The organism is Pseudomonas sp. NPDC087612, assembly GCF_044743505.1.
Classification (GTDB): domain Bacteria; phylum Pseudomonadota; class Gammaproteobacteria; order Pseudomonadales; family Pseudomonadaceae; genus Aquipseudomonas.
Window position 1 is genome coordinate 56,260 of record NZ_JBIUWO010000016.1, and the last position, 44,920, is coordinate 101,179.

Genomic DNA, 44,920 nt, shown 5'->3' on the forward strand with positions numbered 1-44,920 from the left:
AGGGTGTTCGCACATGCGGCGGATGTCGCGGTACATCGCAAAGCCCAGGGCATAAGGGTTGATGCCGCTGTAATAGGGGCTGTCGAAGCCTGGCTGGAACACCACGCTGGTGTGCGACTGCAGGAACTCCATCATGAAGCCTTCGGTCACCAGGCCTTCGTCATACAGATCGTTCATCAGGGTGTAGTGCCAGAAGGTTGCCCAGCCTTCGTTCATCACCTGGGTCTGGCGCTGCGGGTAGAAGTACTGGGCGATCTTGCGCACGATACGCACGATTTCACGCTGCCAGGGTTCGAGCAGCGGCGCGTGTTTCTCGATGAAGTAGAGGATGTTCTCCTGGGGTTCGGCCGGGAAGCGCGCGTTGTCGCGGTCGCTGTTCTTGTCGGCGCCCTTGGGAATGGTGCGCCACAGGTCGTTGATCTGTTTTTGCAGGTGCTCTTCGCGTTCCTTCTGCCGGCGCCGCTCTTCTTCAGCGGAGATCGGGTAGGGCCGCTTGTAGCGGTCGACACCGTAGTTCATCAGCGCGTGGCAGGAGTCGAGCAGGTCTTCGACGGCATCGATGCCATGGCGTTCTTCGCACTGGGTGATGTACTGCTTGGCAAACACCAGGTAGTCGATGATCGAGCTGGCGTCGGTCCAGGTGCGGAACAGGTAGTTGCCCTTGAAGAAGCTGTTGTGCCCGTAGCAGGCGTGGGCAACCACCAGGGCCTGCATGCAGATGGTGTTTTCTTCCATCAGGTAGGCGATGCAGGGGTCGGAGTTGATCACGATCTCGTAGGCCAGGCCCATTTGACCGCGGCTATAGGACTTTTCAGTGCTGAGAAAGTGTTTGCCGTAGGACCAGTGGTGATAGCCCAGCGGCATGCCGACGGAGGCGTAGGCGTCCATCATTTGCTCGGCGGTGATCACCTCGATCTGGTTGGGGTAGGTGTCCAGGGCGTAGCGCTCGGCCAGGCGGCTGATTTCCCGGTCATAGGCCTGGATCAGTTCGAATGTCCATTCGGACCCGGTAGAAATAGGGTGGCGCTTCTGCTCTCTAGCGGTCATGTCACTAACCTGCGCTGGAAGAGTTCACGGAAGACCGGATAGATATCGCCGGCCGACACCAGCTGCTGCTGGGCGAACGTATCGGCAAAGGCTTCGCCGATACGCTCATACTCGTACCACAATGCCTGATGTTCGCGAGGGGTGATCTCAACGTAAGTGTAGTACTGGACGAACGGCATGATCTGCTTGGTAAGAATCTCGCGGCAGATCGGTGAGTCGTCGTTCCAGTTGTCGCCGTCTGAAGCCTGGGCGGCGTAGATGTTCCATTCATTGGCCGGATAGCGCTCGGCCATGATTTCCTGCATCAGCTTCAGGGCGCTGGAGACGATGGTGCCGCCGGTTTCCCGGGAGTAGAAAAACTCCTCTTCATCCACTTCGCGGGCGCTGGTGTGATGGCGGATGAACACGACTTCGATCTTGTCGTAGTTGCGCTTGAGGAACAGGTACAAAAGGATGAAGAAGCGCTTGGCGATGTCCTTGGTGGCCTGGGTCATGGAGCCGGAAACGTCCATCAGGCAGAACATCACCGCCTTGGAGCTGGGGTTGGGTTGCTTGACCAGCAGGTTGTACTTGAGGTCGAAGGTGTCGAGGAACGGCACGCGGTGGATGCGCGCGCTCAATCGCTCGATTTCTGCTTCAATTTCCTGAATATCGCCGAAGTTGTCCGGTTCTTCGCGCTTCAGGCGCGCCAGTTCTTCCTGCGCCTCACGCAGTTTTGCCCGGCTGCTGCCGGACAGGGCGATACGCCGGGCATGGGCAGAACGCAGGGTGCGGATGATGTTGATGCGTGACGGGTTGCCTTCGTTGCTGATACCGGCGCGCACGGTCTTGAAGGTGTCGGTGCCGGTCAGGTGACGTTTGACCAGGTTGGGCAGTTCGAGGTCTTCGAACATGAACTCGAGGAATTCTTCCTGGGTGATCTGGAAGACGAATTCGTCCATGCCTTCGCCAGAGTTGCCGGCCTTGCCGCGGCCGCCGCCCCCGCCGCCCCCTTGCGGACGGGCGATATGCTCGCCCGCGGTGAATTCCTTGTTGCCGGGGTGCACCACGGTCTGCTTGCCGCCGCGGCCATGGTGCAGCACCGGTTCGTCGATGTCGCGCCCGGGAATGCTGATCTGCTCGCCGTGCTCCATATCGGTGATGGAGCGGCGGCTCACGGCCTCCTCGACGGCCTTCTTGATATGGTCACGGTAACGCCGCAAAAAGCGCTGGCGGTTGACCGTGCTCTTGTTCTTGCCGTTCAGGCGTCGGTCGATCACATAGCTCATAGGCCCCTCCGGGAGTAGGCGGTAGCTGCAAGCTGCAAGCTGTAAGCTTCAAGCTTCAAGTTGGATCACCGCTGCCCCCGCAAGCCGACACGTATTTGACCTACGTGCGCGACTTGCAGCTGACAGCTTGCAGCTTGGCGCTTATTGCGATTTTCTGACTCGCAGGTACCATTCCGAGAGCAGCCGAACTTGCTTGTCTGTGTAACCGCGTTCCACCATTCGGGTGACGAAGTCGTTGTGCTTTTGTTGATCCTCTTTGCTGGCCTTGGCATTGAAGCTGATGACCGGCAGCAGGTCCTCGGTGTTGGAGAACATTTTCTTCTCGATCACCACCCGCAGTTTTTCGTAGCTGAGCCAGGTCGGGTTCTTGCCGTTGTTGTTGGCCCGGGCGCGCAACACGAAGTTGACGATTTCGTTGCGGAAATCCTTCGGATTGCTGATGCCGGCCGGCTTCTCGATCTTCTCCAGCTCTTCGTTGAGGGCGATGCGGTTGAGGATTTCGCCGGTTTCCGGGTCGCGATACTCCTGGTCCTGGATCCAGAAGTCGGCATACAGCACGTAACGGTCGAAGATGTTTTGCCCGTACTCGCTGTAGGACTCCAGGTAAGCGGTCTGGATTTCCTTGCCGATGAACTCGATGTAGCGCGGCGCCAGGTACTCTTTGAGGTAGCGCAGGTAGCGTTCGCGCACTTCGGCCGGGAACTGTTCCTGTTCGATTTGCTGCTCCAGCACATACAGCAGGTGCACCGGGTTGGCGGCAATTTCGTGAGGGTCGAAGTTGAACACCTTGGAGAGGATCTTGAAGGCGAAGCGGGTCGACAGGCCGTTCATGCCTTCGTCCACTCCAGCGGCGTCGCGGTACTCCTGGATCGACTTGGCCTTGGGATCGGTGTCCTTGAGGTTTTCGCCGTCGTACACCCGCATTTTCGAGTAGATGTTCGAGTTTTCCGGCTCTTTGAGCCGTGACAGCACGGTGAACTGGGCGAGCATCTTCAGGGTGTCTGGCGCGCAATGGGCCTTGGCCAGCGAGCTGTTGAACAGCAGCTTGTCGTAGATCTTGATCTCGTCGCTGACCCTCAGGCAGTACGGCACCTTGACGATGTAGATACGGTCGATGAAGGCTTCGTTGTTCTTGTTGTTGCGGAAACTGTGCCATTCCGATTCGTTGGAGTGAGCCAGCAGGATCCCGGAGTAGGGGATCGCCCCAAGGCCTTCGGTACTGTTGTAGTTACCTTCCTGGGTTGCCGTGAGCAGCGGGTGCAGAACCTTGATTGGCGCCTTGAACATCTCGACGAATTCCATCAGGCCCTGGTTGGCCCGGCACAGTGCGCCCGAGTAGCTGTAGGCGTCGGCGTCGTTCTGCGGATATTCCTCGAGTTTGCGGATGTCGACCTTGCCGACCAGGGCGGAAATGTCCTGGTTGTTTTCATCACCCGGTTCGGTTTTGGCCACGGCAATCTGGTTGAGGATCGACGGGTAGAGTTTGACCACTTTGAACTGGCTGATGTCGCCCCCGAACTCGGCCAGTCGCTTGGTCGCCCAGGGCGACATGATGGTGTTCAGATAGCGTCGTGGAATACCGAAGTCTTCTTCGAGTATGGCGCCGTCTTCAGCGGCGTTGAACAGCCCCAGGGGCGATTCGAATACCGGCGAGCCCTTGATGGCATAGAAGGGCACCTTCTCCATCAATTGTTTGAGCTTTTCGGCCAGGGACGATTTACCACCGCCCACCGGGCCCAGCAGGTAAAGGATCTGTTTCTTCTCCTCCAGGCCCTGGGCGGCATGGCGGAAATACGACACGATCTGGTCGATGCATTCTTCCATGCCATGGAAGTCTTCAAAGGCCGGATAACGGCGGATCACCTTGTTGGAGAAGATGCGCGACAGCCTTGAGTTGTTCGAGGTGTCGACCAGTTCCGGCTCGCCGATAGCCATCAACAGGCGTTCGGCCGCCGACGCATAAGCGCTGCGATCGCTTTTGCAGAGCTCAAGGTACTCTTGCAGCGAAAGTTCTTCCTGACGGGTGGACTCGAAACGTTGTTGGAAGTGGCTAAAAATACTCATGACGTCACCTCGCTCGATACGTGGAGCCGACGCCGGATCAGTCAGCTGATGCTGGCATGCAATCGACACCGCCGATTGCTGTATACCCCCCAGAACACCTAGAACTCGCTACCGATGACCCGCACGCCGGTGTACCGGCTCTCCCCTTTTTGGATGGCCTGCGCTTAAGGATAGTTCGTTATCGGGGAGGTCAAGGGCGGTTGTACATGAAGTTCGCCATGACCGTTCGTCTGGCCAGGCGCGAGCCCGCACAGGACGCGGGCTGCGAGAGATGAAAAAAATTATTCGGCAGTGCCTTGGGCGGTTTCTGCAGGGTAGGTGCCACGCCACAGCTCGAAGCCGCCATCGAGGCTGTAGACGTCGGAAAAGCCCTGGCTGATCAGGTAGGCGGCAGCGCTCTGGCTGGAGTTACCGTGATAGCAGACCACTACGGTGGGGGCATCGAGATCGGCAGTGCGGATGAAGTCCGCTACCGAGTGATTGTCCAGGTGGCTTGCGCCGGTAATGTGGCCGGCGGCAAAGGCTTGCGGGTCGCGAATATCGACCACGACCGCACCTTGCTCGCGCAGTGCCTGGGCCTGCTCGGGAGGGATGCGTTTGAATTCGCTCATGGGTACGGTTTCCTTCAGGACTGGTCGTTCATTCTAGCCGGTTGTGCGGACGCAGGCTGCGTGCGCGGGGTGCCTTGCTCGGTGCATTCACAGCGCTGCAATGCGCCGGTATCGACGTTGTACAGGGTCATCGCGCCACCCCAGACGCAGCCGGTGTCCAGGGCGATCACCCCGGGCTCCTTGCAGCGCCCTTCAAGGGCGGCCCAATGGCCGAAGATGATCTTCACATGCCGTGAGCGGCGGCCCTTGTGGGCGAACCAGGGCTTGTAGCCGGGCGGGGCGGTGTCGGCGCCTTCCTTGCCCTTGAGGTCGAGCTTGCCTTCGCTGGTGCAAAAGCGCATGCGGGTGAAGTAGTTGGTGATCACCCGCAGGCGAGTGACGCCGCTCAGGTCCTTGCTCCACTTGTTCGGCTCGTTACCGTACATGCCATCGAGGTAGGGCTTGAAGCGATTGTCGTCGCGCAGCGCTTCCTCAACTTCGCCTGCCAGCTCCAGGGCCTTGCCCAGGGTCCACTGCGGCGGGATGCCGGCGTGTACCAGCACTACGCCGCGCTGCTCGTCGTAATGCAGCAGCTTTTGCCGGCGCAGCCAGTCGAGCAGTTCGCCAGCATCTGGCGCATCGAGAATTTCGCGCAGGGTGTCGCTTTTTTTCAGGCGCTCGATGTTGTGCCAGGCGGCCAGCAGGTGCAGGTCATGGTTGCCCAGTACGCACACCAGCGATTCGCGGATGGAATAAAGGAAGCGCAAGGTTTCCAGTGATTCCGGGCCGCGGTTGACCAGATCGCCGACCAGCCACAGGCGGTCGACCTTTGGATCGAAGCTCACCCGTTCGAGCAGGCACTTGAGCGGCTGCAGGCAGCCTTGCAGGTCTCCGACTGCGTATACCGCCATCAGTGCAGGGCTCCGGGGACGGCGAGGCGAAAGGGGGCAATGACGGCGTCGAAACGCTTACCGTCCTCGGCAAACATCTGATAGCTGCCCTGCATGGTGCCGACTTTGGTGCTGATGACCGCGCCGCTGCTGTAGGTGTGGCTTTGCCCGGGTTCGATGGTCGGTTGCTGGCCGATCACACCGGCGCCCTTGACCTCTTCGACATGGCCATCACCGTTGGTGATCAGCCAGTGTCGTGACATCAGCTTGGCGGTCACAGAGCCATTGTTCTTCACCGTAATGGTATAGGCGAAGGCGAAACGGTTGTTTTCGGGTTCGGATTGTTCTTTGAGAAAGCGGGTCACGACGCTGACGTCGATCTGGTAACGGGGATCAGACATGCAAGGGGCCTTGGCAACAGACGCGGATACGGCGATGGCGTCAGTCTAGGCTATCGGCGGGGTAGCCGGCCAGTCATGCGGGCATGACTGGCCTATGGCGCAGGTTACGCGGCGCCCTGTTGCTCGGCCAGCTTGTCGGCCAGGCGCACGAAGGCGGCGAGGTCGAGTTGCTCGGGGCGCAGGCTGCCATCGACGCCGGCAGCTTCAATGGCGTCGCTACTGAGCAGGGCCTTGAGGGTGTTGCGCAGGGTTTTGCGGCGCTGGTTGAAGGCTTCGCGAACGATGCGTTCGAGCAGGCGATGGTCCTTGGCCGGGAACGGCAGGGTTTCGTGTGGCACCAGGCGCACGATCGCTGAATCGACCTTGGGCGGCGGGTTGAACGCGCCGGGACCGACGTTGAACAGGTGTTCGACCCGGCAGTGGTACTGCACCATGATCGACAGACGGCCCCAGTCACCACCGCCAGGGCCTGCGGCCAGGCGCTCGACCACTTCCTTCTGCAGCATGAAATGCATGTCGCGGATCAGCTCGGCGTTGGCCAGCAGGTGGAAGATCAGTGGCGTCGAGATGTTATACGGCAGGTTGCCGACCACGCGCAGGCTGTGGGGGGCAGCGCCGAGGGTGGTGAAGTCGAACTTCAGTGCATCGCCCTGGTGCAGGCGAAAGTTGTCGCGGTTAGCGAACTGCTGGTTGAGGATCGGTACCAGGTCTTTGTCCAGCTCGACCACGTCCAGCTGCGCGCCGCTGGCCAGCAGGCCGGAGGTCAGGGCGCCCTGGCCCGGGCCGATTTCCAGCATGCGCTCGCCGGCCTTGGCGTGGATCGAGCGCAGGATGCGGTCGATGACCCCGGCGTCGTGCAGGAAGTTCTGGCCAAAGCGCTTGCGCGCCTTGTGTTGGTATTGCTCGGTCATTTTCGGGTCTCGGCCATCTGGTAGGCGGTTTCCAGGGCGACCTGCAGGCTGCCGGTGTCGATCTTGCCGCTGCCGGCCAGGTCCAGGGCGGTGCCGTGGTCGACCGAGGTGCGGATGATCGGCAGGCCCAGGGTCACGTTGACCGCAGCGCCGAAGCCTTTGTACTTGAGCACGGGCAGGCCCTGGTCGTGGTACATCGCCAGCACTGCATCGCAGTGCTCCAGATATTTGGGGGTAAACAGGGTGTCGGCGGGCAACGGGCCGCGAAGGTCTATGCCTTCGCTGCGCAGGCGCGCCAATGTCGGTTCGATGGTGTCTATTTCTTCGTGGCCCAGGTGGCCACCCTCGCCGGCATGCGGGTTGAGGCCGCAGACCAGGATGCGCGGGTTGGCTATGCCGAACTTGTGTTGCAGGTCAGCATGCAGGATCCGCGTGACGCGCTCCAGGCGCTCGCTGGTGATGGCGTCGGCAACCTCGCGCAGCGGCAGGTGCGTGGTCACCAGGGCCACGCGCAGGCCGCGGGTCGCCAGCATCATCACCACTTGCGCGGTGTTGGTCAGGTCGGCGAGAAACTCGGTGTGCCCGGAAAAGGCGATACCGCTTTCGTTGATCACGCCCTTGTGCACCGGTGCGGTGATCATCCCGGCGAAATGCCCGTCCAGGCAGCCTTGCCCGGCGCGGGTGAGGGTTTGCAGGACGAATGCGGCGTTGGCTTTGTCCAGCTGGCCGGCAACCACCGGGTTTTGCAGCGGCGTGTCCCAGACATACAGGCTGCCTGCCGGAGCGGGCTGGTCTGGGAGGGCGTCGAGGCTCACCGGCAGCAGCGTGACGGCCACGCCCAGCTGCGTGGCCCGCTCGGCGAGCAGGTCACGGCTGGTAATGGCAATCAGGGGGTGCGGCTGGGCTTGCGTGGCGAGCAGCAGGCACAGGTCAGGACCTATGCCGGCCGGCTCGCCGGGTGTGAGGGCGAAGCGCTGCGGTTTCACTGCGCGGCCTGATCGGCGCCAGGAAGCTTGATTTCGACGTAGGCTTCGTCACGGATCTGACGCAGCCAGGTCTGCAGTTCTTCATCGTACTTGCGGTTGCGCAGTACGTTCATCGCTTGTTGCTCGCGGGCCTGTTCGGTGCTGTCGGTGGCGCGGCGGCCCAGCACTTCGAGCACGTGCCAGCCATACTGGGTCTTGAATGGCTTGGTCACCTGGCCCTGTTGGGCGTTGGCCATTTCTTCGCGGAACTCTGGCACCAGGGCGCTTGGATCGATCCAGTTGAGGTCGCCGCCATTGAGTGCCGAGCCAGGGTCTTCGGAGAAGCTCTTGGCCAGCGTGGCGAAATCTTCGCCGTTCTGGATGCGGTCATACAGCCGTTGCGCCAGTTCCTTGGTCGCCGCTTCGCTGCGAATCTCGCTTGGCTTGATCAGGATGTGGCGGACATGCACTTCGTCGCGCATGGTGGCACCACCGCCACCGCGTTTTTCCTGCATCTTGATGATGAGGAAACCGGTAGGAATACGCAGTGGCTGAGTCACGTCACCAACGCTCAGGCTGCTGAGCAGCTTGGCGAGCTCCGGCGGCAGCTGACCGGCTTTGCGCCAGCCCATTTCGCCGCCTTCCAGGGCGTTTTCGCTGGCGGAGCTGGCGATTGCCATCTGGCCGAAGTCGGCACCGCTTTTCAGGCGCGAGTAGACCTCACCAGCCTTTTGCGCGGCCGCCTGGATCTGCGCCGAGTTGGCGCTTTCCGGGGTCGGGATCAGGATATTGGCCAGGCGCCATTCTTCCGACAGTTGCATCTGGCCTTGCTCCGAGGCGAGGAAGTTTTTCACTTCCTGCTCCGAGACCTGGATGCGCTCGGCAACCCGGCGCTGACGCACGCGGCTGATGATCATCTCGCGTCGAACCTGCTCGCGGGCATCTTCGTACGACAGGCCGTCGTGGGCCAAAGCGGCGCGGAACTGCTCCAGGTTCATGCCATTGCGCTGGGCAATGGTGCCGATGGCCTGGTTCAGTTCTTCGTCGGTGATGCGGATGCCCGAGCGATCGCCGATCTGCAGTTGCAGGTTCTCGACGATCAGGCGCTCGAGCACCTGTTGGTCCAGGACACCGGCGGGCGGCACCTGGCCGCCACGCTTGGCGATGGTCTGCTGGACTTCGCGTACGCGGCTGTCCAGCTGGCTTTTCATCACCACGTCGTTATCGACGATGGCCACAACGCTGTCCAGGGGTTGCACGGCGGCGTGCGCCGTGCCGGTCAGCAATACCGCGCCCAGCAACAGCGGGCGCAGACAATCAGTAAGCTTGGTCTTCACGAGTACGATAACCTTGAATGCCCTGGTCGAGGAAAGACTCGACCTTGTTGCCCACTACGCCGCCGAGGCCTTTCAGCACAATCTGCAGGAAGACGCCGTGGTCGCCTTTTTCGTTTTGCGGAATTGCCTGGCTGTAATCGTCGTAATCGATCCAGTAACGGTTGATCAGACGCAGCTTCCAGCAGCAGTTGTCATATTCGAAACCACCGAAGGCTTCCAGCGTGCGGTTGCGGTTGTAGTCATGCTGCCAGCGCGCGATCGCGGTCCACTGCGGAACGATCGGCCACATGACCGAGAAGTCATGCTGCTGGATCTTGTAGTAGTCCTTGATGTAGTTCGCATCACCCGGCTGGCCATAGTCGCCACCACCTACCTGCCAGCGACCAGTGGCGCTGTTGTAGATGACCATGTCGTTGCGGTAGCGGTAACCGAGGTTGACCACCTTGTTGACGTTGTCTTCAGGCTGGTAATGGAACATCGCGCTGCCCGAACGGGTGCTGCGGCTGTCCGGATCCCAGTTGAAGTCGGAATTGAAGCGCCAGTCGCGGTTGAAGCGGTATTCGTATTCCAGTGCGTACGGGGAAACGTCCGACTGTGCGTCCTGACGGTCCTTGTAGGCAATGCCAGGCAACTGAACCTTGCGGTCCTTGAAGTACAGGGCCTGGCCAACGCTCAGGCGCTGACGTTCAAAGCCGTTCTCTTCGATCCAGCGGTTGGTCACGCCCAGCGACAGCTTGTTCTCGTCGCCGATACGGTCGTTACCGCTGAAACGGTTGTCGCGAAACAGCGAGGCGTAGTTGAAGGTGTACTCGCTGGTGTCGAAGACCGGGATGTCCATCTGGTTCTTGTACGGGACGTACAGGTAGTACAGACGTGGTTCCAGGGTCTGGGTGTAGTTCTTGCCGAACCACTGGGTGCTGCGGTCGAAGTACAGGCCGCTGTCGACGCTGACGATCGGAACATCGCGATCCTGCGAAGAGTTGAACCGGCCGAATTCGCGCGGCTGGCCTGGCGCCTGGGCCTTGCCCTGACTGTCGAGGTCAAGGTCGTAGTGGGTGTAGGCGTACTTGAGCGATGGCCGTACATAGCCATAGCTTGCTTCCATCGGCAGGCTGATGGTCGGCGCCAGGTGCAGGCGAGTACCGTTGGCGCGGGCCAGGCCGGTGATGTTCTGGTCGATGCGGCCGCCGTCAGGCCGAACGCTGGTATCGAGCTTGCCGTCCTTATCGAAGACGGTGCCGTTCTTCAGATCACGCTCGAAGCGTACAGCCTCGGATTCGTAGGTGAAGTTCATGCCGCCCGGGTGGAAAGGCAGCATGCCGTTGAAAGTGACCTGCGGCAGGCGGTCATACGGGGTGATCTGCGAAATGGTCGCCAGCTCGAAAGCCTGCACGTTCAGCCGCGCGGTGTAGGTATCGCCGCGATAGGTCAACGCACCTTGCTGATTGACGAAGTCCCGGCTTTCGACACCGATCTGATCCGATTCCAGGTCCTGGAAGTAGAACGGGTCGCTGAAGTCGGTGTAGTCGACTTCAGTCATCAGGCGCTCGTCGAGGCCGCCCTTGTGCTGCCAGTTGACCATCCAGCGCTGATCTTTGTAGTCCGTCTGCAGCTTGCGGTCATCATCCTTGTCATTCAGGTAGGCACCACCGAACTGTCCTTCGCTGGACTTGGTCAGGTAGCGGAACTCGCCTTCCATCAACATGCCGCGCTTGGCCATGTAGCGTGGATACAAGGTGGCGTCGTAGTTTGGCGCCAGGTTGAAATAGTACGGCGTGACCAGCATGAAGCCGGTATCGCTGCTGGTGCTGAACGACGGCGGCAGGAAACCGGACTGGCGGCGGTCATCGATCGGGAAGTAGATGTACGGTGTGTAGAACACCGGGAAATCCTTGACCCGCAGGGTGACGTTGGTCGCGGTACCGAAGCCGGTGGCCGGGTTCAGGGTAATGTTGTTGCCTTTGAGCTGCCAGGCGTTGCTGTTCGGCTCACAGGTGGTGTAAGTACCGTCCTTGAGGCGGATGATGGCGTTTTCAGCACGCTTGGCGTACAGGGCGCTGCCGCGGATGCGCGATTTGTGCATCACGTATTCGGCGTTATCGACCTTGGCTTCACCGGTGTCGAGCTGGATGTCGGCGTGATCGCCGACCACCAGCGAACCGTTGTCGCGAATCTTCACATTGCCGCTCAGCTCACCACGGTTCTCGGCCTGGTACAGGTTGGCCTCGTCGGCCTCGACCTGCATGCTGCCCTGGCGCATGACCACGTCACCGGCGAGGGTGGCGATCTGCTGCTCCTGCTGGTAGCGCGAAACCTTGGCACCGATGAAGGTCGGCGACTCGTCTTTGGGCGTGGTGTCGGTCATGCCCGGACGGGTCGGCTCGATGTAGGCACCGGCGCAGTAAGGCCCGGTTTCGGCGAGCTGGGCTGGGGTGAGCTGGTCACGAGGGACCCAATCCAGGTGGCTGGCATCGGGGCTACGGGATTTCAGCACGCGGCCTTTGGCTTCGGTGACCAGCACCGGACCTTGAGCCTGCTCCTGGGCGACCTCGCCGGAGCCGGCTGGCGTTTCACCGGACGAGCTGGCGGCCGCTCCGGCGTGCACCGGGCGCGGCGGCAGTGCGGCGGCAGGGGTTTTGGGCTTGCAGTCCCAGCCTCCGGCAGCAGACACTTGGCAGTCGAACTGCTCTGCGGCAACCACGTATGGGGTGGCCAGAGGTTGCATCGCCAGCAAACCGCCGGTGACCAGCAACGGGAATTTTTTACGAAACGCGGGGGATTTCAATGCCATCTTATTAGTCCGGGCTTCCTGCGTGCCATCTGCCCGCGTGTGGGGCCGCACGCCTCTCGATGGTCTGAAAAAGATGCTGGATAATAAAGCATGACCCGCTTGACGGCTAGGGCCGTCGGAGACCCTTGTAATGCCCGATCACGATGTACGCTTGCAACACCTGAATGTCTGGCTCGCCGAGCAGCTGGCAAATCTGTTCCATAAACAGGGCTGGGGCACGGTTCCCGCGGGTAGCCTGACCGCCGCCAGCAGCGATGCGAGCTTTCGCCGCTACTTCCGCTGGCAGGCCGAAGGCCACAGCTTTATTGTCATGGATGCGCCACCGCCGCAGGAAAACTGCCGGCCATTCGTTGATATTGCCCACTTGCTGGCCACGGCCGAGGTCAATGTTCCGGTCATTCATGCCCAGGACCTTGAACGTGGTTTCCTGTTGCTCAGCGACCTGGGCACCCAGACCTACCTCGATGTGATCAACGCCGAGAACGCCGATGGCCTGTTCAACGACGCCATTGATGCGCTGCTAGCCTTCCAGCAGTTGCCGATGAACGCGCCGCTGCCAAGCTACGACGTGGCCCTGTTGCGCCGCGAGCTTGAGCTGTTCCCCGAGTGGTACGTCGGCCGCGAACTGGGCCTGGGCTTTACCGATGCGCAACTGGCCGCCTGGCAGCGTATCAGCAGCCTGTTGATCGACAGCGCCCTGGCCCAGCCAAAGGTGCTGGTGCACCGCGACTATATGCCACGCAACCTGATGGACAGCAAGCCAAACCCCGGCGTGCTGGACTTCCAGGACGCGGTGTACGGGCCGGTCACCTATGACATCACCTGCCTGTTCAAGGATGCCTTCCTGAGCTGGCCGCAGGCACGCGTGCAGGGCTGGCTCGAGGATTACTGGCAGCGCGCCCAGGCCAAGGGCATCCCGGTGCAGGCCGAGTTCGAGGACTTCCACCGCGCCAGCGACCTGATGGGCGTGCAGCGTCACCTCAAGGTCATCGGCATCTTTGCGCGCATCTGCCACCGCGACGGCAAGCCGCGTTACCTGGCCGATGTACCGCGCTTCTTTGCCTATATAGATGAAGTGATCGCGCGCAGGCCGGAGCTGGCCGAACTCGATGAGCTGATCGATAGCCTGCAGGCCGCAGCCGGAGCGCGTCCATGAAAGCGATGATTCTTGCTGCAGGCAAAGGCGAGCGCATGCGCCCGCTGACCCTGCACACCCCCAAGCCGCTGGTGCCGGTGGCCGGTATGCCGCTGATCGAGTACCACCTGCGTGCGTTGGCAGCGGCCGGCCTCAAGGATGTGGTAATCAATCACGCCTGGCTCGGGCAGCAGATCGAAGATCACCTGGGCGATGGTTCGCGCTGGGGCCTGAACATCAGTTACTCACCCGAAGGTGAGCCGCTGGAAACCGGCGGCGGTATCTTCAAAGCCCTGCCGTTGCTGGGCGATGAGCCTTTTGTGTTGGTCAATGGCGATATCTGGACCGAGTACGACTTCGCCCGCCTGCCGAAGCACCTCGACGGCCTGGCCCACCTGGTGCTGGTGAATAACCCTGGCCATCATGGCAAGGGTGACTTCTGTCTGGATAGAGGCCAGGTCAGCGATGCCAACGCCGATGCCGACACCCTGACCTACAGCGGTATCGCCGTCCTCGCCCCACAGCTGTTCGCCGACTGCCAGGCCGGCGCCTTCAAGCTGGCGCCGCTGCTGCGCCAGGCGATGACGGCCGGGCAGGTCAGTGGTGAGCATTTCAGCGGGCACTGGGTGGATGTCGGCACCCTGGAGCGGCTGGCCGAAGTCGAGCAACTGCTCGCTGAGCGCCGCTGACATGTTGTGGCCGAGCACAGTGATAGGTGCCGGAGCAGGCTTTGCCATCGCCAGTATTCCCGGGGCGTTGCTGGGGGCGTTGCTGGGCCAGGCGATGGACCGCCGTTTGCAGTTGCACAGTTGGGCGCATCTGCGTGAACGCCTGGGTGGGCGGCCGGTGCTGCGTGACGACGAGGTACTGTTCGTCCTGCTTGGGCGCCTGGCCAAGAGCGACGGACGGGTGGTCGATGGCCATATCCAGCAGGCACGGGTGGAGATGCAGCGCCTGGAAATGAGCGAACCGGCCAGGCGCCGCGCCATCGCCGCGTTCAATCGTGGCAAGGCTGGCAAGGAGCGCCTGGGTGTTCATCTGCGCCGCCTCAAGCAACAGCCGCATGCCGCCGAAGGCATGTTGCGCGCATGCTGGCGCATGGTCTGGGCTGATGGCCAGGCTGGCCGGCATGAACGCGAGCTGCTGCTGGCGTGGGGCCAGGCCCTTGGCTGGTCGGCGGCCAAGGTCCAGGCCCTGGCGCTGGACTATGAACCGCAAAAGGCTGTGCTGGCCGATGGCACGCTGGGTTATCCACAAGCCTTGCGCATGCTTGGGGTCAGCGCCGACAGCGAAGCCGGGCAGATCAAACAAGCCTACCGGCGCCTGCTCAGCCGTCATCATCCGGACAAGCTGGTGGGCAATGGCGCCAGCCCCGCACAGGTTCGCGAGGCTACCGAACGAACCCGCGAACTGCATCAGGCTTACGCCGTCATCCGTAAACGCCGTGGCTTCTAGTCGAGTTTTTCCGGGCTGAGCCAGCCGCGGATGCGGCGGAACAATTGCTCCTGTTCCGCCGCGCTGTTGCCTGGCATGGCGGTCAGGCTGACCTGCCGGTAGTTGGCGTCCTTCAAGCGTTTACTGGCTTGCAGGCGCTCCTCGGCGGCGCGCCTGGCCTGGGGCAGGGTGGCGTAGAAGAAGTCTGCGGTGGCTACCTTGAGGTTCGGCGCCAGGCTGTCCAGGCTCTGTTCGGCCTGGGCCGGTGTTTGTGCGGCGACCATTACCAGCTTCTGCACCTGGGCCGGTTGCCGTTCGCTCAAGTAACGCGCTGCCCAGTAGGCGCCGCTGCCGTTACCGAGCAGGACAATGCTGCGGGCATTCTGTTGCTGGGCATAAGCAACGGCCGCATCGAGGCGGGCGAAGATGCGTTCGGCATCGGCCTTGTCATCGTCGACCGGCGCCTTCGCTTGTTCGATACTTTCGCTGTTCTCGCTTTCGGCTGCCGTGGCCTGCTCGATACTGGCGTTGGCATTGGCCGGGGTGTCCTTGGCCGGTGCGCTTTCGCCTGGCTCGGCCTTTTTTTCCACTGCCGGGGGCACTTCGACGCGCGCCTGCGGGGCGCTGGCAAGCAAATCCGGCTGGGCCAGGCTCAGGCTGTGCCAACCGGCATCGGGAAACTTGCGCCGCAGCGGGCCGACGGTTTTCGGCCAGTCGGCATTTTCGCCAGCACCGGCAAGAATGATCAGGGCGCCTTCGGGTTCGGCAGTGTTGGCCGGTTTCCACAGGGCCAGGAAGCTGTCGCTGCCAGCCTGCAGGGTTTGCTGTTCGGCTGCAGGAACCTGGCGTTCCAGGGCCTGGGCGTCTTCCTGGCTGCGTTCGGCCAGCGGTTGGCGTTCGACTGCGGCAGGTTTGCTGTCGGCAGCCGCTTCTGGCGTTTCGCCAGCGGCTGCTTGTGCGGTACAAGGTAGTATCAGTGACAGGCATAACGCCGGCAGCGTCGTGCGATAAAGTGCGAACATGGATCGATCCAGGCCAGATTAATACCGGCAGCCTAATAGTATTTGCTCAGGACGGCCATGCTCGGTGGCCGTCCTACCCTTGATGAGAGTGCAGATGAAGCTTTTGCGCTGCCTGTTGCTTATCGGCTGTTTTTGCCTGCCCTTGATCACAGGGGCAGCTTCGCCTGCCGCGCCTGCGCAGGTTGTGCTGGAGCCGGCCCAGCAGCAATGGCTTGAGCAACACCGCAGCCTGCGCGTCGGGCTGGTGCTGCAGGCACCTTTTGCCCAGTTCGACCGGCGCCTGCAGCAGCTCTATGGGGTCAACGTCGAGCTGATGAACTGGCTTGGCCGTTCGCTGGGGCTGGACCTTACCTGGCGCAACTTTACCGATCAGGCTGCCCTTGAGCATGCGCTGCAGGCCGGCGAAGTCGATCTGGCCCCAGGTCTGACCCAGACACCTGCCAGCCTGCGCCTATGGTTGTTCAGCGATCCCTACATGCGCGTGCCGCAATTGATTGTCGGCCCGCGTACTGGCGCGGTGGCGGTTGATCTGGAGAAGCTCGCCAGTACCGATCGGGTCGCCGTGCGCATGCCCAGCACTGTCGCCGACTACCTGCGTGCCACCTACACCAACCTCAACCTGCAAGGCGTGCCTCAGGAGCGCCAGGCGTTGCAGCTGGTGCTCAGCGAACAGGCGCGGTTTGCCGTGGTAGATGAAGCGCAGTTGAGCCGTCTGTCTCGGGAAAGTGAATTCAGCGAGCTGGTGGTGGTCGGTGATATCGGCCTGCCGCAGTTGCTGCGGGTCGGCTCGCGCCGGGACTGGCCGGAGCTGGCCGAGATTCTTGAGCGCGGCCTACAGGCCGTTCCGGCCAAGGACCTGGAGCAACTCCACCAGCGCTGGCTGGAGCCTAAATACCCGCGCCTGAGCGAATCCCCGGGCTTTTGGCAGAACCTGGGTCTGTTGCTGGCGGCGCTGCTGCTCAGTTGCGTGGCCATCGTCATTTGGCAGCGTCGGCAACTACAGCAGCTCGAGCACAGTCTATTGGCCACCCGCGACACCCTGGCCCAGCGCCAGGCCCGCGAAGAAGCCTTGCGCCTGAGCCAGTTTTCCATCGACCAGAGCACCGTGGGCATTCTCTGGGTCAACTGGGACAGCCATGTGCGCTATGCCAACCGGGCCGCCGAAAGCATGCTCGGATACCCCTCGGGGGCGCTGATCGATCGGCCGCTGATTGATTTCGAGCCGAACCTGCACATGGACCGCTGGCTCGATCTGTGGAAGCGTGCCCGTGCCAGCGATGAAGCCCCGCAGCATTTTGAAACCCGGTGCCTGCGTGCCGATCGCAGCCTGCTGCCGGTGGATGTGTCGCTGAGCTTTCTGCGCTTTCGTGATGCCGAATACCTGGTGGTGTTTCTTGCCGATGTCACCGAACGCAGGCGCGCCCTGGCGGCGCTGCGCGAGAGCGAGGCACGGCTCAAGGGTATTGCCGGCAACGTACCCGGCCTGGTGTTTCGCCTTGAACGCAACCCGGCCGAAGGCGAGCTGGAGTTCCCCTACATCAGTGAAGGCAGTGAAGCCCTGGTGGGCTATGCGCCTGCGGCGTTGCAGCATCCGGACATGGGCCTGCGCAACCTGGTGCACCCTGACGACCGCGCCGATTACCACCGGGTCCAGGACCTGGCCCTGGCCACTGACAGCGACTGGTCCTGGCAAGGGCGGATCCTGACCCGCCAGGGCGAGCAGCGCTGGGCCGACATCAAGGCCAGTACCCGCACCCTGGCGGATGGCCGGGTGGTCTGGGACGGAGTGGTCTGGGACATCAGCCAGAGCAAGCGCGTCGAACTCCAGCTGGCCCGTTCACAGGAGCAACTGCGCGAACTGTCGGCGCACCTGGAAAGCGTTCGCGAGGAAGAAAAAGCCCGTATTGCCCGGGAAGTGCACGATGAGCTGGGACAGATGCTCACGGTGCTCAAGCTTGAAACATCCATGTGCGAACTGGCCTACGCCGAACTGGACCCCGGCCTCAACGAGCGCCTGGGCAGCATGAAGCGCCTGATCGCCCAGCTGTTCCAGCTGGTGCGCGATGTGGCCACCGCCTTGCGCCCGCCGATCCTCGATGCCGGCATTGCTTCGGCCATCGAGTGGCAGGCCCGGCGTTTCGAGGCGCGCACGCAGATCCCCTGCCTGGTGCAGGTACCGGAGAATCTGCCACCCTTGAGTGATGCCAAGGCCATTGGCCTGTTCCGCATCCTGCAAGAGGCGCTGACCAATGTCATGCGCCATGCCCAGGCGCATACTGTGCAGATCAGCCTGAGTCTCGATGGCCAGACCCTGCGCCTGACGGTGATCGATGATGGCGTAGGGTTTGTCCTTGAGCAAAGTCGGCCAACGTCCTTTGGCCTGGTCGGTATGCGTGAGCGGGTGCTGATGCTCGGTGGCAGCATGGCCCTGGAAAGCGAGCCGGGCGAGGGCACCAGCCTGAGCGTGGCCATCCCCCTGGATTAGGAGCATTGCGTGATTCGAGTACTGGTTGCCGAAGACCACACCATTGTCCGTGAAGGCATCAAGCAGTTGATCGGCCTGGCCAAGGACATGCAGGTAGCGGGGGAGGCCGGCAATGGCGAACAGCTGCTGGAAACCTTGCGCCATACCGAGTGTGAGGTGGTGCTGCTGGATATTTCCATGCCCGGGGTCAATGGCCTGGAGGCGATCCCGCGGATTCGCGCCTTGAACAACCCACCGGCGATCCTGGTGCTGTCGATGCACGACGAAGCGCAGATGGCAGCGCGGGCGCTGAAAGTCGGCGCTGCCGGCTACGCCACCAAGGACAGTGATCCGGCATTGCTGCTCACCGCGATTCGTCGGGTCGCCGGTGGCGGGCGTTACATCGACCCGGACCTGGCTGACCGCATGGTCTTCGAGGTCGGCCTCACCGATGCCCGGCCGCTGCATTCATTGCTGTCTGAGCGCGAATTCTCGGTGTTCGAGCGCCTGGCCCAGGGCGCTAACGTCAACGATATTGCCCAGCAACTGGCGCTGAGCAACAAGACCATCAGCACTCACAAGGCGCGGCTGATGCAGAAGCTCAACGTCACCTCGCTGGCGGAGCTGGTGAAGTACGCGATGGAGCACAAGCTGTTGTGAGTGTTCCAGAAGCGACATTGCGCTGAGCTCATCGCGGGTCAAGCCCGCTCCTACAAAGTAGGGATCTGTAGGAGCGGGCTTGACCCGCGATAGCATTGAACCTGCCATGCACATATCCAAAAACGTCACTCTTGTAGGGCAATCCCTACCCCAAGCCTTCCATCCTGCTGATATCAATCTCTCTCCACCGCCGATTTGCGCCGCTTGCCGCCTTCACTAGGCTTTGGATACAGCAGTCATCCAACAAAAAGGTGCGGGTATGAGTGAGGTGAATTCGAGCGCTGCAACCGGCGAAGTGCTGGTCAGCTTCCGTGGTGTGCAGAAGAGCTACGACGGCGAATCGCTGATCGTCAAAGACCTCAACCTGGATATCCGCAAGGGTGAGTTTCTCACCTTGCTCGGCCCGTCCGGTTCCGGCAAAACCACCAGCCTGATGATGCTCGCCGGCTTCGAAACGCCGACTGCAGGCGAGATCCAGCTGGCTGGCCGTTCCATTAACAACGTGCCGCCGCACAAGCGCGACATCGGCATGGTGTTCCAGAACTACGCGCTGTTTCCGCACATGACCGTTGCCGAGAACCTGGCCTTCCCTTTGAGCGTGCGCAACCTGAGCAAGACCGACATCAGCGAACGGGTCAAGCGCGTGCTCAACATGGTCCAGCTCGACGCTTTCGCCCAGCGTTACCCCGGCCAGCTTTCCGGTGGCCAGCAGCAACGGGTGGCTTTGGCCCGGGCGCTGGTGTTCGAGCCGCAGCTGGTACTGATGGATGAACCGCTGGGCGCTCTGGACAAGCAACTGCGCGAACACATGCAGATGGAGATCAAGCACCTGCACCAGCGCCTGGGCGTCACTGTGGTCTACGTGACCCACGACCAGGGCGAAGCGCTGACCATGTCCGACCGCGTCGCGGTATTCCACCAGGGCGAGATCCAGCAGATCGCCGACCCGCGCACCCTGTATGAAGAGCCAAAGAACACCTTTGTCGCCAACTTCATCGGTGAAAACAACCGCATCAATGGCCGCCTGCTCAGCCACGACGGCGAACGTTGCCAGGTATTGCTGCCGCGCGGCGAGAAGGTCGAGGCGCTGGCGGTCAATGTCGGCCAGGCCGGCGAGCCGGTAACCCTGTCGATCCGCCCCGAGCGCGTGCGCCTCAACGGCCACAGCGAAAGCTGCGTCAACCGTTTCTCCGGGCGCGTGGCCGAATTCATCTACCTGGGCGACCACGTGCGGGTACGCCTGGAAGTCTGCGGCAAGGCCGATTTCTTCGTGAAGCAGCCGATTGCCGAACTCGACCCGGCCCTGGCCGTGGGCGATGTGGTACCGCTTGGCTGGCAGGTGGAGCACGCCCGCGCGCTCGATCCTCTGCTGGAAGCCAATTGAAGGTTTGCTTCACCAACCCTGTTCTGTGGAGAGAATAATAATGCTCAAGCACTTGAAGTTGACCGCCCTGACCCTGGGCCTGTTTGCGGCAAGCCAGGCCATGGCGGCCGACCTGACCGTGATTTCCTTCGGCGGCGCCAACAAGGCGGCCCAGGTCAAGGCGTTCTACGAGCCATGGGAGAAGGCGGGCAAGGGCAAGATCGTCGCTGGCGAGTACAACGGTGAAATGGCCAAGGTCAAAGCCATGGTCGACACCAAGAGCGTGTCGTGGAACCTGGTGGAAGTCGAGTCGCCGGAGCTGGCCCGTGGGTGTGATGAAGGCATGTTCGAAGAGCTCGATCCTGCACTGTTCGGCAACGAAAGCGACTATGTGAAGGGCGCTATCCAGCCGTGCGGTGTCGGCTTCTTCGTCTGGTCCACAGTCATGGCCTACAACGCCGACAAACTGAAGACCGCGCCGACCAGCTGGGCCGACTTCTGGGACACCAAGCAGTTCCCGGGCAAGCGCGGCCTGCGCAAAGGCGCCAAGTACACCCTGGAGTTTGCCCTGATGGCCGACGGCGTTGCGCCCAAGGACGTCTACAAGGTGCTTGGCACCAAAGAAGGCCAGGACCGCGCCTTCAAGAAACTCGACGAGCTCAAGCCGAGCATCCAGTGGTGGGAAGCCGGTGCCCAGCCGCCGCAGTACCTGGCCTCGGGTGACGTGGTCATGAGCTCGGCCTACAACGGCCGGATTGCCGCGGTGCAAAAAGAGAGCAACCTGAAAGTCGTATGGAACGGCGGTATCTACGACTTCGACGCCTGGGCCATCCCCAAAGGCGCCAAGGATGTTGAAGAGGCAAAGAAATTCATCGCCTATTCGGTCCAGCCTGAACAGCAGAAGACCTACTCCGAGAACATCGCCTACGGCCCGGCCAACTCCAAGGCCGTCGCGCTGCTGTCCGACGAGATCAAGAAAGACATGCCGACCACCCCGGAAAACATCGCCAACCAGGTGCAGATCGACGTGGCGTTCTGGGCCGACAACAGCGAGCAGCTGGAGCAACGCTTCAACGCCTGGGCTGCCAAGTAAGGGCTGCTGATGGGGCGCCGGCTTGCCGCCGGCGCTCCTTGTTCTCAAGATTTCGGAGTTCGCTATGGCCATCGCAGTGCCCCTGAATGAAGGCGCCGGTTCCAACCTCAAGCAGCGTCTCAAGCGTGCCGAGCGGGTCAACCGCTGGAAGGCGCAAGCGTTGATCGCACCGCTGGCGCTGTTTCTGCTGCTGGTGTTCCTCGTGCCGATTGCCGCGCTGTTGTACAAGAGCGTGGGCAACCCGGAAGTGGTCGGCGGCTTGCCGCTGACTGTGACGGCTGTGGCCGAGTGGGACGGCAAGGGCCTGCCAGGGGAGGCGGTATATAAGGCGCTAAGCGAAGACCTCGCGCAAGCACGCAAGAACCAGACCCTGGGCGATACCTCCAAGCGTCTGAACATGGAGCTGGCCGGCTATCGCAGCCTGCTGGCCAAGACCGCGCGGGCGTTGCCGTTCAAGACCGAGCCGGCTTCCTATAAAGAAGCCCTGCAGGAACTGGACGAGCGCTGGGGCGATCCGGCCTACTGGCAGGCGATCCGCCGTAACACCAGTAGCGTCACCCCGTTCTACCTGCTGGCGGCCCTGGACCATCGTATCGATGACCTCGGCGAGCTGGCCAAGGCCACCCCGGACCAGGCCATTTATCTGGACATCTTCACCCGTACCCTGTGGATGGGCTTCGTCATCACCGCCATCTGCCTGGTGCTGGCCTATCCGCTGGCCTACCTGCTGGCCAACCTGCCGACCCGGCAGAGCAACCTGCTGATGATTCTGGTGCTGCTGCCGTTCTGGACCTCGATCCTGGTGCGGGTTGCGGCCTGGATCGTGCTGCTGCAATCGGGCGGGCTGATCAACAGCGCGCTGATGGCCATGGGCATCATCGACAAACCGCTGGAACTGGTGTTCAACCGCACCGGGGTGTACATCTCCATGGTGCACATCCTGCTGCCGTTCATGATCCTGCCGATCTACAGCGTGATGAAGGGCATTTCGCCCACCTACATGCGTGCGGCGATATCCCTGGGCTGTCATCCGTTCGCCAGCTTCTGGCGCGTGTACTTCCCGCAAACCTACGCCGGCGTAGGCGCGGGCTGCCTGTTGGTGTTCATCCTCGCCATCGGCTACTACATCACCCCGGCGCTGCTCGGCAGCCCCAACGACCAGATGGTCAGCTACTTCGTGGCCTTCTACACCAACACCAGCATCAACTGGGGCATGGCGACCGCGCTGGGCGGCCTGCTGTTGCTGGCCACCGTGCTGCTTTACCTGATCTATAGCTGGCTGGTCGGCGCCAGCCGCCTGCGCCTGAGCTGAGGAGCGTTGTCATGCTGAGCCCCTACATGTCGCCCGTCGAGCGGGTCTGGTTCTACAGCTTGCGCATCCTTTGCGGGCTGATCCTGTTGTTCCTGGTGTTGCCGGTGCTGGTGATCATTCCGCTGTCGTTCAACTCCGGCAGCTTCCTGGTCTACCCGCTGCAGGGCTTTTCGCTGCAGTGGTACCACGACTTCTTCGCCTCCGCCGAGTGGATGCGCGCGCTGAAGAACAGCATCATCGTCGCCCCGGCGGCCACGGTGCTGGCGATGATCTTCGGCACCCTGGCTTCGATCGGCCTGACCCGCGGTGATTTCCCCGGCAAGTCGCTGATCATGGCCCTGGTGATTTCGCCCATGGTGGTGCCGGTGGTGATCATCGGTGTGGCCAGCTACCTGTTCTTTGCCCCGCTGGGTATGGGCAACAGCTTTATCTCGCTGATCCTGGTGCATGCGGTGTTGGGCGTGCCGTTCGTCATCATCACCGTTTCGGCGACCCTGCAGGGCTTCAACCATAACCTGGTGCGTGCCGCCGCCAGCCTGGGCGCCTCGCCGCTGACCACCTTCCGGCGGGTTACCCTGCCGCTGATTGCGCCGGGGGTGATCTCCGGGGCGCTGTTCGCTTTTGCCACGTCTTTTGACGAAGTGGTGGTCACCCTGTTCCTTGCCGGCCCCGAGCAGGCGACCCTGCCACGGCAGATGTTCAGCGGCATTCGCGAGAACCTCAGCCCGACCATCGCCGCCGCTGCAACCTTGCTGATTGCCTTCTCGGTGGTGCTGTTGCTGACCCTGGAGTGGTTGCGTGGGCGCAGCGAGAAGCTGCGTACCCAGCAGCCGGGTTGAGATCGTTCGCGGGGCGAGTCGAGTCGACTTGCCCCGCGATGAGCACCCGTCGACCGCCTTGATACCGGTCAGCCCCTGAGCGTTTGCCTGAGGTACAATGCGCGCCACTGTGATTCTGCCTACAGGTGCGCCATGCAGCCCTACGCTATTGCCCCCTCGATTCTTTCTGCCGACTTCGCCCGCCTCGGCGAGGAAGTCGACAACGTCCTGGCCGCGGGTGCCGACATCGTTCACTTCGATGTGATGGACAACCATTACGTGCCCAACCTGACCATCGGCCCGATGGTCTGCACCGCCTTGCGCAAATACGGCATCACCGCACCGATCGACGTGCACCTGATGGTCAGCCCGGTCGACCGCATCATCGGTGACTTCATCGAAGCCGGCGCCAGCTACATTACCTTCCATCCGGAAGCCACCCTGCACATCGATCGTTCGCTACAGTTGATTCGCGACGGCGGTTGCAAGGCCGGCCTGGTGTTCAACCCGGCGACCCCGCTAGACACCCTCAAGTACGTGATGGACAAGGTCGACATGATCCTGTTGATGAGCGTCAACCCAGGCTTCGGTGGCCAGAAATTCATCCCCGGCACCCTCGACAAGCTGCGCGAAGCCCGCGCGCTGATCGATGCCAGCGGCCGTGATATCCGTCTGGAAATCGACGGCGGCGTCAACGTCGGCAACATCCGTGAAATCGCTGCTGCTGGCGCCGACACCTTCGTCGCCGGTTCGGCGATCTTCAACACCCCGGACTACCGTGAGGTGATTGCCAAGATGCACGCCGAACTGGCCCTGGCCCGCCCATGAGTGGCTTCGAGCAGCTGTTCCCCGGCGCCCTGCCCAAACTGGTGATGTTTGATCTGGACGGTACCCTGATCGATTCGGTACCGGACCTGGCAGCGGCGGTGGATAACATGCTGCTCGCAATGGGCCGCCCGGCCGCTGGCCTTGAGGCGGTACGCCACTGGGTCGGCAATGGTGCGCCGGTGCTGGTGCGCCGCGCGCTGGCCGGTGGCATCGAGCATGGCGCAGTGGATGACGACGAAGCCGAACGGGGCCTGGAGCTGTTCATGCAGGCCTACGCCGAAAGCCATGAGCTGACGGTGGTCTACCCCGGCGTGCGCGACACCCTCAAGTGGTTGCACAAGCAGGGCGTGGAAATGGCCCTGATCACCAACAAGCCCGAGCGCTTCGTTGCACCTTTGCTTGACCAGATGAAAATCGGCCGTTATTTCCGCTGGATCATCGGCGGCGACACCCTGCCGCAGAAAAAGCCCGATCCGGCTGCCTTGCTGTTCGTGATGAAAATGGCCAGCGTCGAGCCCGAGCAGGCGCTGTTCGTTGGCGACTCGCGCAGCGACGTGCTGGCGGCCAAGGCTGCCGGGGTCAAATGCGTTGGCCTGACCTATGGCTACAACCATGGCCGGCCGATCAGCGAAGAGGCGCCGTGCCTGGTCATCGACGACCTGCGCGCGCTGTTGCCTGGTTGCTTAGATCCGGCCACTGGGATAACGTTGGCGGACGTTCAATCCCCCTCAGATCGAGATTCCATCGTGGCGGTTATCGGCAAACTCTGGATGAAAGTCATCAAGGCCCTGGCCCGCTGGCGTTGGCGCGCCTGACTGCTATCCGCCGGCCCGCGCCGGCCTGCTTGCCTGCCTGACCCATCTGCTGCTTGCCACGAGGCTATCATGACCCGCGAAGAATTCCTGCGCCTGGCCGCTGCCGGCTACAACCGCATTCCCCTGGCCTGCGAGACCCTGGCCGACTTCGACACGCCGCTGTCGATCTACCTGAAACTGGCTGACCACGCCAACTCCTACCTGCTCGAATCGGTGCAGGGCGGCGAGAAGTGGGGGCGTTACTCGATCATCGGCCTGCCGTGCCGCACCGTGTTGCGTGTGCACGATCACCAGGTGCGGATCACCCATGACGGTGAACTGGTCGAGCAGCACGAAGTGGAAGATCCGCTGGCCTTCGTCGAAGCTTTCAAGGAGCGCTACCAGGTGCCGACCATCGCCGGCCTGCCGCGCTTCAACGGCGGCCTGGTCGGCTACTTCGGTTATGACTGCGTGCGTTATGTCGAGCGGCGCCTGGGCAAGTGCCCGAACCCTGATCCGCTGGGCGTGCCGGACATCTTGCTGATGGTCTCCGATGCCGTGGTAGTGTTCGACAACCTGGCCGGCAAGATGCACGCCATTGTCCTCGCCGATCCGGCTGAACAAGACGCTTACGAAAACGGCCTGGCCCGGCTCGAAGGCCTGCTTGAGCAACTGCGCCAGCCTATCGCCCCGCGTCGCGGCCTCGATCTGGGTGGGCCGCTGCCGGCAGAACCTGAGTTCCGCTCAAGCTTTACCCAGAGCGACTACGAACGTGCGGTCGATACCATCAAGGAATACATCCTCGCTGGCGACTGCATGCAGGTGGTGCCATCGCAGCGTATGTCCATCGACTTCAAGGCCGCGCCGATCGACCTGTACCGGGCGTTGCGCTGCTTCAACCCGACGCCATACATGTACTTCTTCAACTTCGGCGACTTCCACGTAGTGGGCAGCTCGCCGGAAGTGCTGGTGCGGGTCGAAGACAACCTGGTCACCGTGCGCCCGATCGCCGGTACCCGCCCACGCGGCGCCACCGAAGAGGCTGATCACGCGCTGGAAGAAGACTTGCTGTCTGACGACAAGGAAATCGCCGAGCACCTGATGCTCATCGATCTGGGCCGCAACGACGCCGGCCGGGTGTCGGAAACCGGCTCGGTCAAAGTCACCGAGAAGATGGTGATCGAGCGTTATTCCAACGTCATGCACATTGTGTCCAACGTCACCGGCGAGCTGAAGCAGGGCTTGAGCGCCATGGATGCCCTGCGTGCCATCCTGCCGGCGGGCACCTTGTCCGGCGCGCCGAAAATCCGCGCCATGGAAATCATTGATGAGCTGGAGCCGGTCAAACGCGGCGTCTACGGTGGTGCGGTGGGGTATTTTGCCTGGAACGGCAACATGGATACCGCAATTGCCATCCGTACCGCGGTGATCAAGGACGGCGAGCTGCACGTGCAGGCCGGTGGCGGCATTGTTGCCGACTCGGTGCCAGCGCTTGAGTGGGAAGAAACCATCAACAAGCGCCGGGCGATGTTCCGTGCGGTGGCGCTGGCCGAGCAGACGCCACGTAGCTGAGCCTGATCCACGGCGCCTGTTGGTAGCAGGCGCCGTTTTCCCCCTCCCTAGAACTCCAGGCTTAATGCCAGGTTGATCCCCTGCTGGGTCAGTTCGTCGCTCTTGCGCCAGTTGTAGCTGCCGCGCAGGGCCAGGCCCGGTGCCAGGCTCTGGCTCAAACCCAGGGTCGCCCGGTTCAGATTGCTCTGCGGGGTGTAGCCGGTCAGGGTGAAGTCGTTGCCCGGCAGGCTGTTGAGGTGGAGGGTCAGGTCCTGCTGGTCGTCCTCGAACTCGTGCTCGTGAGCGACTTCGGCGAACAGCAAGGTGCTGGGCCCGGCCTGGTACTTGCCCTGCAAGCCCAGGCCCAGGCGTCGTGATTCGCGGTCCTGATCGTCAAAGCTCAGGGCAGTGGCGCGGCTGCCTTTCTCCGAATAGCCATCGACTTTCACCCGTGCATAGTCGGCGCTGACAAAAGGCGACAGGCTCCACTGGCTGCCGGGCGCTGCCAGGTCATAACCCAGGCGAGCGGCGAAGGCCCACAGCTCACCGTCGGTATCACCTTTCTCGCTGCGATCATTTACCCCCAGGGCGAAGGTGCGCTTCAAGTCGCTGTAGTCCAGGTGCCCGCCGGTCAGGGCGGCATCGGCCCACCACTGGTTCTGCTGGAACTGCACGAAAGCGGTTGCCAGGTAGCTGTCGAGCTTGTAGTCGGAGTCTTGCTCGCCGGCTTCGAGCTTCTGCTGGTAAACGCCTGTGGCCACGCCAATACGCCAGGCCTCGTCCAGACGATAGCTGCCGCCCAGGGTCAGGTTATAGCCATGGCCGTCGGCGCTGGCCGAGCTGCGCTGGCTGTCGATATCCAGGTTCTGCCCCCCGGCGGCTACGATGGCCTGCCATTGGCCAACCGGCTGCCAGCTGCCTTGCCACTGGTTGCGCAGTTCATCTTGATGCGCGCGCAGGCTGGCGTGGGCCATTTCTGGTAACAGCGTCAGCTCCCAAGGGGCGGAAAGAATCGAAAACGCGTAGTCGGCAATCAGCTCCTGCCCAGCACTGGTGGGGTGGACCGAATCGTTGAACAGCAGCTTGCTCGGGTCGGGCGTGGCACCGTTGATGCCGTAGGTTGCGTTCTGCACACAGCCATTGCCGCTGAAACAGGTACCGACCAGGTTCTGCCCGCTGGCCAGGCCGAACTGCGTCGGAGCAGCCAGGGCTTCCTGGAGCAGCAACGGCACATTGAGCGGAATAACTTGTGCATCAATCTGGCTCAGCTGGCCGACCAGTTGCTGGTTGAAGATACTGCTCAACTGCGAAGCCGGGCCCTGCATCGGCGTGCCGTTGATGGCCGGAGTCAGGCCCAGGTCGGGCAGCAGCCAGACCATGATGTACTGCGCGCCACCCTGTTGCAGGGCCTGGGCGCTGGCGGCCAGGCGATTGGCGGCAGCTGCGGCGGTTGCCGGGCTGGTGATCTGGCCCTGGAGGAAGTCGTTGCCGCCACCGGTCAGGTAGTAAAGCGCGTTGGGGTCGGCGCGCAGGCCACCGGCCAGATAGCCCGGGCGTTCGCGCAGCACGGTGCCGGCGCCGGGGTTGCCCGGTGGAATGATCACGTCGGAAGTACCAGTGATCGAGTCGAGAATCTGGTCGGTACGGTAACCACCCACTGCCCAGTTGTTGCCGTCCGGGCGACCCAGCGCGGCATTGACTGGCGAGGTCGAAGCGCCCAGGTCGGCCGCAGCAACACCCAGCTGGGCACCGAGCAGCATGGGCGAAACCGCGCCGAAGGCTTCGCCGTTGGCGTATGTTGGCCCGACCCGATTGGTAAAGCGCTGGGTGGAACCCGCCGGGCCATTGCTGTCGGGGAACTGCCCGGCATCGGCAAGGCTGTCGCCGAAGACGATCAGAGTTAAGTAAGGGGAGGGGGCGGCATGGACGCTGGAGCAGGCCAGGGCCAGCAGCGAGAATGCACAAGGCAACAGGGAGCGCGCGTTCAACATCGCAAAGATCCTTTTTCGTTGTTGTTATCGGATGACGCCTTACGACGTTAGCAAAACATTCCGCGCGTCTTCCATCGCTAAAGCGTTTCGGCATGCCACCGTCATATTGCGTGGACCGCGCCGGTAGGCTACTGTGCGGGAACGTATGAACGAGACCTACCCCGTGTTGATCGTCAGCAAACTCTTGATGCGCGTTATCAAGGCCCACGCCCGTTGGCGTTGGCGCGCCTGACTTTATCTCTTGCCGGTTAGCCGGCCCTGTACCGCTTTGCCTTTCTGAATGCTTTACCTGCTGTAACCGGCGCTTGCTGGTGTGCACCGGGAAGCTCGCACCTGTAGCACCGAGCACAGGCACATCGAAAGGCATGTATTCAAAGTCAGTAGATGCAAGAGGTTGAACCCAGATGTTACTGATGATCGACAACTACGACTCCTTTACCTACAACGTCGTACAATACCTCGGCGAGCTGGGTGCAGAGGTCAAGGTCATTCGCAATGACGAACTGACCATCGCCCAGATCGAAGCCCTTAACCCCGAGCGCATTGTCGTTTCCCCTGGCCCCTGCACCCCGACCGAAGCCGGTGTGTCGCTGGAGGCCATCAAGCATTTTGCCGGCAAGTTGCCGATCCTCGGCGTATGCCTGGGCCACCAGTCCATCGGCCAGGCCTTCGGCGGTGAAGTCGTGCGCGCCCGCCAGGTGATGCATGGCAAGACCAGCCCGGTGCTGCACAAGGACCAGGGCGTGTTTGCCGGCCTCAACAACCCGCTGACCGTGACCCGCTACCACTCGCTGGTGGTCAAGCGCGAAACCCTGCCCGAGTGCCTGGAGCTGACCGCCTGGACCGCCCTTGAAGACGGCTCGGTGGACGAGATCATGGGCCTGCGCCATAAAGAGCTGAACATCGAAGGGGTGCAGTTCCACCCCGAATCGATCCTCACCGAGCAGGGCCACGAGCTGTTCGCCAATTTCCTCAAGCAGACCGGCGGCCGCCGTTAAGGATCGAACATGGATATCAAGAGCGCGCTGAGCCGCATCGTCGGCCACCTGGACCTGAGCACCGAAGAAATGCGCGATGTCATGCGCGAAATCATGACCGGCCAATGCACCGAGGCGCAGATCGGCGCCTTCATGATGGGCATGCGCATGAAGAGCGAGAGCATCGATGAAATTGTCGGTGCCGTGTCGGTGATGCGCGAGCTGGCCGACAAAGTCGAGCTCAACACCCTCGACCAGGTGGTCGACGTGGTCGGCACTGGCGGTGATGGCGCCAACATCTTCAACGTATCCACCGCATCGGCCTTCGTCGTCGCCGCCGCCGGTTGCACCGTGGCCAAGCACGGTAACCGTGCGGTCTCGGGCAAGAGTGGCAGCGCCGACCTGCTGGAAGCCGCTGGCATCTACCTGAACCTGACGCCGGTGCAGGTTGCACGCTGCATCGACAGCGTCGGCATTGGCTTCATGTTTGCCCAGACCCACCACAAGGCGATGAAATACGCCGCCGGCCCGCGTCGTGACCTGGGCTTGCGTACCCTGTTCAACATGCTCGGCCCGCTTACGAATCCGGCCGGGGTCAAGCACCAGGTCGTCGGCGTGTTCACCCAGGCACTGTGCCGCCCACTGGCTGAAGTGCTGCAACGCCTGGGCAGCAAGCATGTGCTGGTGGTGCATTCGAAAGATGGCCTGGACGAATTCAGCCTGTCGGCGCCAACCTTCGTTGCTGAACTCAAGAACGACCAGATCAGCGAGTACTGGGTCGAGCCCGAAGACCTCGGCATGAAAAGCCAGAGCCTGCATGGCCTGGCCGTGGAGAGCCCGGCCAAGTCGCTGGAGCTGATCCGCGATGCCCTGGGCCGGCGCAAGACCGAGAACGGCCAGAAGGCTGCGGAAATGATTGTGCTCAACGCCGGCGCCGCACTGTACGCCGCCGACCACGCCATGAGCCTCAAGCAGGGCGTGGAGCTGGCTCACGACGCATTGCACACTGGCCTTGCCCGGGAAAAACTCGAAGAGCTCGGTGCCTTTACCGCGGTATTCAAGCAGGAGAATGAAGGATGAGTGTGCCGACGGTTCTGGAAAACATTCTGGCGCGCAAGGTCGAAGAAGTCGCCGAGCGCAGCGCTCGTGTCAGCCTTTCCGAGCTTGAACGCCTGGCGGCCGCTGCCGATGCGCCACGCGGTTTTGCCAAGGCCCTTATCGAACAGGCCAAGCGCAAGCAGCCTGCAGTCATTGCCGAAATCAAGAAAGCCTCGCCAAGCAAGGGCGTGATCCGCGAAAACTTCATTCCGGCCGACATTGCCGTCAGCTACGAGAAGGGCGGCGCGACCTGCCTGTCGGTGCTGACCGACGTCGATTACTTCCAGGGCGGCGACATCTACCTGCAACAGGCGCGCGCCGCGTGCAAGCTGCCGGTGATTCGCAAGGACTTCATGATCGATCCTTATCAGATCGTCGAAGCCCGGGCCCTGGGCGCCGACTGTGTGCTGCTGATCGTTGCCGCGCTGGATGACGTGAAGATGGCCGAATTGGCCGCGACGGCAAAAGGCGTGGGCCTTGATGTGCTGGTCGAAGTGCACGACGGCGACGAGCTGGAGCGGGCGCTGAAGGCTCTCGACACGCCGCTGGTGGGCGTCAACAACCGCAACCTGCACACCTTTGAAGTCAGCCTGGAAACCACCCTCGACCTGCTGCCGCGCATCCCCCGTGATCGCCTGGCCATTACCGAGAGCGGCATCCTCAACCGCGCCGACGTCGAGCTGATGGAAATCAACGAGGTCTACTCCTTCCTGGTCGGCGAAGCGTTCATGCGCGCCGAACACCCGGGGCTGGAGCTGCAGCGCCTGTTCTTCCCGGAGCGTGTGGTGCAGAACCCGGTGCAAGGCCTGGACTGATTCAACTCTGAAGCCGGCGATGCCGGCTTTTTTGTCTCTACAAGGTTAATGCGATGACTGATCAAGTGCTTGATGTCACTGTCGAGGCCGGGCTGCACGCCGAACAGGAGCTGCTGGCGGCGGTATGCAAGGGCGAAAAGGATCATGGCCTGTTGTTCTGGCGACCGACCGATCATGCCCTGGTCATGCCCCGGCGCATGAGCCGCCTCGAAGGCTTCGAGGCGGCCTGCGCCGAGCTTGCGATTGCCGGTTGGCCGGTGCTTCTGCGCGAAACCGGTGGTGAGCCAGTGCCGCAGTCGCCGGCGGTGATCAACATCGCACTGGTTTACGTCGCACCAAAAAGCGAAGGTGATCACGGCCGTATCGAAAACGCCTACGAGCGCCTGTGCCTGCCGCTGTGTGATGTGCTGCGCGAATGGGGCGGGATGGCATCGGTGGGGGAAATCGAAGGGGCGTTCTGCGATGGCCGCTACAACGTCAACCTCAACGGTCGCAAACTGGTCGGCACTGCCCAGCGCTGGCGCCAGGGCCTGGGTGGCAAGCGCCCGGTGGTGTTGGTTCATGGTGCGTTGCTGCTGGATAACCAGCGCGAGTCGATGGTGGCGGCGGTCAACCGCTTCAACGAATGCTGCGAGCTGGAGCAGCGCTGCCTGGCCGACAGCCACATCGCTTTGCACGAGGTGGTACCCGAGGCGCCACTGCTCGAGCGCCTTGGCCAGGCCTATGCCGAAGTGATCAAAGGCATCGCCCGCGATTAACGGGTACCGAAGACCACCATGGTCTTGCCCTTGACGTGTACCAGGCTGCGCTCTTCGAGATCCTTGAGGACGCGGCCAACCATCTCCCGCGAACAACCGACGATGCGGCCGATTTCCTGGCGGGTGATCTTGATCTGCATGCCGTCGGGGTGGGTCATGGCGTCTGGCTGCTTGCACAATTCCAGCAGGCAGCGGGCTACCCGGCCGGTGACGTCGAAGAAGGCCAGGTCGCCGACCTTGCGCGTGGTGTTGCGCAGGCGCTGGGCCATCTGGCTGCCCAGGGCATAGAGAATGTCCGGGTCGTGACGCGCCAGTTCACGGAATTTTTCGTAGCTGATTTCTGCAACTTCACATTCGCTTTTGGCCCGCACCCAGGCGCTGCGCTGGTGTTCCTGGCCGGCGGGTTCAAACAGCCCCAGCTCGCCGAAAAAGTCGCCACTGTTGAGGTAGGCGATGATCATTTCGTGGCCGTTGTCATCCTCGATAAGGATGGTCACCGAGCCCTTGACGATAAAGGACAGGGTTTCGGCCTTGTCACCGGCGCAGATGATGTTGCTCTTGGCCGCATAGCGGCGGCGCTGGCAATGGACCAGCAGCTTGTCGATGTTCTTGATCTTGGCTGGAAGGGCTGATGCAACCATGGCTGGATCCCGGTCAGGAGGCGACGCTTCAATTTCTTTTATAGATAGTCTGGCGATAAGCGCCAGTGATTTGGCGTCAGCTTATCAGACACTTGTCCTTCTATCGGCAGATTTACTCATGCGCTTGAGCTTTTCCGCCGGGCTCGCAGGGTCTAAGCTGGCAGCCTTTTTTCAATCAAGGGAGTCCAGGTAATGAAGGCGCGTATCCAGTGGGCAGGTGAAGCCATGTTTCTGGGCGAATCGGGCAGTGGCCATGTGGTCGTGATGGATGGCCCGCCCGAGGCCGGTGGCCGCAACCTGGGTGTACGGCCCATGGAAATGCTGCTGTTGGGCCTGGGTGGCTGCAGCAACTTCGATGTAGTCAGCATCCTGAAGAAATCCCGCCAGGCAGTAGAGAGCTGCGAAGCTTTCCTTGAAGCCGAGCGCGCCAGCGAAGACCCGAAGGTATTCACCAAAATCCACCTGAATTTCGTGGTCAAGGGCCGTGGCCTGAAAGAAGCCCAGGTCAAGCGTGCGGTCGAGCTGTCGGCAGAGAAGTATTGCTCGGCCTCGATCATGCTCGGCCGGGCCGGTGTCGAGATCACCCACAGCTACGAGATTGTCGAGCTCGGTTGATTACCAGCAAGCCCGCTCCTGTGGGGGCGGGCTAACGGCGCAGGCGCTCCAGCCCGATCAGCCAGGCCAGCCCCGGAACCAGCGCCACCACCAACCAGTGCAGGTTGAAGACGAGCAGACCGACGATTTCTGCGCTACTCCAGGTATTGCCAAAGGCGTCGGCAAATATCAGGCACTGCAGCCAGGCCGTCAGCGCGGCCGATAGCACAAAGGCCAAGGCAAGCAGGCGCTGCCTGTGAATGAAGCAGCCGGCCAGCAGCAACAGCAGTTGCCCGGGCAGTGAGAACACCCACAGGTCGACGGCACTGTTGCCATCAGGTTGGGAGATGTCAGGCAGTTTCAGGCTAAAGGGTTCCCCGCTCATGCCGGCAGTCAGCAGGCACACGAACAGATAAGCCACCAGCACCAGCCCCAGGCTTTGCAGCAAGCGAAGGCAAAATAACCGAATCATCAGTGGCGCAACCCCGGCAGCAGCTTCAGCAAGCCTTGCGGCAATCGCGCCTGCAAACGGCTGCTCAAAGCCTCGCGGTGCTTCTGATAGAAAAGCCCCAAGCCAATCACGCCCAACCCGATCAGGGTCAGCACCACCGGGAACAGCAGCGACTCGGCAAACACCTCGTAAGACAGGTAACCCAGGTACATCGCCACGCCCATGCCACCAAAGACCATGAACAGCGGACGGCGCAGCAACAGTGCTATGCCCATCAGGCCAAGGTTGATCAGACCATAAAGCGCTTTGTCCCATTCACTGTCGGTATCCAGCAGCGGCAAGCCGAGCCAGAAGGCCAGCAATCCGGCCAGATAGCCCCAGAAGGCATAGTCCTGGCGGGTGCGACCGTCGATCACCAGGAACACCAGCAATGTCGCCAGGCCAAACCACAGTGACACCGTACGCCGCTGATTCCAGTCGAAGGCCTCGCCATAGAACCATTCGCTCAGGTCCATGGACATGAACCACAAGGCCACGGCAATCGGCATGACGATGAACGGAAACGGGATCAGGCGCAGCATCAACAAGCCGGCCAGTATCGTCGCCGCCTCCATCAGCAGCCAACCGTCCTGCACGTAGGTGTAGTAGTTGTGGTAGTTGCCCTGGGCGTTGTCCAGTAGCCAGAAACCGCTGAGTCGCTGCGCCGCAAACACTGCCAGCGGTACGATGCTCACCGCCACCGCAGCAAGTACGCCAGCAGGGATGACCTGGCCGCGGCGTTGCATTAGCAAGGCGCCCAGGGTCAGTACGCCGATATAAATCAGTGAGACCAGCAGCAGGGCGCTGTCACCGACGCGCATCCAGGCTTCACTGAGCAGCCAGCCCATGGCGGCCATGATCAGCAGGGCGCCGAAGTAAAACGCCACGTGGGCCAGCTGGAAACTGGCCTGGGTTTGCGGCTGGAGCTTGAGAAATTCAAGCAGGGCCTGATCCTGGCCCGGGTTCAGAACGCCGGCGCTGACTGCGCGGGCCAGGTCCTTGGCGTCGAAGCGTTCCGTCATCGGTGGTCCTAGATACGATAAGTGCTTTTGGTCATGACCTTGGCCATCAGGCTCATGCCGAACTTGACCGGTGCCGGGAAGCGGAAGCCGCCAGCATCCAGGGCCGATTCGGCATGTTGCTCTTCGTCGATGCGCATCTGCTCAAGAATCGCCCGGGATTTCTCATCCTCGGCCGGGATTTGCTCCAGGTGTTCGTCCAGGTGCTTGCACACCTGATGCTCGGTGGCGGCGACAAAACCCAGGCTGACCTTGTCGCTGACCAGGCCCGCGAGGGCACCGATGCCGAAGGACATACCGTAGAACAGCGGGTTGAGCACGCTGGGGTGGCTGCCGAGCTGGCGAATGCGCTGTTCGCACCAGGCCAGGTGGTCGATTTCTTCTTCGGCGGCGTGCTCCATGGCCTTGCGAACCTGGGGCAGCTTGGCGGTCAGGGCCTGGCCCTGGTACAGCGCCTGGGCACAGACTTCACCGGTATGGTTGATACGCATGAGCCCGGCCACATGGCGGGTCTGGGTTTCGTCGAGGGTGACATCCGGCTGGATGATCGCCGGCGACGGCCGGGAAGGCTGGCCGCTGAAGGGCAGCAAGGTGCGCATGGCGGTGTCGGCCTGCAGCAACAAGCGGTCGAGCGGGGAATAGTGACGTTCGGTAGCCATCGGGCACCTCCGCAAGAATGTGCCCGACAGTTTACCCCAATCGCGATGCCGGGGCTTGCCCTGGATCAGCCCGGTGGCCAGTGCATCTGACGCTGGCCAAGCACGTGCATATGAATGTGGTAGACGGTTTGCCCACCCAGCTCATTGCAGTTCATGACCACGCGAAAGCCGTCTTCGCAGCCCAGTTCCTTGGCCAGCCGCTGGGCGGTGAACAGGATGTGCCCGGCCAGGCCCTTGTCTTCTTCGGCCAGATCGTTGAGGGTGCGGATCGGTTTTTTCGGGATGACCAGAAAATGTACCGGTGCCTGCGGGGCGATATCGTGGAAGGCCAGAACCTGGTCGTCCTCGTAGATGATCTTGGCCGGGATTTCCCGGTTGATGATCTTGGTAAACAGAGTATCCACTACGGCTGCTCCATGAGGGTAATCGGACTTGAGTGTACGCAGGCCAGACGCTTGCGCCCAGCCCTGTACAACTAGCGCGGGCAATAGGCCTGGTTGATGGCGCCGGCCAGCTTGCGTGCCAGCCAGCGCGATAGCCAGCGCGGGCTGAAGGCCAGCCAGCGGTTGCGCCGGCCGGGGATGATCAATGCGCGGTTCTTGTCCAGGGCGCGTACGGTATACAGCGCGACTTCTTCCGGGCTCAGGCTGCGTTGGCCGTTTTCCAGCCGCGGGATACGCCGCAACGGCGAACGCACCGGGCCTGGGCACAGCACCGAAACCTTGATGCCGGTGCGTTTGAGCTCTTCGCGCAGGCCTTCGGAAAAGTGCAGCACATAGGCTTTGCTTGCCGCGTAGCTGCTCATCCACGGGCCGGGCGCGAAGGCGGCAAGCGAAGCGACGTTGAGTATCTGCCCGCCGCCCTGAACCGCCATGGCATTGCCAAGGGCGTGGCAGAGGCGGGTCAGGGCGAGGATGTTCACCTCGATCAGGTCCTGCTCATCGCTCCATTCCTGGGCCAGAAAGTGCCCGTAGGAGCGAATGCCGGCGCAGTTGACCAGCAAGTCGATGTGCCGCTCGCTTTCTTCCAGCTCCAGCAGGAACCCCGACAACCGCAACGGCTCGCCCAGGTCGCAGGCACGAAAAAGCACTTCGACGCCAAACCGCTGGGTCAGCTCGATGGCGATGCTTTCCAGCGGGTCGCGCTGTCGGGCCACCAGGATCAAATTGCGTCCCCGACGTGCCAGCGCCTCGGCCAGTGCCAGGCCCAAGCCGCTGGAGGCACCGGTGATCATGGCGTAACGGGTCATGCAGTTCTCCAGTCGGGAAGGGTGGCCAAAGTGCGCAGTTTACAGGTGCCGGGCCCGGAGTGCTGCTACCCGTGGCGTGTCTAGATGCCGGGGCGGGTGACGGTGACGTATGCAAGCCCGGCAACCAGGACCAGCCACAGCCAGGCCAGGATCACCACTGCGTTGTTGTTGGGCACTGGCGGCGCACCGAAGCGGTTGCTGCCACGCGTGCCGGGCATCAGTACCAGCACCAGGATGAAGAAGTTGCCGACCCATGGAAGGATCGACAGCCAGCAGAACCAGCCGCTCCAGTTCAGGTCGTGCAGGCGCTGGACGATGAACAGCATGCTCAGGATCCGTGCCGACAACAGGCCGATCATCATCAGGCCGCCGAGGTCCAGCGACATTGAACTGGACAGCAAGGCCACCAGGAAAATGCCGCCGATGGTCGCAGCGAACAAGACCAGGCTCCAGGCCAGCAGGCGCACGCGGCCAATTCGCCCTTCCAGGCTCATGACCTTGGGTTTGCTCGAGTTGGCGAGAGTCAGGGTGTCATACATGCGGGCTTCCTTTGCCGTGATAAAGCGTGAGTCAGCCCGGCCAGCGATGGCCAAGGGCTGTGGCCGAGGCGTGCGCCTGGCGGTATTCGGTATCCAGGCGGGTAATCAGTTGCTCGACCGAGCAGAGCTGGTCGATGGCACCGACACCTTGTCCGGCAGACCAGACGGTCTTCCAGGCCTTGGCCTCGTCGTCGATGGGTTTGAGCTTGGTCTCGGTGTGGCTGCGCAGGGCGGCCATGTCGAAACCGGCGTTTTCCAGGCTCTGGCGCATGAAGCTGGCAGGCACCCCGGAAACCGCAGCGGTGTGGATGATATCGGCTGCCTTGGCTTCAAGCATCATTTCTTTGTAAGGCCCCGGCGCCTGGCTCTCGTGGGTGGCGATAAAGCGCGTACCCAGGTAGGCGAGGTCAGCGCCCAGCAACTGCGCGGCGAGGATTTCCTGGCCACGGTTTATGCAACCGGCCAGCAGCAAGGTCTTGTCGAAGAACTGGCGAATCTCGGCGATCAGGGCGAACGGGCTCCAGGTGCCAGCGTGGCCGCCGGCGCCCGCGGCTACGGCAATCAGACCGTCGACACCGGCCTCGGCGGCTTTCTCGGCATGCCGGCGGGTGGTCACGTCATGGAACACCAGGCCGCCATAGCTGTGCACGGCATCGACCAGTTCCTTCACCGCCCCGAGGCTGGTGATGACGATCGGCACCTTGTGCTCGACGCACAACGCCAGGTCTGCCTGCAGGCGCGGGTTGCTCTGGTGCACGATCAGGTTGACGGCATAGGGTGCAGGTTTGTCGAGGGCCGCCAGGCCCGTTTCGATCTCTTCCAGCCAAGCCTTGAAGCCTGCGCTGTCGCGCTGGTTCAGGGCCGGGAAACTGCCGACCACCCCGTTGGCACAACAGGCCAGTACCAGTTGCGGATTGGAGATCAGAAACATCGGCGCCGCTACCACCGGCAGGCGCAAGCGTTGTTCGAGCAGGGCAGGCAATGACATGGCAGGTTTCCCGAGGCTGAGTATGGGTTTAGGTTAGAACGGTTTGACCACCACCAGAATTACCACGGCCAGCAGGACCAGCACCGGCACTTCATTGAACCAGCGGTAGAACACGTGGCTGCGAGTGTTTTCGCCGCGGGCGAAGCGCTTGAGCTGTGCGCCGCACATATGGTGGTAACCGATCAGCAGCACCACCAGGGTGAGCTTGGCGTGCATCCAGCCCTGGCTCATGAAGCCCGGGGTCAGGCTCAGCAGCCAGATGCCGAAGACCAGGCTGGCGATCATCGCCGGCAGCATGATGCCGCGGTAGAGCTTGCGCTCCATGATCACGAAGCGTTCCTGGCTGATGCTGTCCTGGCTTTGTGCGTGATAGACGAACAGGCGCGGCAGGTAGAACAGGCCGGCAAACCAGCAGACCACGCTGACGATATGCAGCGCTTTGATCCAGAGAAAAAGCATGGGGTTGAGTTCCTTCAGGGTTCACGGTGGTCAGATAGTAGAGGCAAGGGGCCCGGCGAGCCATCGCAACAGTTGTGGGCGTGTTTCAGCGCCCCTATTATCGTGGGCTTTCCTGATGGTTCGTTGATAAGGGGCACGCGTTATGGTCAAGGTCGGTATCGTTGGCGGCACGGGTTACACCGGGGTCGAGCTGCTGCGTCTGTTGGCACAGCATCCACAGGCCGAGGTGGCAGTGATCACCTCGCGTTCCGAAGCTGGCCTGGCGGTTGCCGATATGTACCCGAACCTGCGAGGCCACTACGACGGCCTGGCCTTCAGCGTGCCGGACGTGAAGACCCTGGCCGCCTGCGACGTAGTGTTCTTTGCCACCCCGCACGGTGTCGCTCACGCCCTGGCCGGCGAGCTGCTGGCCGCGGGCACCAAGGTCATCGACCTGTCCGCCGACTTCCGCCTGCAGGACGCCGATGAGTGGGCCAAGTGGTACGGTCAGCCGCACGGCGCGCCCGAGCTGCTCAAGGACGCGGTCTACGGCCTGCCTGAAGTCAATCGCGAGCAAATTCGCCAGGCACGCCTGATCGCCGTACCGGGTTGCTACCCAACCGCTACCCAGCTTGGCTTCCTGCCGCTGCTCGAAGCCGGTATCGCCGACGCCTCGCGGCTGATCGCCGACTGCAAATCCGGGGTCAGCGGCGCCGGCCGTGGCGCGGCGGTGGGCTCGCTGTTCTGTGAGGCGGGCGAAAGCATGAAGGCTTATGCGGTCAAGGGGCACCGTCACCTGCCGGAAATCACCCAGGGCCTGCGTCGGGCGGCGGGTGCTGATGTCGGTCTGACCTTCGTGCCGCACCTGACCCCGATGATCCGCGGTATCCATTCGACCCTGTATGCAACCGTCGCCGATACCTCGGTCGATCTGCAGGCGCTGTTTGAAAAACGCTACGCCGATGAACCGTTCGTCGACGTAATGCCGGCCGGCAGCCATCCGGAAACCCGCAGCGTGCGCGGTGCCAACGTCTGCCGAATTGCCGTGCACCGTCCACAGGGCGGCGACCTGGTGGTGGTGTTGTCGGTGATCGACAACCTGGTCAAGGGCGCGTCGGGGCAGGCGGTACAGAACCTCAACATCCTCTTTGGCCTGGACGAGCGCATGGGCCTTTCCCACGCTGGTCTGCTTCCGTAAACGCCAGCTTTCAAGCTGCAAGTAAAAGGCGCACGCGATCCGCTTATAGCTTGCAGCTCACCTCTTGCAGCTTTTGTATTGTTGACCGCTTTTCTCGGAGAAGCGGATAATGCGCGTCATCACGCATTATGGCGGCATAGCGCCGGGAGATAGTCAGCATGAGCGTCGAATCCTTCACCCCTGTGGCATTGCAGTTCACTGAGGGTGCAGCGCACAAGGTGAAGACCCTGGTCGATGAAGAAGGCAATGATCGCCTGAAGTTGCGAGTTTTCGTGACCGGCGGCGGTTGCTCGGGTTTTCAGTACGGTTTCACTTTCGATGAAGACGTTGCCGAAGACGACACCATCGTCGAGCGCGAAGGCGTGGCTCTGGTTGTCGATCCGATGAGTTTCCAGTATCTGGCAGGAGCCGAGGTGGATTACCAGGAAGGCCTGGAAGGCTCGCGTTTCGTTATCAAGAACCCGAACGCCACCACGACCTGTGGTTGCGGCTCTTCGTTCTCGATCTGATCGCCAGGGCAGTACCGCAAACGCCGCGCTGATGCGCGGCGTTTTGCTGTCTGCGAGTTATGCCGGGTAGATCGCGCCCAGTACCCGCAGGCCACGGGCAGCGGTGACGCTGGGGCGGTTGGCGGGGATGCGCTGCAGGCAGCAGTGGGCCAGCCAGGCAAAGGCCATGGCCTCAACCCAGTCAGGGTCGATCCCGCAAGCGGCAGTGCTGCTGACCCGGGCATTGGGCAACAGAGCAGCCAGGCGCTGCATCAGCACGCTATTGTGGGCGCCGCCGCCGCAGACCAGCAGTGCCTGGGTATCATCCTGTGCCGCGTGCAGCGAGCTGACGATGCTACGGGCGGTCAGTTCCAGCAGGGTGGCCTGCACGTCTTCATCCCGAAGGCTTGGCTGAGGGGCCAGGTGCTGATTGAGCCAAGGCAGGTTGAACACTTCGCGGCCGGTACTTTTCGGGCCGCTGCCTGCGAAGAACGGATCGCTCAGTAGCGAGGCGAGCAGGCCTGGGATAACTTGGCCGGTGCCCGCCCAGGCACCATTGGCGTCATAGCTGTGCCCTTGTATCTGCTGAATCCAGGCATCGAGCAGCACGTTACCCGGCCCGCAGTCGAAGCCGCTGACTGGTTTGTCCTGTTCGATCAGGCTCAGATTGCTGAAGCCACCGACATTGAGCACCGCCAGGCGTTGGCCCTGATGGGCGAACAGGGCTTCGTGAAAGGCCGGTACCAGGGGAGCGCCCTGGCCGCCGGCGGCAACGTCACGGCGACGGAAGTCGCTGACCACGCTGATGCCGGTAAGCTCGGCCAGCAGCGCCGGGTTGCCGATCTGTACGGTAAAGCCGCGCGCCGGTTCGTGGCGAATGGTCTGGCCATGGCTGCCGATGGCGCGAATGGCCTCGGGCGTGAGGTTGCGCGCGGCCAGCAGGTGCTGGATACCTTCGGCGGCAAGCTGCACCCAGCGGTTTTCGGCCAGGGCGGCGCGGGCAATCTCGTCCGGCCCGCTGGCGCACAGGGCCAGCAGGTCCTGGCGCAGGTCGGCGGGCATGGGGATGTAATGGGTGGCGAGCAGCGTGAGTTGCTGCTCCTGTTCGATCAAGGCGATGTCCAGGCCATCGAGGCTGGTCCCGGACATCACACCCAGATAGAGCGGCATTACTTAACGCTTGCTCGAAGCAAGCAGGGTGGCCTTTTCCTGGTCCATGCGCGCGACCAGTGGCTGGCTTTGCTGCAGGAAACGCTGGCGCTCGGCCTTGGCGATCGGGTCAGCCATTGGCAACTTCTGCCCGAGCGGGTCGACGTGGACGCCGTTGACCTGGAACTCGTAGTGCAGGTGCGGGCCGGTAGACAGGCCGGTGGTGCCAATGTAGCCGATGATCTGCCCTTGCTTGACGGTGCCGCCGGTCTTCACGCCCTTGGCGAAGCCCTGCATGTGCCCGTACAGGGTCTGGTAGCGGTTACCGTGCTGGATGATCACGGTGTTGCCGTAGCCGCCGCGGCGGCCTGCCAACAGCACTTTGCCGTCACCGGCCGCCTTGATCGGTGTACCGCGTGGTGCTGCGTAGTCGACACCTTTGTGCGCGCGGATCTTGTTCAGGATCGGGTGCTTGCGGCCAGCCGAGAAGCGCGAGCTGATGCGGGCGAAATCAACCGGAGTGCGGATGAACGCCTTGCGCATGCTGTTGCCGTCGGCGGTGTAGTAGTTGGTGTTGCCCTGCTTGTTGGTGTAGCGCACTGCGGTAAAGCTCTTGCCGCGGTTGGTGAAGCGGGCAGAGAGGATATTGCCGGTACCGACGACCTTGCCGTTCATGACCTTCTGTTCATAGATCACGTCGAACTCGTCACCCTGGCGGATATCCTGGGCGAAGTCGATGTCATACCCGAAGATGCGCGCCATATCCATGGTCAGGTTGTGATTCAGGCCGGCACGCTGGGCCGAGGCCGACAGCGAACTCTTGATCACGCCATGTACATAGGCCGAGCGCACCACGGGCTTGCTGATTTCACGGTTGAACGCGTAACCGTTGGCGCTCTTGGTCAGGCGAATGGTTTCCAGGTCGCTGAGCTTGCTGTGCAGGCTGGCCAGCTGGCCGTCCTTGTCCAGTTCGATCTGCAGTACCTGGCCATGCTTGAGCTGGCTGAACTGCTTGGCCTGCTTGTTACTGGCCAGCACTTCATGCACGGCGGTAGCCGGCAGGCCGACCTTGGCGAACAGGGTCGACAGGGTATCGCCACGGCTCACGGTGACTTCGCGGTGGCTTGGGTCCTTGGCTGGCGCGGCTTCGGCAGCGGCGGGCGCAGGCTCGGTCTTGGCGGTTTCCTCGGTTGCGGCGGCGCTGTTGTCGATCTGCGCAAACGGTGAGGGGGCGGCGTCGGTGTTCTGGGTAAGTGGGGCGTCCTGTTCCTGCTTGAGTTGCTCTGCCGGGCTTTCCAGCTCCAGGTTCAGGGTGGTTTTCTTGGCTTCGACCTCGCTGGATGGGAACACCAGCAAGGCCAGGCTGAGTAAGGCGGCGATGCCGCTGGCGGCCAACAGGTGGCTCTTCGGATAAAGCGGGGGCGCTTTAGGCGGTTCGTTGGTCATAGATGAATTGACTTTGAAATAGATGAAGTGGAAAAGATGAATGACATGATGAAGATGAAATAACTGTATAAAATATAACCAAATCCCCTTCAGCGCAAGCGCGCAGACGTCATCAGTCGGCTTCGAGGTCACACTCGGGGCAAAAACTTGTATTTGATGGCTGATCTTGTATGGTTGGGTCCCTTTGAATCTGAGCCTTACGGGTCTGTTATGAAGTCGGTTGAAGAGCAGCTAGCGCTGATCAAGCGTGGAGCGGAAGAGGTACTGGTCGAGTCCGAGTTGGTCGAGAAGCTCAAGCGCGGGCAGCCGCTGCGGATCAAGGCGGGTTTTGACCCGACTGCGCCTGACCTGCACCTGGGGCATACCGTCCTGATCAACAAGCTGCGCCAGTTCCAGGACCTGGGTCACCAGGTGATCTTCCTGATTGGCGACTTCACCGGCATGATCGGTGACCCGAGCGGCAAGAGCGCTACCCGTCCGCCGCTGACCCGCGAGCAGGTACTGGATAACGCCGAGACCTATAAACAGCAGGTGTTCAAGATTCTCGACCCGGCCAAGACCGAAGTCGCGTTCAACTCCACCTGGATGGACAAGCTCACCCCGGCCGACTTCATTCGCCTGGCGTCGCAGTACACCGTGGCGCGCATGCTCGAGCGCGACGACTTCGACAAGCGCTACACCACCAACCAGCCGATCGCGATCCATGAGTTCCTCTATCCGCTGGTGCAGGGTTATGACTCGGTGGCACTCAAGTGCGACGTCGAGCTCGGCGGTACCGACCAGAAGTTCAACCTGCTGATGGGGCGCGAGCTGCAACGTGCTTACGGCCAGGAAGCACAGAACATCGTGACCATGCCGCTGCTCGAAGGGCTCGACGGCGTGAAGAAGATGTCCAAGTCCCTGGGTAATTATGTCGGCATCCAGGAAGCCCCTGGGGTGATGTACAGCAAGCTCGTGTCGATTCCTGACACCCTGATGTGGCGTTACTTCGAGCTGCTGAGCTTCCGTTCCATGGAAGAGATCGAGCAGTTGCGTGCCGATGTGGCCAATGGCGCAAACCCGCGTGACATCAAGATCAAGCTGGCGGAAGAGATCGTTGCACGCTTCCATGGCGAGGAGGCTGCCGCCAATGCTCACCGCGCGGCAGGTAACCGTATGAAAGAGGGCGAGTTGCCGGAGGATCTGCCAGAGGTTGAGGTCTCTGCGGCTGAAGGCTTGCCGATCGCTGCCGTGTTGAACCGCGCGGGTCTGGTGAAGAACTCGGCGATGGCGCGGGATCTGCTCAATGGCGGCGCGGTGAAGGTCGACGGTGCGGTGGTTGATCGTGATTTCATGTTTGCACTTGGCGCGACCCATGTATGCCAGGCGGGCAAGAAGGCATTTGCCCGGGTTACCCTCAAGGCTGAGTAGGCGGTAGCGGCAAGCTATAAGCTGCAAGCTACAAGTTGAGCGCAGTGCCTCTGCTTTTACTTGCAGCTTGAAGCTTGCTACTTATAGCCAAACCGCCCCTTCTGAAACAAAGTTGAAATAAGTCCTTGACGCCCCCGCAGATCTCTCTATAATTCGCCCCACTTCCGGCGCAGTCGGAACTGAAAACTCCTTGAGTTTCAAAGAGTTAGCGGTTCCAGGGTCATCCGGAGGTGCT

43 protein-coding genes (1 of these 43 cut by a window edge) are annotated in these 44,920 nt (G+C 62.1%); 20 read left to right on the top strand and 23 right to left on the bottom strand.

Translation table 11 applies throughout. The features are described from left to right. The 10 genes from ACIOVF_RS26435 to ACIOVF_RS26480 all read right to left on the bottom strand — a co-directional run. Positions 1–1,047, bottom strand: partial view of a SpoVR family protein gene (locus ACIOVF_RS26435; RefSeq protein ID WP_045199277.1) — the 5' portion only. The gene continues 516 nt to the left of window position 1, outside the view; 1,047 of the gene's 1,563 nt are visible here — the first part of the coding sequence; it begins with the start codon at positions 1,045–1,047; its stop codon lies beyond the left edge, outside the window. Then, entirely contained in the window at positions 1,044–2,315 is a 1,272-nt protein-coding gene (locus ACIOVF_RS26440) for a YeaH/YhbH family protein (RefSeq protein ID WP_045199279.1), read from the bottom strand. Before ACIOVF_RS26440 ends, ACIOVF_RS26435 begins: the two co-directional genes overlap by 4 nt. Before the next feature lie 141 nt (positions 2,316–2,456). Beyond that, a complete protein-coding gene (locus ACIOVF_RS26445; protein WP_010221441.1) occupies positions 2,457–4,379 on the bottom strand; it encodes a PrkA family serine protein kinase in 1,923 nt (640 codons plus the stop codon). Positions 4,380–4,660: 281 nt separating this feature from the next. After that, positions 4,661–4,990, bottom strand: coding sequence for a thiosulfate sulfurtransferase GlpE (glpE, locus tag ACIOVF_RS26450; RefSeq protein ID WP_045199281.1), 330 nt, complete (start codon positions 4,988–4,990; stop codon positions 4,661–4,663). Between the two features lie 14 nt (positions 4,991–5,004). Further along, complete coding sequence (locus tag ACIOVF_RS26455; RefSeq protein WP_123565368.1) at positions 5,005–5,880, bottom strand: symmetrical bis(5'-nucleosyl)-tetraphosphatase; 876 nt, start codon at positions 5,878–5,880, stop codon at positions 5,005–5,007. Next, a complete protein-coding gene (gene apaG / locus ACIOVF_RS26460) occupies positions 5,880–6,260 on the bottom strand; it encodes a Co2+/Mg2+ efflux protein ApaG (protein ID WP_401293747.1) in 381 nt (126 codons plus the stop codon). Before apaG ends, ACIOVF_RS26455 begins: the two co-directional genes overlap by 1 nt. A gap of 104 nt (positions 6,261–6,364) precedes the next feature. Further along, entirely contained in the window at positions 6,365–7,171 is an 807-nt protein-coding gene (rsmA, locus tag ACIOVF_RS26465) for a 16S rRNA (adenine(1518)-N(6)/adenine(1519)-N(6))-dimethyltransferase RsmA (RefSeq protein ID WP_045199287.1), read from the bottom strand. Then, positions 7,168–8,157, bottom strand: coding sequence for a 4-hydroxythreonine-4-phosphate dehydrogenase PdxA (pdxA, locus tag ACIOVF_RS26470; protein ID WP_401293751.1), 990 nt, complete (start codon positions 8,155–8,157; stop codon positions 7,168–7,170). The genes rsmA and pdxA overlap by 4 nt, the downstream gene beginning before the upstream one ends. Continuing rightward, positions 8,154–9,473 (bottom strand): peptidylprolyl isomerase, encoded by a 1,320-nt coding sequence (locus ACIOVF_RS26475; RefSeq protein ID WP_045199291.1) that lies wholly within the window; start codon positions 9,471–9,473, stop codon positions 8,154–8,156. Before ACIOVF_RS26475 ends, pdxA begins: the two co-directional genes overlap by 4 nt. Then, positions 9,454–12,264, bottom strand: a complete 2,811-nt coding sequence (locus ACIOVF_RS26480; protein WP_401293754.1) for an LPS-assembly protein LptD — start codon at positions 12,262–12,264, stop codon at positions 9,454–9,456. Before ACIOVF_RS26480 ends, ACIOVF_RS26475 begins: the two co-directional genes overlap by 20 nt. Positions 12,265–12,394: 130 nt before the next feature. On the opposite strand from ACIOVF_RS26480, the gene ACIOVF_RS26485 reads away from it, so the two are divergent. From ACIOVF_RS26485 to ACIOVF_RS26495, 3 genes are read left to right on the top strand one after another with little or no spacing between them, the layout of a single operon-like run. Then, positions 12,395–13,420, top strand: coding sequence for an aminoglycoside phosphotransferase family protein (locus tag ACIOVF_RS26485; protein ID WP_258595121.1), 1,026 nt, complete (start codon positions 12,395–12,397; stop codon positions 13,418–13,420). Beyond that, complete coding sequence (gene murU, locus ACIOVF_RS26490) at positions 13,417–14,088, top strand: N-acetylmuramate alpha-1-phosphate uridylyltransferase MurU (protein WP_401293757.1); 672 nt, start codon at positions 13,417–13,419, stop codon at positions 14,086–14,088. The genes ACIOVF_RS26485 and murU overlap by 4 nt, the downstream gene beginning before the upstream one ends. Position 14,089: 1 nt before the next feature. Next, complete coding sequence (locus ACIOVF_RS26495; RefSeq protein WP_045199299.1) at positions 14,090–14,854, top strand: DnaJ domain-containing protein; 765 nt, start codon at positions 14,090–14,092, stop codon at positions 14,852–14,854. Here ACIOVF_RS26495 and ACIOVF_RS26500 read toward each other — a convergent pair. After that, positions 14,851–15,855: an alpha/beta hydrolase family protein gene (locus ACIOVF_RS26500; protein WP_401293760.1), complete on the bottom strand. Its 1,005-nt coding sequence runs from the start codon at positions 15,853–15,855 to the stop codon at positions 14,851–14,853. The two genes, ACIOVF_RS26495 and ACIOVF_RS26500, sit on opposite strands and share 4 nt — an antisense overlap. Before the next feature lie 94 nt (positions 15,856–15,949). Here ACIOVF_RS26500 and ACIOVF_RS26505 point away from each other — a divergent pair, with 94 nt between their 5' ends. The 9 genes from ACIOVF_RS26505 to trpE all read left to right on the top strand — a co-directional run bounded on the left by ACIOVF_RS26505 (position 15,950) and on the right by trpE (position 26,759). After that, entirely contained in the window at positions 15,950–18,340 is a 2,391-nt protein-coding gene (locus tag ACIOVF_RS26505; RefSeq protein ID WP_401293762.1) for a PAS domain S-box protein, read from the top strand. Between the two features lie 9 nt (positions 18,341–18,349). Then, positions 18,350–18,979, top strand: coding sequence for a response regulator transcription factor (locus tag ACIOVF_RS26510; RefSeq protein ID WP_093378971.1), 630 nt, complete (start codon positions 18,350–18,352; stop codon positions 18,977–18,979). Positions 18,980–19,238: 259 nt separating this feature from the next. Further along, positions 19,239–20,363: an ABC transporter ATP-binding protein gene (locus ACIOVF_RS26515; protein ID WP_038998451.1), complete on the top strand. Its 1,125-nt coding sequence runs from the start codon at positions 19,239–19,241 to the stop codon at positions 20,361–20,363. A 40-nt stretch (positions 20,364–20,403) separates the two neighbouring features. Next, on the top strand, positions 20,404–21,435 hold the full coding sequence (locus tag ACIOVF_RS26520; protein WP_093378974.1) for an ABC transporter substrate-binding protein: 1,032 nt from the start codon (positions 20,404–20,406) through the stop codon (positions 21,433–21,435). Between the two features lie 64 nt (positions 21,436–21,499). Beyond that, entirely contained in the window at positions 21,500–22,747 is a 1,248-nt protein-coding gene (locus ACIOVF_RS26525) for an ABC transporter permease (RefSeq protein ID WP_045199309.1), read from the top strand. 11 nt (positions 22,748–22,758) lie between these two features. After that, positions 22,759–23,586 carry an ABC transporter permease gene (locus tag ACIOVF_RS26530; protein ID WP_045199311.1) on the top strand — a complete coding sequence of 276 codons (828 nt, stop codon included), beginning with the start codon at positions 22,759–22,761 and terminating at the stop codon, positions 23,584–23,586. Between the two features lie 132 nt (positions 23,587–23,718). Further along, on the top strand, positions 23,719–24,393 hold the full coding sequence (rpe, locus tag ACIOVF_RS26535; protein WP_045199313.1) for a ribulose-phosphate 3-epimerase: 675 nt from the start codon (positions 23,719–23,721) through the stop codon (positions 24,391–24,393). After that, positions 24,390–25,208, top strand: coding sequence for a phosphoglycolate phosphatase (locus tag ACIOVF_RS26540; RefSeq protein ID WP_123565381.1), 819 nt, complete (start codon positions 24,390–24,392; stop codon positions 25,206–25,208). Before rpe ends, ACIOVF_RS26540 begins: the two co-directional genes overlap by 4 nt. Positions 25,209–25,277: 69 nt before the next feature. Further along, on the top strand, positions 25,278–26,759 hold the full coding sequence (trpE, locus tag ACIOVF_RS26545) for an anthranilate synthase component I (protein WP_401293770.1): 1,482 nt from the start codon (positions 25,278–25,280) through the stop codon (positions 26,757–26,759). A gap of 47 nt (positions 26,760–26,806) precedes the next feature. Here the strand turns inward: trpE and estP are convergent, their stop codons facing one another. Further along, positions 26,807–28,726, bottom strand: coding sequence for an esterase EstP (gene estP, locus ACIOVF_RS26550; RefSeq protein ID WP_401293796.1), 1,920 nt, complete (start codon positions 28,724–28,726; stop codon positions 26,807–26,809). 407 nt (positions 28,727–29,133) lie between these two features. Between estP and ACIOVF_RS26555 the strand changes: the two genes are divergently transcribed. From ACIOVF_RS26555 to ACIOVF_RS26570, 4 genes are read left to right on the top strand one after another with little or no spacing between them, the layout of a single operon-like run. Further along, the gene (locus ACIOVF_RS26555; RefSeq protein ID WP_195885148.1) at positions 29,134–29,727 is read left to right on the top strand and encodes an aminodeoxychorismate/anthranilate synthase component II; all 594 of its coding nucleotides are present in this window, start codon (positions 29,134–29,136) and stop codon (positions 29,725–29,727) included. A 9-nt stretch (positions 29,728–29,736) separates the two neighbouring features. Continuing rightward, complete coding sequence (gene trpD / locus ACIOVF_RS26560) at positions 29,737–30,786, top strand: anthranilate phosphoribosyltransferase (RefSeq protein ID WP_093378983.1); 1,050 nt, start codon at positions 29,737–29,739, stop codon at positions 30,784–30,786. After that, positions 30,783–31,619, top strand: coding sequence for an indole-3-glycerol phosphate synthase TrpC (trpC, locus tag ACIOVF_RS26565; RefSeq protein ID WP_401293774.1), 837 nt, complete (start codon positions 30,783–30,785; stop codon positions 31,617–31,619). Before trpD ends, trpC begins: the two co-directional genes overlap by 4 nt. 53 nt (positions 31,620–31,672) lie before the next feature. Further along, positions 31,673–32,377, top strand: a complete 705-nt coding sequence (locus tag ACIOVF_RS26570; protein ID WP_045199328.1) for a lipoyl protein ligase domain-containing protein — start codon at positions 31,673–31,675, stop codon at positions 32,375–32,377. On the opposite strand, the gene crp is transcribed toward ACIOVF_RS26570, so the two are convergent. Continuing rightward, positions 32,374–33,018 (bottom strand): cAMP-activated global transcriptional regulator CRP, encoded by a 645-nt coding sequence (gene crp / locus ACIOVF_RS26575; RefSeq protein WP_045199329.1) that lies wholly within the window; start codon positions 33,016–33,018, stop codon positions 32,374–32,376. The genes ACIOVF_RS26570 and crp overlap by 4 nt on opposite strands. A 192-nt stretch (positions 33,019–33,210) precedes the next feature. Between crp and ACIOVF_RS26580 the strand changes: the two genes are divergently transcribed. Beyond that, a complete protein-coding gene (locus tag ACIOVF_RS26580) occupies positions 33,211–33,633 on the top strand; it encodes an OsmC family protein (RefSeq protein WP_010221469.1) in 423 nt (140 codons plus the stop codon). A 31-nt stretch (positions 33,634–33,664) separates the two neighbouring features. On the opposite strand, the gene ACIOVF_RS26585 is transcribed toward ACIOVF_RS26580, so the two are convergent. The 8 genes from ACIOVF_RS26585 to hemJ form a co-directional block, all read right to left on the bottom strand. Beyond that, positions 33,665–34,084 (bottom strand): hypothetical protein, encoded by a 420-nt coding sequence (locus tag ACIOVF_RS26585; protein WP_052676536.1) that lies wholly within the window; start codon positions 34,082–34,084, stop codon positions 33,665–33,667. After that, a complete protein-coding gene (locus tag ACIOVF_RS26590) occupies positions 34,084–35,124 on the bottom strand; it encodes a DUF2157 domain-containing protein (protein ID WP_401293779.1) in 1,041 nt (346 codons plus the stop codon). The genes ACIOVF_RS26585 and ACIOVF_RS26590 overlap by 1 nt, the downstream gene beginning before the upstream one ends. Positions 35,125–35,132: 8 nt before the next feature. After that, positions 35,133–35,780: a 2-polyprenyl-3-methyl-6-methoxy-1,4-benzoquinone monooxygenase gene (gene coq7, locus ACIOVF_RS26595; RefSeq protein ID WP_045199333.1), complete on the bottom strand. Its 648-nt coding sequence runs from the start codon at positions 35,778–35,780 to the stop codon at positions 35,133–35,135. A 65-nt stretch (positions 35,781–35,845) separates the two neighbouring features. After that, positions 35,846–36,184, bottom strand: a complete 339-nt coding sequence (locus tag ACIOVF_RS26600; protein ID WP_401293782.1) for a histidine triad nucleotide-binding protein — start codon at positions 36,182–36,184, stop codon at positions 35,846–35,848. A gap of 71 nt (positions 36,185–36,255) precedes the next feature. Continuing rightward, a complete protein-coding gene (locus tag ACIOVF_RS26605) occupies positions 36,256–37,029 on the bottom strand; it encodes an SDR family oxidoreductase (RefSeq protein WP_045199338.1) in 774 nt (257 codons plus the stop codon). An 80-nt stretch (positions 37,030–37,109) separates the two neighbouring features. Further along, a complete protein-coding gene (locus ACIOVF_RS26610) occupies positions 37,110–37,568 on the bottom strand; it encodes a DUF805 domain-containing protein (protein ID WP_052676537.1) in 459 nt (152 codons plus the stop codon). A gap of 31 nt (positions 37,569–37,599) precedes the next feature. Then, positions 37,600–38,556 (bottom strand): nitronate monooxygenase family protein, encoded by a 957-nt coding sequence (locus ACIOVF_RS26615; RefSeq protein WP_093378996.1) that lies wholly within the window; start codon positions 38,554–38,556, stop codon positions 37,600–37,602. 33 nt (positions 38,557–38,589) lie between these two features. After that, positions 38,590–39,015 (bottom strand): protoporphyrinogen oxidase HemJ, encoded by a 426-nt coding sequence (hemJ, locus tag ACIOVF_RS26620; RefSeq protein WP_045199341.1) that lies wholly within the window; start codon positions 39,013–39,015, stop codon positions 38,590–38,592. Positions 39,016–39,157: 142 nt separating this feature from the next. Here hemJ and argC point away from each other — a divergent pair, with 142 nt between their 5' ends. Both argC and erpA read left to right on the top strand, forming a co-directional pair. Continuing rightward, on the top strand, positions 39,158–40,192 hold the full coding sequence (argC, locus tag ACIOVF_RS26625; RefSeq protein ID WP_195885146.1) for an N-acetyl-gamma-glutamyl-phosphate reductase: 1,035 nt from the start codon (positions 39,158–39,160) through the stop codon (positions 40,190–40,192). Positions 40,193–40,350: 158 nt separating this feature from the next. After that, on the top strand, positions 40,351–40,701 hold the full coding sequence (erpA, locus tag ACIOVF_RS26630) for an iron-sulfur cluster insertion protein ErpA (protein ID WP_010221479.1): 351 nt from the start codon (positions 40,351–40,353) through the stop codon (positions 40,699–40,701). A gap of 57 nt (positions 40,702–40,758) precedes the next feature. On the opposite strand, the gene ACIOVF_RS26635 is transcribed toward erpA, so the two are convergent. Beyond that, positions 40,759–41,850, bottom strand: coding sequence for an anhydro-N-acetylmuramic acid kinase (locus ACIOVF_RS26635; protein WP_401293787.1), 1,092 nt, complete (start codon positions 41,848–41,850; stop codon positions 40,759–40,761). Positions 41,851–41,853: 3 nt separating this feature from the next. Beyond that, the gene (locus ACIOVF_RS26640; RefSeq protein WP_045199347.1) at positions 41,854–43,275 is read right to left on the bottom strand and encodes a peptidoglycan DD-metalloendopeptidase family protein; all 1,422 of its coding nucleotides are present in this window, start codon (positions 43,273–43,275) and stop codon (positions 41,854–41,856) included. Between the two features lie 210 nt (positions 43,276–43,485). On the opposite strand from ACIOVF_RS26640, the gene tyrS reads away from it, so the two are divergent. Continuing rightward, positions 43,486–44,685, top strand: coding sequence for a tyrosine--tRNA ligase (gene tyrS / locus ACIOVF_RS26645; RefSeq protein WP_045199348.1), 1,200 nt, complete (start codon positions 43,486–43,488; stop codon positions 44,683–44,685). The last annotated feature ends 235 nt before the right edge of the window (positions 44,686–44,920 follow it).

What these genes read in the sequence shown, in the direction of transcription:
- ACIOVF_RS26530 (WP_045199311.1), top strand. Translation starts at nt 22,759, where the DNA reads ATGCTGAGCCCCTACATGTCGCCCGTCGAGCGGGTCTGGTTCTACAGC.
- ACIOVF_RS26635 (WP_401293787.1), bottom strand. Translation starts at nt 41,850, where the DNA reads ATGCCGCTCTATCTGGGTGTGATGTCCGGGACCAGCCTCGATGGCCTG.
- ACIOVF_RS26495 (WP_045199299.1), top strand. Translation starts at nt 14,090, where the DNA reads ATGTTGTGGCCGAGCACAGTGATAGGTGCCGGAGCAGGCTTTGCCATC.
- ACIOVF_RS26580 (WP_010221469.1), top strand. Translation starts at nt 33,211, where the DNA reads ATGAAGGCGCGTATCCAGTGGGCAGGTGAAGCCATGTTTCTGGGCGAA.
- tyrS (WP_045199348.1), top strand. Translation starts at nt 43,486, where the DNA reads ATGAAGTCGGTTGAAGAGCAGCTAGCGCTGATCAAGCGTGGAGCGGAA.
- ACIOVF_RS26590 (WP_401293779.1), bottom strand. Translation starts at nt 35,124, where the DNA reads ATGACGGAACGCTTCGACGCCAAGGACCTGGCCCGCGCAGTCAGCGCC.
- ACIOVF_RS26520 (WP_093378974.1), top strand. Translation starts at nt 20,404, where the DNA reads ATGCTCAAGCACTTGAAGTTGACCGCCCTGACCCTGGGCCTGTTTGCG.
- ACIOVF_RS26570 (WP_045199328.1), top strand. Translation starts at nt 31,673, where the DNA reads ATGACTGATCAAGTGCTTGATGTCACTGTCGAGGCCGGGCTGCACGCC.
- rsmA (WP_045199287.1), bottom strand. Translation starts at nt 7,171, where the DNA reads ATGACCGAGCAATACCAACACAAGGCGCGCAAGCGCTTTGGCCAGAAC.
- coq7 (WP_045199333.1), bottom strand. Translation starts at nt 35,780, where the DNA reads ATGGCTACCGAACGTCACTATTCCCCGCTCGACCGCTTGTTGCTGCAG.
- ACIOVF_RS26445 (WP_010221441.1), bottom strand. Translation starts at nt 4,379, where the DNA reads ATGAGTATTTTTAGCCACTTCCAACAACGTTTCGAGTCCACCCGTCAG.
- ACIOVF_RS26515 (WP_038998451.1), top strand. Translation starts at nt 19,239, where the DNA reads ATGAGTGAGGTGAATTCGAGCGCTGCAACCGGCGAAGTGCTGGTCAGC.
- trpC (WP_401293774.1), top strand. Translation starts at nt 30,783, where the DNA reads ATGAGTGTGCCGACGGTTCTGGAAAACATTCTGGCGCGCAAGGTCGAA.
- ACIOVF_RS26440 (WP_045199279.1), bottom strand. Translation starts at nt 2,315, where the DNA reads ATGAGCTATGTGATCGACCGACGCCTGAACGGCAAGAACAAGAGCACG.
- murU (WP_401293757.1), top strand. Translation starts at nt 13,417, where the DNA reads ATGAAAGCGATGATTCTTGCTGCAGGCAAAGGCGAGCGCATGCGCCCG.
- ACIOVF_RS26555 (WP_195885148.1), top strand. Translation starts at nt 29,134, where the DNA reads ATGTTACTGATGATCGACAACTACGACTCCTTTACCTACAACGTCGTA.
- ACIOVF_RS26610 (WP_052676537.1), bottom strand. Translation starts at nt 37,568, where the DNA reads ATGTATGACACCCTGACTCTCGCCAACTCGAGCAAACCCAAGGTCATG.
- ACIOVF_RS26480 (WP_401293754.1), bottom strand. Translation starts at nt 12,264, where the DNA reads ATGGCATTGAAATCCCCCGCGTTTCGTAAAAAATTCCCGTTGCTGGTC.
- ACIOVF_RS26605 (WP_045199338.1), bottom strand. Translation starts at nt 37,029, where the DNA reads ATGACCCGTTACGCCATGATCACCGGTGCCTCCAGCGGCTTGGGCCTG.
- erpA (WP_010221479.1), top strand. Translation starts at nt 40,351, where the DNA reads ATGAGCGTCGAATCCTTCACCCCTGTGGCATTGCAGTTCACTGAGGGT.
- crp (WP_045199329.1), bottom strand. Translation starts at nt 33,018, where the DNA reads ATGGTTGCATCAGCCCTTCCAGCCAAGATCAAGAACATCGACAAGCTG.
- ACIOVF_RS26500 (WP_401293760.1), bottom strand. Translation starts at nt 15,855, where the DNA reads ATGTTCGCACTTTATCGCACGACGCTGCCGGCGTTATGCCTGTCACTG.
- hemJ (WP_045199341.1), bottom strand. Translation starts at nt 39,015, where the DNA reads ATGCTTTTTCTCTGGATCAAAGCGCTGCATATCGTCAGCGTGGTCTGC.
- ACIOVF_RS26455 (WP_123565368.1), bottom strand. Translation starts at nt 5,880, where the DNA reads ATGGCGGTATACGCAGTCGGAGACCTGCAAGGCTGCCTGCAGCCGCTC.
- apaG (WP_401293747.1), bottom strand. Translation starts at nt 6,260, where the DNA reads ATGTCTGATCCCCGTTACCAGATCGACGTCAGCGTCGTGACCCGCTTT.
- ACIOVF_RS26585 (WP_052676536.1), bottom strand. Translation starts at nt 34,084, where the DNA reads ATGATTCGGTTATTTTGCCTTCGCTTGCTGCAAAGCCTGGGGCTGGTG.
- ACIOVF_RS26640 (WP_045199347.1), bottom strand. Translation starts at nt 43,275, where the DNA reads ATGACCAACGAACCGCCTAAAGCGCCCCCGCTTTATCCGAAGAGCCAC.
- glpE (WP_045199281.1), bottom strand. Translation starts at nt 4,990, where the DNA reads ATGAGCGAATTCAAACGCATCCCTCCCGAGCAGGCCCAGGCACTGCGC.
- ACIOVF_RS26615 (WP_093378996.1), bottom strand. Translation starts at nt 38,556, where the DNA reads ATGTCATTGCCTGCCCTGCTCGAACAACGCTTGCGCCTGCCGGTGGTA.
- ACIOVF_RS26505 (WP_401293762.1), top strand. Translation starts at nt 15,950, where the DNA reads ATGAAGCTTTTGCGCTGCCTGTTGCTTATCGGCTGTTTTTGCCTGCCC.
- ACIOVF_RS26540 (WP_123565381.1), top strand. Translation starts at nt 24,390, where the DNA reads ATGAGTGGCTTCGAGCAGCTGTTCCCCGGCGCCCTGCCCAAACTGGTG.
- trpD (WP_093378983.1), top strand. Translation starts at nt 29,737, where the DNA reads ATGGATATCAAGAGCGCGCTGAGCCGCATCGTCGGCCACCTGGACCTG.
- argC (WP_195885146.1), top strand. Translation starts at nt 39,158, where the DNA reads ATGGTCAAGGTCGGTATCGTTGGCGGCACGGGTTACACCGGGGTCGAG.
- trpE (WP_401293770.1), top strand. Translation starts at nt 25,278, where the DNA reads ATGACCCGCGAAGAATTCCTGCGCCTGGCCGCTGCCGGCTACAACCGC.
- rpe (WP_045199313.1), top strand. Translation starts at nt 23,719, where the DNA reads ATGCAGCCCTACGCTATTGCCCCCTCGATTCTTTCTGCCGACTTCGCC.
- ACIOVF_RS26525 (WP_045199309.1), top strand. Translation starts at nt 21,500, where the DNA reads ATGGCCATCGCAGTGCCCCTGAATGAAGGCGCCGGTTCCAACCTCAAG.
- ACIOVF_RS26485 (WP_258595121.1), top strand. Translation starts at nt 12,395, where the DNA reads ATGCCCGATCACGATGTACGCTTGCAACACCTGAATGTCTGGCTCGCC.